This window comes from Mesorhizobium sp. WSM4840, assembly GCF_055811755.1.
This window is the reverse complement of the sequence record NZ_JBVVQD010000020.1, coordinates 1-56837: the sequence shown is the minus strand read 5'-3', so window position 1 is coordinate 56837 and position 56837 is coordinate 1. Positions and strand designations below refer to the sequence as shown.

The 56837-nt window shown below is 59.2% G+C and carries 49 protein-coding genes and 10 pseudogenes (1 of these 59 running past the window's edge); 38 read left to right on the top strand and 21 right to left on the bottom strand.

What is annotated here, in order from left to right:
• Positions 1-714: the 3' portion of an ABC transporter permease gene (locus AC0L3I_RS24330; protein WP_473528470.1), read on the top strand. Its footprint begins 228 nt before the window's first position; only the last 714 of its 942 coding nucleotides appear in the window; the start codon falls outside the window, past its left edge; its stop codon occupies positions 712-714.
• A complete protein-coding gene (locus AC0L3I_RS24325; protein ID WP_473528469.1) occupies positions 711-1571 on the top strand; it encodes an ABC transporter permease in 861 nt (286 codons plus the stop codon). Before AC0L3I_RS24330 ends, AC0L3I_RS24325 begins: the two co-directional genes overlap by 4 nt.
• 75 nt (positions 1572-1646) lie before the next feature.
• Here the strand turns inward: AC0L3I_RS24325 and AC0L3I_RS24320 are convergent.
• From AC0L3I_RS24320 to AC0L3I_RS24310, 3 genes and pseudogenes are all read right to left on the bottom strand, one after another.
• Positions 1647-1874 (bottom strand): annotated as a pseudogene (locus tag AC0L3I_RS24320) (deoxyguanosinetriphosphate triphosphohydrolase family protein); the annotation flags it as partial.
• A gap of 273 nt (positions 1875-2147) precedes the next feature.
• Positions 2148-2939 (bottom strand): deoxyguanosinetriphosphate triphosphohydrolase family protein, encoded by a 792-nt coding sequence (locus tag AC0L3I_RS24315; protein ID WP_473528468.1) that lies wholly within the window; start codon positions 2937-2939, stop codon positions 2148-2150.
• Between the two features lie 7 nt (positions 2940-2946).
• The gene (locus AC0L3I_RS24310) at positions 2947-3168 is read right to left on the bottom strand and encodes a hypothetical protein (protein WP_473528467.1); all 222 of its coding nucleotides are present in this window, start codon (positions 3166-3168) and stop codon (positions 2947-2949) included.
• A 608-nt stretch (positions 3169-3776) separates the two neighbouring features.
• Between AC0L3I_RS24310 and nifH the strand changes: the two genes are divergently transcribed.
• The 11 genes and pseudogenes from nifH to AC0L3I_RS24255 all read left to right on the top strand — a co-directional run bounded on the left by nifH (position 3777) and on the right by AC0L3I_RS24255 (position 15405).
• On the top strand, positions 3777-4670 hold the full coding sequence (nifH, locus tag AC0L3I_RS24305) for a nitrogenase iron protein (RefSeq protein WP_473528466.1): 894 nt from the start codon (positions 3777-3779) through the stop codon (positions 4668-4670).
• 104 nt (positions 4671-4774) lie between these two features.
• Positions 4775-6280, top strand: a complete 1506-nt coding sequence (gene nifD, locus AC0L3I_RS24300) for a nitrogenase molybdenum-iron protein alpha chain (RefSeq protein ID WP_473528465.1) — start codon at positions 4775-4777, stop codon at positions 6278-6280.
• Positions 6281-6409: 129 nt separating this feature from the next.
• Positions 6410-7951, top strand: a complete 1542-nt coding sequence (gene nifK, locus AC0L3I_RS24295; RefSeq protein ID WP_473528532.1) for a nitrogenase molybdenum-iron protein subunit beta — start codon at positions 6410-6412, stop codon at positions 7949-7951.
• 62 nt (positions 7952-8013) lie between these two features.
• Positions 8014-9504: a nitrogenase iron-molybdenum cofactor biosynthesis protein NifE gene (gene nifE, locus AC0L3I_RS24290; protein WP_473528464.1), complete on the top strand. Its 1491-nt coding sequence runs from the start codon at positions 8014-8016 to the stop codon at positions 9502-9504.
• Between the two features lie 9 nt (positions 9505-9513).
• Positions 9514-10896: a nitrogenase iron-molybdenum cofactor biosynthesis protein NifN gene (gene nifN, locus AC0L3I_RS24285; RefSeq protein WP_473528463.1), complete on the top strand. Its 1383-nt coding sequence runs from the start codon at positions 9514-9516 to the stop codon at positions 10894-10896.
• Positions 10862-11359, top strand: coding sequence for a nitrogen fixation protein NifX (gene nifX, locus AC0L3I_RS24280; RefSeq protein WP_473528462.1), 498 nt, complete (start codon positions 10862-10864; stop codon positions 11357-11359). The genes nifN and nifX overlap by 35 nt, the downstream gene beginning before the upstream one ends.
• Before the next feature lie 17 nt (positions 11360-11376).
• Entirely contained in the window at positions 11377-11856 is a 480-nt protein-coding gene (locus AC0L3I_RS24275; protein ID WP_473528461.1) for a NifX-associated nitrogen fixation protein, read from the top strand.
• A gap of 24 nt (positions 11857-11880) precedes the next feature.
• Positions 11881-12666 carry a response regulator transcription factor gene (locus AC0L3I_RS24270; RefSeq protein ID WP_473528460.1) on the top strand — a complete coding sequence of 262 codons (786 nt, stop codon included), beginning with the start codon at positions 11881-11883 and terminating at the stop codon, positions 12664-12666.
• A 99-nt stretch (positions 12667-12765) separates the two neighbouring features.
• A complete protein-coding gene (locus AC0L3I_RS24265) occupies positions 12766-13653 on the top strand; it encodes a universal stress protein (RefSeq protein WP_473528459.1) in 888 nt (295 codons plus the stop codon).
• Between the two features lie 743 nt (positions 13654-14396).
• A pseudogene (locus tag AC0L3I_RS24260) lies at positions 14397-14693 on the top strand (NAD(P)/FAD-dependent oxidoreductase); the annotation flags it as partial.
• Between the two features lie 541 nt (positions 14694-15234).
• Positions 15235-15405: a hypothetical protein gene (locus AC0L3I_RS24255; RefSeq protein ID WP_473528458.1), complete on the top strand. Its 171-nt coding sequence runs from the start codon at positions 15235-15237 to the stop codon at positions 15403-15405.
• An 8-nt stretch (positions 15406-15413) separates the two neighbouring features.
• On the opposite strand, the gene AC0L3I_RS24250 is transcribed toward AC0L3I_RS24255, so the two are convergent.
• Together AC0L3I_RS24250 and AC0L3I_RS24245 are read right to left on the bottom strand one after the other, a co-directional pair.
• On the bottom strand, positions 15414-15815 hold the full coding sequence (locus AC0L3I_RS24250) for a hypothetical protein (RefSeq protein ID WP_473528457.1): 402 nt from the start codon (positions 15813-15815) through the stop codon (positions 15414-15416).
• Between the two features lie 25 nt (positions 15816-15840).
• Positions 15841-16584 carry an acetoacetate decarboxylase gene (locus AC0L3I_RS24245; RefSeq protein ID WP_473528456.1) on the bottom strand — a complete coding sequence of 248 codons (744 nt, stop codon included), beginning with the start codon at positions 16582-16584 and terminating at the stop codon, positions 15841-15843.
• 1223 nt (positions 16585-17807) lie between these two features.
• Between AC0L3I_RS24245 and AC0L3I_RS24240 the strand changes: the two genes are divergently transcribed.
• The 11 genes and pseudogenes from AC0L3I_RS24240 to AC0L3I_RS24190 all read left to right on the top strand — a co-directional run bounded on the left by AC0L3I_RS24240 (position 17808) and on the right by AC0L3I_RS24190 (position 29943).
• Positions 17808-18539: a radical SAM/SPASM domain-containing protein gene (locus AC0L3I_RS24240; protein WP_473528455.1), complete on the top strand. Its 732-nt coding sequence runs from the start codon at positions 17808-17810 to the stop codon at positions 18537-18539.
• Between the two features lie 142 nt (positions 18540-18681).
• Entirely contained in the window at positions 18682-19077 is a 396-nt protein-coding gene (locus AC0L3I_RS24235; RefSeq protein ID WP_473528454.1) for a hypothetical protein, read from the top strand.
• A gap of 801 nt (positions 19078-19878) precedes the next feature.
• Entirely contained in the window at positions 19879-21186 is a 1308-nt protein-coding gene (locus AC0L3I_RS24230; protein ID WP_473528453.1) for a lysine N(6)-hydroxylase/L-ornithine N(5)-oxygenase family protein, read from the top strand.
• Between the two features lie 1212 nt (positions 21187-22398).
• A complete protein-coding gene (locus AC0L3I_RS24225; protein ID WP_473528452.1) occupies positions 22399-22800 on the top strand; it encodes a CCE_0567 family metalloprotein in 402 nt (133 codons plus the stop codon).
• Positions 22797-23114, top strand: a complete 318-nt coding sequence (fdxB, locus tag AC0L3I_RS24220; RefSeq protein ID WP_473528451.1) for a ferredoxin III, nif-specific — start codon at positions 22797-22799, stop codon at positions 23112-23114. Before AC0L3I_RS24225 ends, fdxB begins: the two co-directional genes overlap by 4 nt.
• A 92-nt stretch (positions 23115-23206) precedes the next feature.
• Complete coding sequence (locus AC0L3I_RS24215; RefSeq protein ID WP_473528531.1) at positions 23207-23479, top strand: exopolysaccharide production repressor protein; 273 nt, start codon at positions 23207-23209, stop codon at positions 23477-23479.
• Between the two features lie 1764 nt (positions 23480-25243).
• Positions 25244-25792: a hypothetical protein gene (locus AC0L3I_RS24210; protein ID WP_473528450.1), complete on the top strand. Its 549-nt coding sequence runs from the start codon at positions 25244-25246 to the stop codon at positions 25790-25792.
• A 34-nt stretch (positions 25793-25826) separates the two neighbouring features.
• Positions 25827-26816: a S8 family serine peptidase gene (locus AC0L3I_RS24205; protein ID WP_473528449.1), complete on the top strand. Its 990-nt coding sequence runs from the start codon at positions 25827-25829 to the stop codon at positions 26814-26816.
• A 402-nt stretch (positions 26817-27218) separates the two neighbouring features.
• A complete protein-coding gene (locus AC0L3I_RS24200; protein ID WP_096458539.1) occupies positions 27219-28232 on the top strand; it encodes a 1-aminocyclopropane-1-carboxylate deaminase in 1014 nt (337 codons plus the stop codon).
• Positions 28233-29204: 972 nt separating this feature from the next.
• Positions 29205-29394: pseudogene (locus AC0L3I_RS24195) on the top strand (hypothetical protein); the annotation flags it as partial.
• Between the two features lie 420 nt (positions 29395-29814).
• A complete protein-coding gene (locus AC0L3I_RS24190; RefSeq protein WP_473528448.1) occupies positions 29815-29943 on the top strand; it encodes a hypothetical protein in 129 nt (42 codons plus the stop codon).
• Between the two features lie 443 nt (positions 29944-30386).
• On the opposite strand, the gene AC0L3I_RS24185 is transcribed toward AC0L3I_RS24190, so the two are convergent.
• Together AC0L3I_RS24185 and AC0L3I_RS24180 are read right to left on the bottom strand one after the other, a co-directional pair.
• Positions 30387-30599 (bottom strand): hypothetical protein, encoded by a 213-nt coding sequence (locus tag AC0L3I_RS24185; RefSeq protein WP_473528447.1) that lies wholly within the window; start codon positions 30597-30599, stop codon positions 30387-30389.
• A pseudogene (locus AC0L3I_RS24180) lies at positions 30590-31633 on the bottom strand (LacI family DNA-binding transcriptional regulator). Before AC0L3I_RS24180 ends, AC0L3I_RS24185 begins: the two are co-directional and overlap by 10 nt.
• 103 nt (positions 31634-31736) lie before the next feature.
• On the opposite strand from AC0L3I_RS24180, the gene AC0L3I_RS24175 reads away from it, so the two are divergent.
• Entirely contained in the window at positions 31737-31946 is a 210-nt protein-coding gene (locus AC0L3I_RS24175; protein ID WP_473528446.1) for a hypothetical protein, read from the top strand.
• A 724-nt stretch (positions 31947-32670) separates the two neighbouring features.
• On the opposite strand, the gene queC is transcribed toward AC0L3I_RS24175, so the two are convergent.
• From queC to AC0L3I_RS24135, 8 genes and pseudogenes are all read right to left on the bottom strand, one after another.
• Positions 32671-33408, bottom strand: a complete 738-nt coding sequence (queC, locus tag AC0L3I_RS24170) for a 7-cyano-7-deazaguanine synthase QueC (protein ID WP_473528445.1) — start codon at positions 33406-33408, stop codon at positions 32671-32673.
• Between the two features lie 4 nt (positions 33409-33412).
• Positions 33413-33765 (bottom strand): annotated as a pseudogene (queD, locus tag AC0L3I_RS24165) (6-carboxytetrahydropterin synthase QueD).
• Positions 33762-34397, bottom strand: a complete 636-nt coding sequence (queE, locus tag AC0L3I_RS24160; RefSeq protein WP_473528444.1) for a 7-carboxy-7-deazaguanine synthase — start codon at positions 34395-34397, stop codon at positions 33762-33764. Before queE ends, queD begins: the two are co-directional and overlap by 4 nt.
• Before the next feature lie 224 nt (positions 34398-34621).
• A complete protein-coding gene (locus tag AC0L3I_RS24155) occupies positions 34622-35083 on the bottom strand; it encodes an iron-sulfur cluster assembly scaffold protein (protein WP_473528443.1) in 462 nt (153 codons plus the stop codon).
• 27 nt (positions 35084-35110) lie between these two features.
• Complete coding sequence (locus tag AC0L3I_RS24150) at positions 35111-35431, bottom strand: iron-sulfur cluster assembly accessory protein (protein WP_473528440.1); 321 nt, start codon at positions 35429-35431, stop codon at positions 35111-35113.
• Positions 35432-36587: 1156 nt separating this feature from the next.
• Complete coding sequence (gene proB, locus AC0L3I_RS24145; RefSeq protein ID WP_473528442.1) at positions 36588-37418, bottom strand: glutamate 5-kinase; 831 nt, start codon at positions 37416-37418, stop codon at positions 36588-36590.
• Between the two features lie 132 nt (positions 37419-37550).
• Positions 37551-37859: an iron-sulfur cluster assembly scaffold protein gene (locus AC0L3I_RS24140; protein ID WP_473528441.1), complete on the bottom strand. Its 309-nt coding sequence runs from the start codon at positions 37857-37859 to the stop codon at positions 37551-37553.
• 27 nt (positions 37860-37886) lie between these two features.
• A complete protein-coding gene (locus AC0L3I_RS24135) occupies positions 37887-38207 on the bottom strand; it encodes an iron-sulfur cluster assembly accessory protein (protein WP_473528440.1) in 321 nt (106 codons plus the stop codon).
• Between the two features lie 894 nt (positions 38208-39101).
• On the opposite strand from AC0L3I_RS24135, the gene ectB reads away from it, so the two are divergent.
• The 4 genes and pseudogenes from ectB to AC0L3I_RS24115 form a co-directional block, all read left to right on the top strand.
• On the top strand, positions 39102-40361 hold the full coding sequence (ectB, locus tag AC0L3I_RS24130) for a diaminobutyrate--2-oxoglutarate transaminase (protein WP_473528439.1): 1260 nt from the start codon (positions 39102-39104) through the stop codon (positions 40359-40361).
• Positions 40351-41193, top strand: a complete 843-nt coding sequence (locus AC0L3I_RS24125) for a 2OG-Fe(II)-dependent halogenase WelO5 family protein (RefSeq protein ID WP_473528438.1) — start codon at positions 40351-40353, stop codon at positions 41191-41193. Before ectB ends, AC0L3I_RS24125 begins: the two co-directional genes overlap by 11 nt.
• A gap of 241 nt (positions 41194-41434) precedes the next feature.
• Positions 41435-41938 carry a GNAT family N-acetyltransferase gene (locus AC0L3I_RS24120; protein WP_473528437.1) on the top strand — a complete coding sequence of 168 codons (504 nt, stop codon included), beginning with the start codon at positions 41435-41437 and terminating at the stop codon, positions 41936-41938.
• 338 nt (positions 41939-42276) lie between these two features.
• A pseudogene (locus tag AC0L3I_RS24115) lies at positions 42277-43124 on the top strand (IS256 family transposase); the annotation flags it as partial.
• A gap of 312 nt (positions 43125-43436) precedes the next feature.
• Here AC0L3I_RS24115 and AC0L3I_RS24110 read toward each other — a convergent pair.
• The 3 genes and pseudogenes from AC0L3I_RS24110 to AC0L3I_RS24100 form a co-directional block, all read right to left on the bottom strand.
• Positions 43437-44047, bottom strand: a pseudogene (locus AC0L3I_RS24110) (hypothetical protein); the annotation flags it as partial.
• Positions 44043-45269, bottom strand: coding sequence for an ATP-grasp domain-containing protein (locus AC0L3I_RS24105; protein WP_473528436.1), 1227 nt, complete (start codon positions 45267-45269; stop codon positions 44043-44045). The pseudogene AC0L3I_RS24110 and the gene AC0L3I_RS24105, both read right to left, overlap by 5 nt.
• A 98-nt stretch (positions 45270-45367) precedes the next feature.
• On the bottom strand, positions 45368-45640 hold the full coding sequence (locus AC0L3I_RS24100; RefSeq protein WP_473528435.1) for a hypothetical protein: 273 nt from the start codon (positions 45638-45640) through the stop codon (positions 45368-45370).
• A gap of 315 nt (positions 45641-45955) precedes the next feature.
• Here AC0L3I_RS24100 and AC0L3I_RS24095 point away from each other — a divergent pair, with 315 nt between their 5' ends.
• Positions 45956-46318 (top strand): hypothetical protein, encoded by a 363-nt coding sequence (locus AC0L3I_RS24095; protein WP_473528434.1) that lies wholly within the window; start codon positions 45956-45958, stop codon positions 46316-46318.
• A gap of 579 nt (positions 46319-46897) precedes the next feature.
• On the opposite strand, the gene AC0L3I_RS24090 is transcribed toward AC0L3I_RS24095, so the two are convergent.
• Both AC0L3I_RS24090 and AC0L3I_RS24085 read right to left on the bottom strand, forming a co-directional pair.
• The gene (locus tag AC0L3I_RS24090; protein ID WP_473528433.1) at positions 46898-48067 is read right to left on the bottom strand and encodes a M24 family metallopeptidase; all 1170 of its coding nucleotides are present in this window, start codon (positions 48065-48067) and stop codon (positions 46898-46900) included.
• 1090 nt (positions 48068-49157) lie between these two features.
• A pseudogene (locus AC0L3I_RS24085) lies at positions 49158-49297 on the bottom strand (IS66 family transposase); the annotation flags it as partial.
• Here AC0L3I_RS24085 and AC0L3I_RS24080 point away from each other — a divergent pair.
• The 8 genes and pseudogenes from AC0L3I_RS24080 to AC0L3I_RS24045 all read left to right on the top strand — a co-directional run.
• Positions 49288-49537, top strand: a pseudogene (locus AC0L3I_RS24080) (ABC transporter permease); the annotation flags it as partial. The pseudogenes AC0L3I_RS24085 and AC0L3I_RS24080 overlap by 10 nt on opposite strands.
• Complete coding sequence (locus tag AC0L3I_RS24075) at positions 49494-49898, top strand: ATP-binding cassette domain-containing protein (RefSeq protein ID WP_473528432.1); 405 nt, start codon at positions 49494-49496, stop codon at positions 49896-49898. The pseudogene AC0L3I_RS24080 and the gene AC0L3I_RS24075, both read left to right, overlap by 44 nt.
• Positions 49892-50593 (top strand): oligopeptide/dipeptide ABC transporter ATP-binding protein, encoded by a 702-nt coding sequence (locus tag AC0L3I_RS24070; protein WP_473528431.1) that lies wholly within the window; start codon positions 49892-49894, stop codon positions 50591-50593. The genes AC0L3I_RS24075 and AC0L3I_RS24070 overlap by 7 nt, the downstream gene beginning before the upstream one ends.
• Before the next feature lie 7 nt (positions 50594-50600).
• A complete protein-coding gene (locus AC0L3I_RS24065; protein ID WP_473528430.1) occupies positions 50601-50831 on the top strand; it encodes an ATP-binding cassette domain-containing protein in 231 nt (76 codons plus the stop codon).
• Between the two features lie 434 nt (positions 50832-51265).
• The gene (locus AC0L3I_RS24060) at positions 51266-51424 is read left to right on the top strand and encodes a hypothetical protein (protein WP_473528530.1); all 159 of its coding nucleotides are present in this window, start codon (positions 51266-51268) and stop codon (positions 51422-51424) included.
• Between the two features lie 330 nt (positions 51425-51754).
• The gene (locus AC0L3I_RS24055) at positions 51755-52933 is read left to right on the top strand and encodes a M24 family metallopeptidase (protein WP_473528429.1); all 1179 of its coding nucleotides are present in this window, start codon (positions 51755-51757) and stop codon (positions 52931-52933) included.
• 418 nt (positions 52934-53351) lie between these two features.
• Complete coding sequence (locus tag AC0L3I_RS24050; protein ID WP_473528428.1) at positions 53352-55235, top strand: M24 family metallopeptidase; 1884 nt, start codon at positions 53352-53354, stop codon at positions 55233-55235.
• A gap of 447 nt (positions 55236-55682) precedes the next feature.
• Positions 55683-56096: a group II intron maturase-specific domain-containing protein gene (locus tag AC0L3I_RS24045; protein ID WP_473528427.1), complete on the top strand. Its 414-nt coding sequence runs from the start codon at positions 55683-55685 to the stop codon at positions 56094-56096.
• Positions 56097-56334: 238 nt separating this feature from the next.
• Here the strand turns inward: AC0L3I_RS24045 and AC0L3I_RS24040 are convergent.
• Positions 56335-56741: pseudogene (locus tag AC0L3I_RS24040) on the bottom strand (MFS transporter); the annotation flags it as partial.
• Positions 56742-56837: the final 96 nt, after the last annotated feature.

Genomic DNA, 56837 nt, shown 5'->3' with positions numbered 1-56837 from the left:
TGCGATTTCGGGAATTCCATGCTAGCTGGAAAACCGGCCCTTCAGCTTGTGTTCGAGCGCGTGCCCCTGACATTGGCGCTCATGCTGCCCGCACTGGCGCTCACGATGCTGATCGGCATTCCGGTCGGCGCCTACGCCGCCATGCATCGCGACACCTGGGTCGACCGATCGGTGATGATGCTGACCGTGTTCGGCTTCACCGTGCCAAGCTTCGTGCTCGGGCTATTGCTGATCCTGATCTTTTCCGTGACGCTCGGCCTGTTCCCGTCCGGCGGCGCGGACAGGCCGGAAAGCTTCGTGCTGCCGGTGCTCACGCTTGGTTTGGGCGGGGCGGCCATTATCGCGCGCTTCACGCGTAGCGCCATGATCGAAGTTTTGTCGCAGCTCTACATCGTGGCGGCCAGCGCCAAGGGCGTGACGTGGCGGCAGGTGGTTCGCCACCATGCCTTTCCGAACGCGATCATTCCTGTGCTGACGCTGTTCGGCCTGATGCTCGGCGGCCAGGTCGCGGGCGCCGTACTGGTGGAAAGCGTCTTCGGCTGGCCCGGCATCGGCCAATTGCTGGTGGTTTCGGTTGCGAACCGTGATCTCGCCGTGGTGCAGGTCATCCTCCTTCTCGTGGCGCTGACTATGACGTCGGCCAACCTGCTGATGGACCTGCTTTATGGCGTGTTCGATCCGCGCCTGCGTGAAACAAACTCAGGATCGCAATGAAAACGGCAACCGTAGAAACCAACCGTCCGACGACTCGCCCGGTGGACCTGCCGACACTCCTTGCGGTGGGCTGGGTTCTCCTCATGCTTTTCTCTGCGCTCGCCGCGCCGCTGATCGCTCCTTATGAGATCACTTCCATCGACCTGCGCCAGCGCCTGGCGCCGCCCGTCGGCTTTGGCGGAACGATGCTACATGTCCTGGGAACCGACGATCTGGGCCGTGACGTGGCCTCGCGTCTTTTCTACTCGATCCGCACCAGCTTGCTGGTCGCCTTCGGCGCCACTGCGATCAGCGTGTTGGTCGGTACCGGGATCGGCTTCATCGCCGCCTATTTCCGCGGACTCGTCGAGCATGCCCTGCTGCTAATGATCGACGTACAGGCTTCGCTACCATTTCTCATCGTGGCGCTGGCAATGCTCGCCTGTTTCGGTAATTCGATGGCGCTGTTCGTCGCCCTCATGGGACTTTATGGTTGGGAGCGGAATGCGCGGCTGGCGCGAGGACTGGCGATCACCGCCAGCGCACAGGGCTATGCAAGCGCAACGCGCCAGCTCGGCGCCCATCCGCTGCGTGTCTATCTGCGGCATATCCTGCCCAACAGTGCGGCGACGCTTCTCGTGGCGGCGACGGTGACCTTTCCGGAAATCGTCTTGGTGGAAAGCGGACTGTCCTTCCTCGGCCTCGGCGTCCAGCCGCCGATGACCAGTCTGGGTGTCATGGTCGCGGCCGGCCGCGAGTATATCACCCGCGCCTCCTGGATGCTGCTCGCTCCAAGCCTCGTCATTGTCATGACGGCCGTTGCCGTCAGCGTCCTCGGCGATTGGTTGCGCGATAAGCTCGACCCGACCCTCAAATAACGGTTTCCCGATGCAAAGGAAGCTGATCTCCATACTTGTCGACGGCTGCGCTCTCGCACGTAACGGGCACCGAACCTACCTCACGATTGGGTCCAAGACGGAACCTCCTGAAAGGCCACACAATCTCGCATGCAATGCTACCACTTCGTGCTCAGTTAAGCTCGCGATGCAGTCGGCTGAGAATCTTGCCCTTTTGCCTTCGCAAACATCCCAGATGTACCTCAATCTAACGGGCAGGAATTTTGGGGGTCCTTTTTCAGAGTCATCCCACAATATTTCAAAAATCTCAGAAATTACTTTCTTTTGACCTAGCTGCTGGGGCGATTAAGGAAGGATTGGAAATGATATATTGCTTGGCAATCTGTTTGAGGAGTTTGACCTCCGCCAGAGTATCCAAGGGTATGTGCAATCCGTTTCCTTCCTCGGTTAGCTTCGCGGCCGTCAAGAACCGCCCGATTAGGAACGAAGTCAGGCTCCGAAGCGCCACCCGCTGTTCTCGGGAGCCTTCGTAGGAGGTATTCAAAAGCACGCTAAACGCGGAATTGAGCACCGAAGCCAAGCGCTCAAATGCGGCATTCAGGTGAGCGTGTGCATCGCTCGGGGCGCCGAACCAGACCTCATGGGTCTTGCGGATGATTTACTGCGAGCTAGAATATGATTCCAGGGAATAGCGCCGACTCTATGGAAGTCCTCCAAATCGTGAACTGAATAGGCAATGTCATCTGCCCAGTCCATCAGCGCGGCTTCTGTAGTTTGGAACGCGTGATCCTGGAACCTCCTGGCAAAATCAAAGTCGGCGTGATCGACCTTGTAGGCTCCCCACTTACTGCTCCTTTCTGGCTTTGTTGGATCTCGCGTCCAAGGGTACTTTAAGCAAGCCGCAAGCGTAGCTCGGGTCAAATCCAGTCCGAGACAGTCCGGATATCGAACGCCCAACTTGGTCAGAATTCGGAAAGTTTGAGCATTGCCCTCGAATCCGTCAGGGTCTTCTCTCCCTTCCAACAACTCGTTGAGTTTGCTTTCTCCAGCATGCCCGAACGGGGGATGACCCAGGTCGTGGGCGAGGCAAGCCGCCTCCACTACCTCAACGTCAACCCCGAGTTTCTTCGCGAGCTTAGGATCGGCATCGATGCAATTCTGAGCGAGCCTTCGCCCAACTTGGGCCACCTTATACGTGTGTTGCTGCCGGGTATGGAACACATCGGCTTCGCCTACTCTAACGATCTGGGTGACGCCGGCGAGACGATGCAACGCGGAAGAATACTGAATCCTATCGCGGTCGACCTCAAAAGGTTTCCGCTGGTCTTTTTCAGGTGTGCTGTGGAGGCGCTTCCTCCGAGCCGCATCCGTCCATACACGCGATACCATTCGCGATTTAGGCGGCCTGCAAAGTTTTGCCCGGCCTAAAGAAACGCATCTCTCTGTCGATGCGGATCTGATTGCGGCTCATGGCTAGATGCAACGCAGCCTGGATCTCACGGCGTGAATACCCGTCCGCCGTCAGGAGCTCCACGAGCCGCTCGGGATCTACGGCTCGGTTTTCTTTGCGGATATGCCGCAGCAATGCATCTCTTGCTTCAGCGATTCGCTGTTCCATGCGACGGTCTCCCTCGATCACACCGTTGTCTCATAACCATAAATTTTTGACAACAAGTTAGGTTGCAGGAGGGCTGCCATCAACAATACGGCGATCAGACTCCTGACAGTTCCGAACATCCTTCCTCGCCTCAGCCAGAAGCCAAAATACTGACCTTAAAGGTCAGTAATCTCGCACGCGTAGCGGCCATTCATATCGACCTGCGCCGCCCCCTTCACCGCGCCTAATCAAGAGGTCGCTGCGAATGGACCCACGGCTTCATCGCCGACTTCTTCAGCACTATCGGTCACTTCCGGCTGTTCGATGCCGGCTACCAAGCATCAGATTTTGACAACTAGCTTCTTCCGGGCTCCGCGGCCGACGTCTCACTCAACGCCATCCGACATCTCCTGTCGCCTTTGTCGGGCCCGCGACATAAGTTCATTTAGCCAATTTAATATTTTTGCCAAATGTTAAATAGCTGAAAAGCAATCATAAAATTTCCTCTTCGATCCAGCCGGCCAAATTGGCACGAGTTTTGAAACGATCGGTGCGAGGCGCCGGGATCTGCCGACCGGACTTCAAGTCGCGGGTAGCCGCTATGGATGGAAAGAAGGAAGGAAAGCAACATGTCAGGTCTGCGTCAGATCGCATTCTACGGAAAGGGAGGCATCGGCAAGTCCACCACCTCTCAAAATACGCTCGCTGCCCTGGTCGACCTCGGACAGAAGATCCTCATCGTCGGCTGCGACCCGAAAGCCGACTCCACCCGCCTGATCCTGAACGCAAAGGCGCAGGATACGGTTCTGCATCTCGCCGCCCAGGAAGGTTCTGTGGAAGACCTTGAACTCCAGGACGTGCTCAAGATCGGCTACAAAGACATCAAGTGCGTGGAGTCCGGCGGCCCCGAGCCGGGTGTCGGCTGCGCCGGCCGCGGCGTCATCACCTCGATCAACTTCCTCGAGGAGAACGGCGCCTATGACAATGTCGACTATGTCTCCTACGACGTGCTGGGCGACGTGGTGTGCGGCGGCTTCGCGATGCCGATCCGCGAAAACAAGGCCCAGGAAATCTACATCGTCATGTCCGGCGAGATGATGGCGCTCTATGCCGCCAACAACATCGCCAAGGGTATCCTGAAATACGCCCATTCGGGCGGCGTGCGGCTCGGCGGGCTGATCTGCAACGAGCGCCAGACCGACCGCGAGCTCGACCTCTCCGAGGCGCTGGCCGCCCGGCTCAATTCCAAGCTCATCCACTTCGTGCCGCGCGACAACATCGTCCAGCACGCCGAACTGAGGAAGATGACGGTAATCCAGTATGCGCCGGACTCCAAACAGGCAGGGGAGTACCGCGCGTTGGCCGAGAAGATCCATGGCAATTCGGGCCAGGGCACCATCCCGACCCCAATCACCATGGAGGAGCTCGAGGACATGCTGCTCGACTTCGGCATCATGAAGACGGACGAGCAAATGCTTGCCGAGCTTCAGGCCAAGGAAGAAAAATTGGCCGTCGCTCAGTAACCGCCGCTACCGACAGGGGGCGCCGACCGTGACCTGGCGCCCCTTTCTACGAAACAAGGCCTCGTTGGCGAGGCGTTACCCGAACCTTGAAAGGGGCAGGTCCCATGGGCCTCGACTATGAGAATGACGGCGCTTTGCATGCGAAGCTTATCGAAGACGTGCTGTCCCAATATCCAGACAAGGCGGCGAAGCGTCGCAAGAAGCACCTCAGTGTCGCGACGAGCAAGGACGAGGCCGGAGCGGAGGACAAGGGCCTTTCCGAATGCGACGTCAAATCGAACATCAAATCCATTCCGGGCGTGATGACAATCCGCGGCTGCGCCTATGCCGGCTCCAAGGGCGTGGTGTGGGGTCCGGTCAAGGATATGGTCCACATCTCGCACGGGCCGGTCGGCTGTGGGCAATATTCCTGGTCGCAACGCCGCAACTATTACGTCGGCACGACGGGCATCGACACGTTCGTGACAATGCAGTTCACCTCCGACTTCCAGGAGAAGGACATCGTTTTCGGCGGCGACAAGAAGCTGGAAAAGATCATCGACGAGATCGAGGACCTGTTTCCGCTCAGTGGAGGTATCTCGGTGCAGTCCGAATGCCCGATCGGCCTGATCGGGGACGATATCGAGGCAGTGTCGCGCAAGAAAGCCAAGGAGCACGAAAAGACGATTGTACCGGTGCGCTGCGAAGGTTTCCGCGGCGTTTCACAATCGCTCGGCCACCACATTGCCAATGATGCGATCCGCGATTGGGTCTTCGACAAGGACGATGTCGAGTTTGAGTCCGGCCCATACGACGTCAACGTCATCGGCGACTACAACATTGGCGGCGATGCCTGGGCCTCGCGAATCCTGCTCGAGGAGATTGGGCTTCGGGTGGTCGGCAACTGGTCGGGCGACGCCACGCTCGCCGAGATAGAGCGCGCGCCCAAGGCCAAGCTCAACCTGATCCACTGCTACCGGTCGATGAACTACATCTGCCGGCACATGGAGGAAAAGTACGGCATCGCCTGGATGGAATACAATTTCTTCGGCCCCTCCCAGATCGAGGCCTCCCTGCGCAACATCGCCAAGCATTTCGGCCCGGAAATCGAGGAGAAGACCGAAAAGGTCATCGCCAAGTACCGGCCCTTGGTCGATGCCGTCAGCGCCAAGTATCGACCGCGCCTCGAAGGCAGTACGGTGATGCTCTATGTCGGCGGCCTGCGCCCCCGTCACGTCATCACTGCCTACGAGGACCTCGGTATGGTGATCGTTGGCACCGGCTACGAGTTCGCCCACAACGACGACTATCAGCGTACCGGCCATTACGTGAAGAATGGCACGCTCGTCTATGACGACGTCACCGGTTATGAGCTGGAGAAGTTCATCGAAGGCATCCGCCCTGATCTCGTTGGCTCCGGTATCAAGGAAAAGTACCCGGTGCAGAAGATGGGCATCCCGTTCCGCCAGATGCACTCCTGGGACTATTCCGGCCCCTATCACGGGTATGACGGCTTCGCCATTTTCGCCCGCGACATGGATTTGGCCATCAACAATCCGGTCTGGGGTCTTTACCGCGCGCCGTGGAAGAAGATGAAGGACGCGCCGCCGACGGCGGTCGCCGCCGAATGAGGACTGGCCTCCCTGCCAGGCAGGGAGGCCGATAATTGCTTGGGGCACTCGATCCACGCGGGAGGCCCTTTAACGTCTTGATGTCCCTGTGCTGCCGCTTGGCGCGGCCAGATGGAAAAGGTGACCACCATGCCGCAATCGGCCGAAAAAGTTCTCGACCATGCTCCCCTGTTCCGCGAGCCGGAATACAGACAAATGCTTGCCGAGAAGAAACTGAATTTCGAATGTCCGCAACCTGATCAGATCGTCACCGACCAACGCGAATTGACCAAGACTTGGGAATACCGCGAAAAGAACCTCGCTCGCGAGGCGCTTGTCATAAACCCCGCCAAGGCCTGCCAGCCGCTCGGCGCGGTGTTCGCGGCCGCGGGCTTCGAGCGCACCATGTCTTTCGTCCACGGCAGCCAGGGCTGCGTTGCCTACTACCGCTCGCATCTGTCGCGACATTTCAAGGAGCCTTCGTCAGCGGTTTCCTCCTCGATGACCGAGGACGCGGCAGTGTTTGGCGGCCTGAAGAACATGGTCGACGGGCTCGCCAATACCTACAAGCTCTACGACCCCAAGATGATCGCCGTCTCGACCACCTGCATGGCCGAAGTCATAGGCGACGACCTGCGGAGCTTCATAGAGAACGCCAAGAACGAAGGCTCGGTCCCCTGCGACTTCGACGTGCCTTTCGCTCATACGCCTGCCTTCGTCGGCAGCCATGTCGATGGCTATGACGGCATGGTGAAGGGCGTGCTGGAGCATTTCTGGAAGGGCAGCAAGCGCTCGCAAGCCGCTGGAACCATCAACATCATTCCAGGCTTCGATGGATTCTGCGTCGGAAACAACCGGGAACTCAAGCGCCTCCTCGACCTGATGGGTGTCACCTATACCTTCATTCAGGACGCCTCAGACCAGTTCGACACGCCGTCGGACGGCGAATACCGCATGTATGACGGTGGCACGAAGATCGAAGACGTGAAAGGGGCACTCAACGCGGAGGCGACACTGTCGCTGCAGCTTTACAACACCCGCAAGACGCTGGACTATTGCGACGAGGTCGGGCAGGCGACGGCATCCTTCCACTATCCGCTAGGTGTCCAGGCGACGGACGAATTCCTGATGAAGGTCTCGGCGATTTCCGGCAAGGAGATCCCCGAGACAATCCGGATGGAGCGCGGTCGACTGGTTGACGCCATGGCGGACAGCCAGTCATGGCTGCACGGCAAGAAGTACGCAATCTATGGAGATCCGGACTTCGTCTACGCCATGGCCCGCTTCGTCATGGAGACCGGCGGCGAGCCGACACATTGCCTCGCGACCAACGGCACATCGGCCTGGGAGGCCGAGATGAAGGAATTGCTTGCATCCTCGTCCTTCGGCCAGGATGCCCAGGTCTGGGCGGGCAAGGATCTCTGGGCAATGCGCTCGCTGCTCTTTACAGAGCCGGTGGACCTGCTGATCGGCAATTCCTATGGCAAGTATCTGGAGCGCGACACCGGCACGCCGCTGATCCGGCTGATGTTTCCAATCTTCGACCGGCACCATCACCATCGCTTTGCGCTCATGGGCTACCAGGGCGGTTTACGCGTGCTGACGACGATCCTCGACAAGATATTCGACAAGCTCGATCGCGAGACGAGCGAGACGGGCGTGACGGACTATTCCTATGACCTCACCCGCTAAGAGCCGGTGCCGGCTTTTCGCCGAGGCCGCCCATCGCCCAATCGACTTCGGAGACTGACGCAATGACCTCGCTCAGTGCCAAGATCCAGGACGTTTTCGACGAGCCCGCCTGCGATAACAACCGCGGCAAGGATGCCAGGGCGCGCAAGGAGGGCTGCTCGAAGCCGCTGACCCCCGGGGCGGCAGCCGGCGGCTGCGCCTTTGACGGCGCCAAGATCGTCTTACAGCCGATCACCGACGTTGCGCACCTGGTCCATGCGCCGCTCGCCTGCGAGGGCAATTCCTGGGACAACAGAGGCGCAGCTTCGTCCGGGCCAACCCTGTGGCGGACAAGCTTCACAACCGACCTCACCGAACTCGACGTCGTGATGGGGCAGGGCGAGCGGAAGCTGTTCAAGGCGATCCGCGAGATCAAGGAAACATATGCGCCGCCGGCAGTCTTCGTCTATTCGACCTGCGTGACGGCGCTGATCGGCGACGACATCGAGGCCGTGTGCAAACGCGCGGCCGAAAAATTCGGCTTGGCCGTGGTGCCGATCAATGCGCCGGGCTTGGCCGGCTCCAAGAACCTCGGCAACAAACTGGCCGCCGAAGCGTTGCTCGATCATGTCATCGGCACGGTGGAACCCGACGACGCCGGGCCCTACGACATCAACATCCTTGGCGAATTCAATCTCTCCGGCGAGTTCTGGCTGGTGAAGCCGCTGCTTGATCGGCTCGGCATCCGGGTGCGCGCCTGCATTCCGGGCGATGCGCGTTACATCGACGTTGCATCCGCGCACCGCGCCCGGGCGGCTATGTTGGTATGCTCGAGCGCACTCATCAATCTGGCCCGCAAGATGGAGGGGCGCTGGGACATCCCGTTCTTCGAGGGCTCCTTCTACGGCATAACCGATACATCAGAGGCACTTCGCAACATTGCTGAGCTGCTGGTGAGGAAGGGCGCCGATGCGGAGATCCTCGATCGCACAGACACCCTGATCGCCGAGCAGGAGGCGATTGCGTGGAAGAAGCTCGAGGCCTACCGCCGGCGGCTTCAAGGCAAGCGCGTGCTGCTCAATACGGGCGGTGTGAAGTCCTGGTCAGTCGTCCACGCGCTGATGGAGATCGGCATGGAGATCGTCGGCACCTCGGTCAAGAAATCCACAGTCGAAGACAAGGAGCGGATCAAACGGATCCTCAAGGACGAAAACCACATGTTCGAGCAGATGGCAGCGCGCGATCTTTACGCCATGCTCTCAAAACATGAGGCCGACATCATGCTGTCAGGCGGGCGCACGCAATTCATCGCGCTGAAGGCCAAGACACCCTGGCTCGATATCAACCAGGAGCGCCAACATCCTTATGCCGGCTATGACGGCATGGTGGAACTTGTACGGCAGATCGACCTCGCCATTCACAACCCGATCTGGGGCCAGGTGCGGGAGCCGGCGCCGTGGGATTGCCAGCCTGCTTTGGGGGACGATCTGGCGAGCACGAAGAACGGGACCGCAACTGTGAACGCTTTCAATGAATTCGCCGGCGCGACGGCTCATCGCTTCGGCAACCGTTGAGGAAATCCGATGGCCCGCATCCTTCGCAAAATCAAATCAGCGGCGGTCAACCCGCTGAAGTCGTCGCAGCCGCTGGGTGCCGCCTTCGCTTTTCTTGGAGTCGACGGTGCGATGCCCCTGTTCCACGGCAGCCAAGGCTGCACCAGCTTCGCGCTCGTGCTCCTCGTGCGGCATTTCAAGGAAGCGATCCCCTTGCAGACAACGGCGATGGACGAGGTGGCAACCATACTCGGCGGAGCGGACCATCTGGAAGAGGCGATCCTCAACCTCAAAACCCGCACAAAGCCAAAGCTGATAGGGGTGTGCACGACCGCGCTGGTGGAAACCCGTGGCGAAGATTGCGCGAGTGATATCGCCAACGTCAAGCTGAAGCACGCGGAAGAGCTCGCGGGTACGGAGGTCGTGCTGGCCAACACGCCCGATTTTGACGGCGCGATCGAAGAGGGCTGGGCCAAGGCTGTCGCGGCGATGATCGAAGGGATTACATGGTCGGGCGAACGGACGCGGCAGCCGAAGAAGATCGCGATCCTGCCCGGATGCAACCTCACTGTCGCTGACGTCGAGCATTTGCGTGAGATGGTTGAAAGTTTTGGGATCAAGCCGGTTATTCTGCCGGACGTCTCCGGCTCGCTCGACGGTACGGTTCCTGACCGCTGGGTAACGACTACCTATGGCGGCACCAGCGTCGAGGAAATCCGCGAGCTTGGCACGGCCGCGCAATGCATCGTCATCGGCGAACACATGCGCCACCCGGCGAAAGTGTTGCACGGGTTGACCGGCGTGCCGTTCGTGGTGTTCCAGTCGCTGACCGGATTGAGGGCTGTCGACCGGTTCGTCTCGCTTCTGTCGGCGGTTTCGGGCGCCGCGGTGCCGGCCCGGGTGCGCCGTCACCGGGCGCAATTGCAGGATGCGTTGCTCGACGGACATTTCCATTTCGGAGGCAAGAGAATTGCGATCGCTGCTGAACCAGACCAACTCTATCAACTCGCAACCTTCTTCACCGGCATGGGCTGCGACATCGCGGCGGCGGTCACGACGACCGATATGTCGAAGATTCTGCAAAAAGTACCGGCGCAGTGGGTTCAGATCGGCGATCTCGGCGATTTGGAAACTCTTGCAGCGGGCGCGGATCTTCTCGTAACACATTCCCACGGTCGCCAGGCGTCGCAACGCCTTGGCATTCCGCTCATGCGCGTCGGCTTCCCGATCTTCGACCGGCTCGGCAGCCAGCACAAGCTCACAATCCTGTATCGGGGGACGCGCGACCTGATCTTCGATGTTGCCAACATCTTCCAGGCCAACCAGCACGCGCCGACGCCTGAGGCGCTTGATCCATTCCGTAATCGAGAAATGCCAGATGAGCTCCGTTCGTCGCCTCTCACTCGTCACTGACGAGGTTCACGCACCGATGCCTGAACGACGAGCAGGCGCATTGCGCGTAGCCATCGCCACGCAAGACATGAAGGATCTCAATGCCCATTTCGGGTCGGCCAAGCGCTTTGCTGTCTACGACGTGACGCGCGAGGAGTGGCATCTCGTGGAAGCCGTGGCCTTCGATGAGGTTTCCGATGAGAGCGGGAAGCATCGGACCGAGGGCGATGATCGCATCACGCCGAAGGTGGAGGCGCTGAAGGGCTGCCATCTGCTGTTTTGTCTGGCCATCGGCGGGCCTTCGGCAGCGAAGGTTGTTTCGGCAAAAATCCATCCAATCAAGGTGCCGCAGCCACAAACCATTCAAGAGGTGCTGTTGCGCACGCAGACGATGCTGAGGACATGTCCTCCGCCCTGGCTGCGCAAGGTGCTGGCCGAAGCTGGTGTCGCCGAAAAGAAACCCTCCTTCGAGGACGAGGACTGAAACGAGGAAAGAGCAAAATGTTTGAAGTCGCGATCAGCCCTGCTGTTAACGATGACGAGGCGGCCCTTGCCAGCCCGTTCGTCAAATGCCTCGTGCGGCTGATCCGTGCTCAAGATTCCCACGGGTCATGGGACGGCAAAGCGGACGCCGAATTGCTGGCCGACTTCATCGTCAGCAAGGAACAGCGCCGTACGATTCCAATCATCGGCGATCCCGATCCGGACGTGCTGTGGAGGCTCGACAAGTTCTACACCGCCGTCGGGCTTGCGATCGAGGAGCGCTCCGGCCTGATGGCATCGCCGATGATCGAAATGAGCCATGAGGGGTTCGGGCGCGTGCTTTTCACCGCCGGGCGGCTGGTCGTTCTGTCCAAGACCCTGCGCGACGTCCACCGTTTCGGCTTCGAGACGTTCTGCAAACTCGCCGCGGCCGGTACGAAACTGGTCGACGATGCCATCGCAGCCATCGACGCCTATCCCGAGGTGGCACGGGCATGAAACCGATTTTCGAGCAAGAGGATCATGTCAGGCCTTGAGGAGCCGCGATGGCCGGCCCACGCGGCCGACGCGGTCGAGGCCAATTTGGTTCTCGGGGTAGCGCTGATGAAGCCATGCGTCCTGATCTGTTCGCAAGATGCGGAGTTCTATCTGTTCCTAAGTCACATACTGGAGGTGGACGGCTTCGCCAGTGAGCCGGCGGGCGGCGCGAAGGAAGCACTGGCAATGGCCGACGAACGGGAATTCCAGGCCGTGGTGCTGGACTGCGGTCCAACGAGCCTTACCGGGTCCGCAATCTGCACCCGGCTCAAGCGGGAGCCCCGGACCGGCGGCCTGCCCATCATCGCCCTGATCGCGCCCGGCGCCGAGAACCAGCACCTCGATCTGTTGAAGGCCGGCATTGACGAGAGCTTTGTGCGGCCAATGGCGCCGGCCAAGCTGCTCGATTGTCTGCGGACCAGGCTGGCGCTGCCGAAGCGGGGTTCAAACGGGATTGAAAACGGCAGCTGGCTTTCCTGTGGCAGCCTTGAGATGAAGCTCGATGCCCACCGGGTTTGCGGCAATGGCCATGACATCCATCTCGGACCGATCGAGTTCAACGTGCTGCGGCACTTACTCGAGGCTCCCGGCAAGGTCTTCAGCCGGGACGAGCTGATCGGCGCGGCCTGGCCGGCCAATATTCATGTCGGTGTACGCACAGTCGATGTCCATATCAGTCGGCTCAGAAAGGCGCTGGAGACGGCCTCGACCGGTATCGTCATCCGTACCGTCAGGTCGGCCGGCTACTCGCTCGAGAAGCCGGACGGCTGAATCAAGTGCCGGGTGTGGTGCCACTCCCTTTTCCTCGCGCTGTGAGCCGGTCTTGCGGCCTGAAACGCCCTCAACAAATACTCAGGAAGAAGCAGGAAAATGGGTTTTAGAACCGTACTCTGTTTGACCGGCGCTGACCATTCCGATCAGGACGTCAGAACTGCTGCCGGCTTGTGTGCGGAAATCGGCGCGCACCTTTCCGTACTGATTATACCCGCTCCGATGCTCCTTATGTCGCATCGGCGGATCGGAGATGGTGTCCCCGAGTGGCCGGTAGGACGTGGACAGGCAATTGCCAGATTGAACGATCGGTTTCGGCAAATCGATCGATTTACACAGGACGCGGTCAGACTGGAAAAACGCTCCAGAGATATCCAGAAACTGCTGGAATCTATGTCGCTCGCCTATGACGTTGACACCGACTATTACGATCCGGCCAGCCTCGGTGAAGTGGCACGACAGCGGGCGCTCTGCGCCGACCTCACGATCATCGGACCGGGGCTCCTCAACGACGAGAATCTCGGACCTCCTGTGGTCAACGGCTGCTTGTTCGATACGGGAAAGCCGGTGCTCGTTGTGCCGAAGGGGGCTGAGGCGACACTGTGGCCACGGCGCGTCCTGGTCGGTTGGGATTCGCGAGTCGAGGCGTCCCGAGCGGTTCGAGAAGCGCTGAGCCTCCTATGCATTGCTGAGGAAGTTCGTGTCGCCCTGGTCGATCCGAAGGCCAACTACAACGGGAACGGCGCGGAGCCTGGAGCCGATATCGCTGCCTATCTCACTCGGCACGGTGTTCGGGTGTCAGTTGACCTCCTGCCAAGTGCCGGCAAATCGGCGGCCACGGTGCTTGCGCAGCACGCAATCGACACGTCTGCCGACATGATAGTCATGGGCGCCTATGGCAGCCGTCGGCTGCGCGAGCGGCTCTTTGGCGGTGTGACCAGATGGATCTTTGAAAAGCCGACATTGCCGCTGTTTTTGGCTCGATGACGGTTCCGGAGCCGCACCGATGCTGTTCGAAGCACTACTGTGATGCCTGCATTCATACCGTAGATGCGCCCATCGAAATGATCGATTTTACGAATAGGAACGAACATGAAAAGCATTGCTCGGGAGGCGACGCCCGCCGGAAATCTCTCCAGTCATGCGCAAGGCGGAAGGTAGAACGGAGTCCTCCCAGCTCTTATACCCAGGGTACCATGCTGCCGCGAAGGGCCAGCCCGTGGATGCCTGACCTGACCCTGCCTGCGGTGTGGAAGGGTCACTGCCGCGAGCATCCATCTGCCCGCATCGTCGGTTACGAGCTGGAATTCGAGAACTCATTGCTTGGGCAGGCTTCTTTTCCGGCACGCTTCATGCATGGGAGTTTCGAACGCATTTGTGAGATGTCATCCCATGCTAGCCCCTCGAAGAACGAGCCGCGCCCGTCGAAGCCGTGATAAAGCCAAATCCTGTGTGGGGGCAGCCGCTAGAAGCCGCCGTAACCTCCGGACAAGCTGCGCGACAGTATCACACGCGTCCTTCTCGCCCTTGGCGTGGGTTTGGCGCCCGCCGTCGATGTCGCTGACCTTGAGCCCAACGAGGACAGGCTTTTGCCTTCCTCGCAGTCACGACCGCAGCTCGAGGATGCCTGTGACATTCGCAATGCCCAATGCGGGTCGCTGCGAACATCCCGCTGAGTTGGAAAACACTCCCAGAGGAGCAAGATAGGTGGAGCTCTTTTTGCATTGGCACCTGTGCTGGCAACCCGCATTCCCGCCTTCGAGGCGATCAAGCCGACGCGCGCCTGGGCAGGCCATTACGACTACAACACGCTCGACCAGAACGCGGTGATCGGCCCGCATTCGACGGTGAAGAATTTCGTCTTCGCCAACGGTTTTTCCGGCCACGGCCTGCAGCAGGCGCCGGCGGTCGGCAAGGCGCTGGCCGAGCTGATCGTCCATGGCGGCTATCGCACGGTGGATTGCTCGGCGTTTGGGTACAGCCGTGTCGCCGAAGGGCGGGCGTTCAGGGAATTGAATGTGATCTAACGCTGGCGGGACAGCCCCCCTCTCTGGCCTGCCGGCCATCTCCCCCGCAAGGGGGAGATCGGCAGCTTCACTGGCGGCTCCAAACTTCTAGCCTTGGAGATTGGCGAAAGCAGCGATGACGGCCAATCTCCCCCCTTGCGGGCGCGGTCAGCGGGGTCCTTGCCTTTGGCGATGCATGTCGTGGCTGGACCGGGTGAGGTGAGTCCGGCCCAGTCTACCCAGCCTCTGCGCCCGCCCCGAAGCCGCTCGCCCGCTCAGCGCTATGAGGGCGCGCGCGCGAGCGGCTTCGCTAACGCTGCGCTACAGCACGTGCAGGGACGCGACCCCAGTGAAGGCATACTCCAGCGTGGCTTCGCCAATTCCGTTTCGTTGGCCCGCCTCAAGCCGGTCTTCCAACCGAAGGCCGAACGCGCCAATTCGCCAGCCAACTCCATCAACGATTGTCTAAATCCGCAACCCGGGGCGGTTCGCTCGAGCTCGCTTGCTTGAGCACGGCACAGACGGGATCGCGAGTACGATGCCGCGGAATGGGAACGCACCCATGCTTGGGCACGAGGGCCCCGAGCCAACGCGCATCGCGCCAATCGGCGTCGTCACGTTCGAGATACATCACCGGCTGCTCGGCGCTTTTACGCTCGCATATGCGCCGGCACGCCGCTCGATCGATGACGCATCTGCCGACGAGGCTGCTCGTTCCACGAAAAAGCGATAAGCGCGAGATCAATGGGCAACCTCGTCGGGATCGAAAAGAGCGCTAAACCGGGTTGCTAGATCAATCCAGGGTGCCGCGTCGCCGCACTCTGAAGCTATTCGAACGACCGCCGCCAGATAATCGGTAAAAGCCTTCAGTCTTATGGCGCCTTGCTCTGAGAGGCAGTCAATGGCGTCAAGCCGCTGGTAAACGGCAGCGAGCATATGTTGCACCAAAAGCAGGGAGGATGGGCAAGGGCAATCGCTCTTACTCGCGAGGCGCCTGCACTCGCTGCAAAGCGGCGGAATGTCCTCTAAGGCTAGGTCGCTGGAAAGACGTTGTATGAGATTGTCAGTGGCGTTCCTTGTCGAGAAGCCGGCCACCGGCTCCCCATCGCGTTGGTTCAATGAGGTATCACTGTAAAAGTTCATGGTTTCTTCCTTTCTGATGGCGAGGCTAGGCTTCCGCGAGATAGTCGTGGACGACCTTCCCGAGCGCGAGCGTGAGATCTGCGACGAGGTGTACTGCCGAGACTACTTCCAGCACCGGCAGTTCGGCGACGGGGGCAAGCGCATGCGACCAGAGGTTCAGGGCTGCCGGGCCGGTCCAGGCGCCCCTCAGATGGACGTCCTCTAGATGATATTCCACGAGCTCGCAGATGCGCGGCGTGCCGTCGACATCGGGGATAATTTTGAGGAGGAAGTTCGGTTCAGCGAGCGAGGCCCTCACGCTCGCGAGGTCGGCGGCTCGGTGCTTGTAGCCCATGGTACCCGTCGCGACGCGGACCGGCCCGTAGTCCAGCGTGCCAACAAGGGTATCCGTCTCCGTTCGGAGCGTTGGGCTAGCGAGCTTCTTGGGAAAGCCCCACAACTCCCGTCCGCCCGCTATCGGCGGATGGTCGTCGAGAAACATGCAGTGGGTATAGCTCCCCCTGCGGCCACAGAAGGAGACAGGGATGACCTGTCCGCCTTCCGTGTAGTCGCCGAAGCCCGTCGAGTCCGGCATGCGAATGAACTCGAACTTGACCATAGGCTCGCACACCTGAAGCGGCTCCGGCACAAGGTCGCGCAGTTTCTGCGGATCGGTGCGATATGTGATGATCAGATACTCCCGGTTGCGGAAGCGATATGGGCCAGCCGGGTAGGCCGGGCTGGTCAGGGGCATGGCGAAAGCTCTCCCACGGACGGTATCTTGGTGCATGTTTGAAATTCCTTTGTGCTGGACCAAGTGGGCTTAGATCGGTCTGCATGATGGCGGCGAGGCTCTCCGAGGTGCTGTCGTAGCCTCGTAAGGGATGCATGGCGTAATCGCGCGTAGCCATTTGCGCTGGGCAATTGCCTTGGGGCGCGAGGCGATGGTCGCGGACGCGGTTCCATGGCTCCGGTTGTGATCGAGAGGCAAGATTCGAGGTAAAGTGATTTTGTTCCTCATTTGAAGGCGCTGCTTCCCGTCTGCCCTCGTGGTCGGAGGAGGTGGAGTAGCGGCCAGCTCCGATTTCTCCTCATGACGGGGTTTGCGGATCGACGCGCATGCGCCATGCCAAATGAGAAATCGTTCGAGGCCTGCAGGACAGACGGCCTCGGCGAGCCAGTCGAGAGAGAAAAGGTCTTCGCCTCACGCGGGTCAGATACGAATTCCTGAGCACTGCGGTGATGTAGCAAGAAGGCCTGCGACGCCACCAAACCTCTGTCGCGAAAATATGGAGGTGACGCGGTATCCGCCGTCTAGCCAAACAGCATACGCAGCATCCGGCAGCACGCACTCGACGGCCTGGCCCCATCGCCGGCTTCAGGAGAAAAGATCAGCTATGAGCCGGCAGGCAGTCGCTGCACGCGGCGGTCAGGTCGTGTAGAGCTTCCGCGCACACAGCCGGCGCCGAAATGATGCTAGATGATGAGCCGACGCCAACATTACCGCAGGGGAGACAGCCAAGTCTGTCCTCAAGCGTCTGACGATGAGTGATGCATGTCCAAAAGCTGACAGCGACAAAAAACATGTCTGGTCCAAAACCACCGGCCGCCTTGGGCGTGAGGTTTCTCGAAGCCTACTCGTGCAGTTGCTGCGGCTAAGCGCGCTGGCATGGCCTTTGCTGGAGATGCGGCAATATTGAGTGGGGGCTGACCGCATAAGAACGCGAGACCATTGATGGTCTGCTACGCCATCTCGGCGGCGCGCCCGCTCAACGGTCACGGCTACACCTTTGGCAATGGCTGACGCTCGACATTGCGGTTGCGCCGCCCTGCCGCGCCGATGCGCCCAAAGTTCGTTGATAGTCCGCTCGGCGGATTGAGGAAACCGGCTGTTGACTGCTGCCAAGGCGGAGATGGCTGGGCTCATTCGGACTGTCTTGACCGTCGGTGTCATGAAGCCAAAGACACCATGCTGGACGTTATGCATGACCAGACAAGTGGGAGTCACAACGAATGATTTTACCGGAACTGCGCTCTGCTATCCCAGCCGGCAGAGTTTTGGAGATAACGACGACCACAGGATGCATCGTGGGATGTTCATATTGTCCGCAGGACAAGTTCGCTGACCGGCAAAGAAAAGTATCTGATACGAAGCATCTTAGTCTTGGAGATTTCAAGCGCTGTCTGGCGCGCGTACCAACTTCCGTCGACATTAGTTTTGCCGGGTATTCTGAGCCATGGCTCAATCCGGATTGCACCGAAATGGTCGAGCACGCTTCCGCCAAAGGCCACGGCATCAGGATTTTCACGACGCTTGTGGGAATGAAGGGGCGGGATCTACAACGCTTGCAGGCGCTGCGGTTGGGGGTATTCGTGGTTCATGTTTTTGATGATGGCGCCCACATGAATAGCCGCCTTGTCGGAGACAAGTATCGCGATTTGGTTGGTCAACTCGTCGACGCCGACATCCCATCAATTCGATTCGTGGTTTTGGGCGAGGCCCATCCCGATATCGCCGACATTATCCCTGCCGAAGCCATAGTTCGCGCGCGACCGGTGAGCAGCAGGGGTGGAAGCGTAGATCCTAAGATTATAGAACCACGGCAACCAGTCGTCGGAGCGCTGATATGCGTGGACGAACGACAGTATCGGAATGTTCTCCTTCCAAACGGCGAGGTTACTCTCTGCTCCATGGATTTTGAGCGGCGTCAACCTTCTATGCGACGAATACGGCGATCTCTTTAAAAGCCCAGTTTTTTTGCGAAATCGTCGATCGCATGAACGGAGCGGATGGTTTTCTGCTCTGTAGGATGTGTGAATTTGCCGATCCAAACGACCGGGTGCTGACTGGGTGCCGGCCGACCGCCTGAGAGAGGCGGGCCGGCGAATGCTCCTTTGGACTGTAAATCCCGGCGAAATCATTGCGTTTTTCGCGTCACGCGAGCGTGATCCCGTACGCGCGGGAGTCGGCCTCGATTATTTACGAGGCGAGCTCATCGAAAGTAGTCGTCGGCTTCCAATCGAGCTTGATGGCCGCCTTGGAGGCATCACCGATCAGCAGGTCAACCTCGATTGGCCCGAAACAACGTTCGTCTATTCGGATCAGCGCTTGGCTATTCCTGCGTTCGCGGCCCAACTCGTCAACACCTTCGCCTTCCCAGAATATCTCCTTCCCGACCCGCCTGGAGGCAGCCTCGACAAAGCTGCGGACCGAATGCGTCTCGCTGGTCGAGCACCGTCAGGCTCGTGGTGCTGCAGGATGGGGCACACGGCCGCGACATAGCTGTGTGACCGTCTTTAGCTGGATTCTGCGTCTCAAAATCCGGATTTCGCCTCCATCTTCCGCAAGACGGGAGAGACCTCTTGGGACCCCCGGCTTCCGAAGGCGCCTTTTCAGATTCCCGCCGCGAGAAGTGGCAAGAGCCTTTTTCCGCGACACAGTCCATGAAACTGGGTTGCTGGCCGTCCTAAGAGAATATTCCGATGCGGAGCGCCCTATTAGCTACCGGCTCCTGGCAAGAGGACGGCGACGCGGCAAATCGGCCACCGGCGCAAGGTTTCCCCCCCCCCTCATTGTCGGATACCCGACAGGATCACAAACCCGCTAACCGTTGCTTTCATGAAAGTTTCCTTGTGGCACGTTTGATGCGGGGGATCTTACGAACACATCAGCGGATGCCCTCCTATGAGCAGGCTCAGAGAAAAATGCAGTCACCGCATTCGAGACCGCGCCCCGCTGACCGCCAAGTCGGTCAAAGGTCGGCTCATCATGGTGGAGGCGGGCGACTTCGCCCGATTAAAACACGGAATAAGAAAGCATCTCGCTGACCGAGACGCGATCATCGAAGCGGGCGGAGATACGTCGATCCCGTCCACGCCCACAAGTCGTGGACATGAGTGTCGATCTCATCACTTGGCCGGGATCCATGGGCTTCATACCCGACCATACGAAAGCGCGATCAAACTCTAGCAAATCCGCGGCACCGAGGTCGAGAATGCCCGCATGGACAGTAAGCCCAATGGCCATGGCCGATATTCGCCGCGAGCATCGCCTAATTGGGAAACACCTATAGGAGCAAGGCAAGTGGAACTCTCTTGCGTTGGAGTGGGTGCTGGGCCTTCTAATTTGAGCCTTGCGTGTCAGATACACGAGCAAATTGGGCAAGGGGCACTATTCCTGGATCGGCAAGTCGACTTCCGCTGGCACCCAGGCATCGCATTCAATTCCTCGGAGCTCCAGGTCAGCCACTTCAAGGATCTGGTCACGCTGGTGAATCCGCGATCAGCCTACACTTTCGTAAACTACCTGCACGAGAACGGGCGTCTGTACCACTTCCTGAATGCACAGTTCTTCGAGGCCGTGCTCAGATCTGAGTTCGAGCAATACCTGAACTGGGCCTTCCACAGGAACCCGCTTGTCTGCGGCGGCGAAACGGTGCGCCAAATCCGCTTTGACGGCGAGTTTCGGGTGCACACCGATAACGCGGTTCTCCGCACCAGAAACGTCGTTCTCGGCATTGGGAAGCAGGCGCATATTCCGCCTCAGTTTCAGGGCTGGACTGGACGCAACCTGTTCCACTCATCTGAATTGCTGCACATTCATCCTGAGGTGCACAAAAAGCATGTCTGCGTGGTCGGCGGGGGACAGTCCGGAGCCGAGGTGCTGTTGCACCTTGTTGGTCTGCCAAGAGAACGGCGACCTGCCTCGATCACCTGGGTCTCGCAACGCGAAAACTACCTGCCCATCGACAACAACCCGTTCACAAACGAGTTGTTCATGCCCTGCTTTTCGGATCGTTTCGCGGCAATGAGCGAGTCGCAGCGCAAGCTGTTCCTGCGGCGGTTCGTGCTTGCTTCGGACGGCATTTCGGGAAGCACGTTGCGCGCGATCTATCAGGCGCTATACCGCCACGCGTTTCTAGAGCCAAACCGATGCGAAATCACACTGCGGCCGGGCTGCACTGTCTCGCACTGCATCAACGTCGGCGCGGGCCACAGGCTCACCCTGCAGCACCGCATGGAGGAGGTCGAAGAAGTCACGGCCGACATCGTCATCCTGGCCACCGGTTACGAGAATGCGGTGCCAGGCTTCTTGGAACCGATGGCGGACCGGCTGGAAAAGATCGACAACGAATTGGCAATTCGCGAAGATTTTTCGGTGTGCTGGGACGGACCGCGTGACAGACGCATCTTCGTACAGAACGCCAGCCTAGGACAGCGTGGGCTGGCTGATCCGAATCTAAGCCTGCTGGCCTGGCGAGCGCGTCGCATCCTCGACAGCCTTCTGGGGCGCGCGCCGCGCGCCAACCCCGAGCATCCCGGCTTCATCAGCCCTACCTCTGTCGAGAGCTGGTCCGACACCGTCGCAGAAGCAATGGGCAGCGGGATATGACCGGCCGACTGAGGATCATTGGCGGTGGCATCCAAATGCCGAGCGGGCTGCACTGCGCTGACCAACTTTTTCGGAATCGCGGAATTTCCGACCTATTGCCAGCCAGTCGAGAAGGTCATGCGGTTCGGGGCGCTGGGTCAGCCTAGCGCGCCCGCGCACCGCCGGCGGCGAATGATGCTAGATGAGCCGAGGCCAACATTACCGCAGGGCAGACAGCCAAGCGGTTCTCGCCCTCAAGCGTCTGACGCATGATGCGTGTCCAAAAGCTGACAGCGGCAGAAAACATGTCGGGTTCAAAACAACCGGCCGTCTTGGGCTTGTGAGGTTTCGAGGCAGAATCATGCATTTACTGCGGGCAAAGCGCTGGCATGACGTTTGCTGGTTGAGATCGGCAATACTGAGTGAGGGCTGATCGCATGAGAACACGCAAGACTTTGATGGTCTCCTAACCGGTGTGTTCCGTTCTGAGAGAAGAACCAGCTCGCGCATAAACGTCAGGAAAGGTGTGGGAATGGAGAACAACATGTTGCGTAGAGAGTCCCCGGCTCCTCTGATCAAAGTGGACGACTGGCTGCGTGGCGAACCCCTCACGAACTTTCAGCCCGGCAAGGTGTAGGGATGACAGGTGGAATGGAACCCTGGTCAGTTCGCCCATTTTCTGCGGCGCGCCCGCAGTAACTGTGTCCATGGAGCACAGGGTCGACCGTTTGCTCCAGGTCAGGAGCTCGGACCTTAATAACTTCCAACCGAATAGCCGCGGCCGCGATATTCGACGCGAATTTGGCCCGTCGTTGAAGACGTCACAGTCCAGGACGTGTTCAAGGTCGGCCACAGGGGCAGCATTTACGTGGAATGGGCCTGGCCAGGCCGGACATCGGCTGCGTAAGCGGGCCCGAAGTCGGCGTAACCGAAAGCAGAAATCCTCCGTTGAGGACGAGACCTGAAATTGAGGAAACGAAATGTCTCACGCAGCGCTTGGCCCTGCCGTCAACAAGGACGGCGAGGCCCTTGCCCGCCGGTTCGTCAAATGCTTCCTGCGGCTGATCCGTGCTCAGGACTTCCACGGCTCATGCCAACGGAAATCGGACACCGGGCTGCTGGCCGATTTCAACATCACCAATGAACTGCGCCGGAATATCCACTCATTGGCAATCCGGATCCGGACGCGCTGTCGAGGAGCGCTCAGGCGTGATGACATAGTCAACAACAGAAATGAAACTGACGGTGCTTCGGGCGCGTGCTTTTCACGGTCGGGCAGTTCGCCGGTCTGTCGAAGGCGTCTACCGGTTCGGCTTCGAGACTCTCCGGAAACTCGCGGATACCGGCGCGAAACTGGTCGACGATGCGACTGCAGCTATTGCCTATCCCGACTGGCGCGGGCGTGAAGAAACCAATTGTCGAGGAAGGATCATGTCAAACCTGGATGAGACGGCGAAGAAAGTCCGAAAGCTTCAACTGCGCGCGGCAATTGCCAAGACGAACTTGCGCGACCTTGCCGAGGGTCTCCCGGTCAAATGGATTGAGATAGAGGAAGTCGCCAAGAAAACGCATGCCGTTTATGCCGAGTTGGATGGTGCCAGGAGAGAGCTCGCCAAAATGAAGAGTTTAGGATGAGGAGCACGTTCATCAGCCGCGACGGCTCCACATGGGTGCCGGAATATTTGATCGCTATAGATGGCAAGATCTGTATCGGCTGCGGCCGCTGTTTCAAAGTCTGCTCGCGCGAGGTCATGCATCTTTACGGCGTCGATGACGCGGGCGAAATCCTCGGCGCCTGCGACGGCGGTGACGACGACTTCGATGGTGAGCTCAATCGCATGATCATGGTTGTCGACCATGCCGGCCGCTGCATTGGCTGCGGAGCCTGCGGCCGCGTCTGCCCAAAGAACTGCCAGACCCATGTCGCGGCCGACCAGATCGCAGCATGAGTTGCATGATTTGACGAGACAAAATCAGGAGAACGGCATTGCGCTTCATCACATTTTGCCGGCTCCTCGGGCTGGTCCTGTGCGGCAACGCTGTGACGGTTTACTTCGCTTCGCATTATTCGTTCCCTCTAGCAGTGGTCACGACGCTGGGCTGTTCGCTACTTCTTCAGCTGGGCTATTTCGCAAGCGTGCTCTTTCTGATTTGGCGGTCCAGCCGCGCTAGCAACGCCGGGCAAGGGGCTGGGCTTTTAGATAGGTCCCAGGAAGTTCGGTACCAGTCGCGCGACGATGATGAGCATAGGAATGAAACTCAAGATGTACCCCAGCGCAATCAAACGCTCGGCATATCGCTGCTCCTCCCTTGACGCGCCGTCACAAGATCAGAGCTCAGATTCATCACTTTGTTCAAGTTTGATTATTGAGGTCATTGTTCCCTGATATGGTCGAAGGCGACGGCATTCTCATCGTTCTAACGCCAGGGCAATGCAGTTTCAGTTCTCCGGGCAATGGTAGTCGATCGCAGCGCACGGCACGCGGGTTGCTTCGTCTCGAAGGCGAACGAAGCGCCGGAGAACATGACACGTGTGAAGGTGGCACATGTCCGGCTCTGCCACAGCCGTATGATGAGCTTCAAGAACCGCGCCTGACGCGCCCACCGCCCAAACATCCGCACTCGCCGGGCTGCGCAACCCGACCAGCTCCGCCCGGCGAGCGCTCCTCGTCGCGCCTATGCAAGCGGGGGCAATAAGTGGACGCCGATCTGGAGTGCGCCCCTGAGGGTGGACAGATATCAGGCTGCTGATTTGCCAGTCTGCCGGATGTGTTGATCCTGGAACTGCTGTCCGCATCCTCGGCGACATCGCCCTATCGCCGATCGAGCTCTTGGCATTGCCATGTCGTGCGACGGTCCTGCTGTCGCCCGCTCGCCGTCTCAGGCGTGGATATCTTGCACCCTATTTACCTCCGTGCCGAGGCGACCTGGCCCGAGATGTTTTCGAAGCATCGCCTGAGGGCGCTCGAGTGCCTCAATGAACTAAGTCTGGGCCAAACCCGGAAAAACGCGTCTAACCTTCGTTCTTCGTGGGCTCGACGGCTCACTTGCTGGGGCGTCACATCGCGAGGTTGCCGAGGGGCTGATTGGCCTACGGCGCGTCCATGCCGATTGTGGCGATCCTCGCGATCATCTGCCCGAGCGCATTTCGCCGCGCCGCCTCTCGTGGCCGCGCCCTCTGAATTGAAGGTAAACATCCGCCCTGTCCGTCAGCCGGCGAACAGTTCGGAGCTCAAACCCGGTCACCACCAGTTCGCCAGGTCGAAATGGCATCGAACGGCCTTGTGGGTGCGCTCTGGTTCAGGCGTAGGTCGATGCCGAGAGGCCTCGTTCGGCATTGTCCGATAGCCGACAATGTCTGGTACGCAACGTGGAGGAAGCTGGCTCTCGGGTGTTTCTTAAATGCTTTTTGGCTTGGCACGGTACATGCTCGTTATTGCGCAAAACGCACGGACTGAGTGGTCCCACCGCCACGAAAGTCGCTAGCTTACGCCACCTCCCAAGGCGAACCCGGCCCGGCAGGGAGGTCCGTCTCTGCCGGGCATGCCTTTTCAGACGATTCGCGTACAGAACTTCAAATTGGGCGGCGCAATGTCCGACTGAAGAGGATTGCGTCGAATGGAAAATGAAGGCCGTTTCGAGGCTCTCCGACGCATGGCCGGAGCGAGAAGGGAGTGTTGGCCATGCGGGAGGGTTCACGCTCAGCGTGTTGTGTCGGCTTTGTCGGTTCGACGACACAGCCTTGGTTGGCCGGCGTCTTGGACGTTTCGTCTAAGCCACTGAAAACAAACATACTATTCCTTCCCTGGCGCCGTCATCTAGATCGGCATGAATTTTGCTCGATTCCGTTGAGAGGGCGGGAGCTGCTTGCCAGGGAAGAGCGAAGAGATGGCTCGGCAAAATTGAAGGACGGGAGATCACAGATTTGTTGCGAATGAACACGTTGGCCGCTGGCGGCCATGCGTCTGCGGCTAGAGCCTCCGTGGGGTTTGAAGATGCGGCGAGGGACTGCAGTACGCGTGTCGATCACATGATTTGCTGGCGGCTCCAACAAGGGGCGTTGCAGATGTGCATACGGTTGGCGAGTTACGTCCTGTTCGTGATGACATTCTTCGTCAGCACTATGACTGCGAACGGACAGGAGACCAGCCTTGTCGGCATTTCCCAGGGTTCGGAGCTAACCGCGGCGGCCAACCATCTGGGACAAGGCGGATACGAGCTGTCGGGTGGTACCAACGTGTCTTTCGACAAGTGGTACCATAGCAAATGGATCGACATGCGATTTGAAATGTTGACGCAGCTCTCGGATGATTTCGGTCTCCTGTGGGGCGCGAGCACCGGCCAACATGCCGAGAAGGTCCGAATCGACCCAGGTGTGAAACTCGGCTTTATTCTGCAAAAGCGACCGACGCCGTCCACGACGCTTTCTCTCACCGTCAGTTCGATTTTGGGCGGGAACCTGACGGAACGACCTTGCACGGCTGACTATGGCGCCGTCGGCGGCTTCCAGACAGTGAATTGCCGTCTGGCCGCGTCGCAACTCCGGCCTGCGGACACGTTGAAATATATGGCAAACATCAATCCAAGCCGATTGAAACTCGATCTTCGGTTCAGGGGTGAATTCTAGAGATAGTGAAAGGCATAGGCGGTACATTTCGTTGATGAAGAACAATCCAGACAGGAAGTTTATTATGCACAAAACACAATTGTTCCCGGTAGGACTCGTTGCCGGTCTTTTCATGTGCCTGCTGACGGCACCCGGTTTTGCTGGTGATCTCGATGCGCGGGTCAGCGGTAAAGGAACGACCGGAACGCCAACCACGGAAAGCAGTAGCTCGGGCTGCCCACAAAATGCCGACGGGACCTTTTGCTGGATGAGCCCGGATATTGGTGAAGCATGGGCATCGGGCTATACCGGTTCCGGCGTATCGGTGACTGTCGCAGACGACTTCACAGGTGAAATGGATGAGTTTGGGGATCTCGGCTATGGCCCCCAATGGCGGCAACATGGGCAGTGGATCGCTCAAGCAGCCGGCATGGTGGCGCCTGGCGCAAAGATAGTCGAGCTCGACTATTTGGAAGCAGTTCCGCTGACGCTGGAGGAGGGGCTCAATGTCATTAATCTGAGCTATGCCCTTGAAAACCCAGTGAGCGGGTACCGGCTCGAGCAGTCGATTGTCGATGCGGCTCGGGCGGGTGCCGCGGTCTTCACAAAGGCAGCCGGAAACAAATCCGTAGCGGTAGGTACCCCGGCCGAAGGGGATATTGATTTCCTAGCTCTTGAGCTGACTGGGACGCAATCGACAATCTTTGTGGGTGCGCTCGAGCACAATGGCACTCCCGAAAACAAGGCGAAGCTCGCCTCCTATTCGAATTACGCCGGTTCAGATTCGGAGGTGCAGAACCACTTCCTCACGGTGGGGATCGATAGCGACAAGATTGGGCTATCCGGAACGTCTTTCGCGGCACCTGTAGTGGCTGGCTATGCCGCCATCCTTGGCAGCAAGTTCACGTCCGCAACACCGACACAGATAACTAATCAGTTGCTGGATACGGCTAGAACCGACACGCTCGTCAACTACAATCCGGCGGCTTACGGCCGCGGCGAGGCCAGCCTTTCGAGGGCATTGGCACCCGTTTCGATCAGGTAGACGAGCACTTCGATCGAGCAGCTGAAACTTCTGTGAGGCGTTGAGCGCCGCAAAAATCGCCTCGCAGAATTCGGCTCGGCAACTGTGCGGTTCTGCCGATCCAAGCGCAAACAAGAGCCACTGCGTTTTTATCGAAGTCTGTTGGTTTGGCGGTCTAGCTGCGCTCGCAAAGCTGGCAAAAACACAGATGCCGACCGCGTGTCGTCGTAGGTTTCCTAGGCGATGGTCGCCTCATCGCAGCATGCCGACATGTGGATCGCTTCGTTTCAGTCGCAAGGAAAGCGCTGGAAATCGCCAAGGCTCTGACGGCAGGTCGAAGAGCGCGGCCGACCAATCCAAGCAGCGCTTATGGAACGAGTTTTGCGTGGCTATTTCAGCTGAATGATCATCGCCGGAGAGAATATGCTGGAAAAATTCGAACGTTACCCGCTCACCTTTGGACCCACACCCATTGAGAAGCTCGACCGGCTCGGCAAGCATCTGGGCGGCAAGGTGGAGATCTACGCCAAACGCGAGGACTGCAACTCCGGTCTCGCGTTCGGCGGAAACAAGCTCCGCAAGCTCGAATACATCATCCCCGACGCGATCGCGTCGGATGCCGATACCCTGGTCACCGTCGGCGGCGTGCAGTCCAACCACACGCGGATGGTTGCAGCCGTTGCCGCCAAGATCGGCATGAAATGTCTCCTGGTTCACGAGAGCTGGGTCCCCCATGAGGATGCCGTCTACGACCGCGTCGGCAACATTCTCTTGAGCCGGATCATGGGAGCGGAAGTGCGTCTGGTCGACGATGGCTTTGACATCGGCATCCGGCACAGTTGGGAAAAAGCGCTCTATGAGGTCAAGGCAAGGGGCGGCAGGCCTTATGCGATACCGGCCGGGGCGTCTGTTCATCCGAATGGAGGCCTCGGCTATGTGGGGTTCGCGGAGGAAGTGCGCGCCCAGGAGGAACAGCTAGGGTTTGGCTTCGACTACATGGTCGTTTGCACGGTCACCGGTTCAACGCATGCCGGCATGCTCGTCGGATTCGCCAAGGACGGTCGACAGCGCAAGGTGATCGGTATCGATGCCTCTGCCACGCCTGCAAAAACCAAGGCGCAGGTGCTAAGCATTGCCCGACATACAGCGACCCTCGTCGAGCTCGGAACGGAACCTGTCGAGGATGACGTGGTGCTGCTCGAAGACTACGCGTACCCGCGGTACGGCATTCCATCCGAGGAAACCAAGGCGGCGATCCGTCTGTGTGCGCGGCTCGAGGGTATGATTACCGATCCCGTCTATGAGGGCAAATCGATGCAAGGGATGATTGACCTCATCCAAAAAGGCTTTTTTCCAGAGGGCTCGAGGATACTCTACGCGCATCTCGGCGGCGCGCCGGCCATCAACGGTTATGGCTACACCTTTCGCAATGGCTGATGCTCGACAGATTTCCACGTGCTGTGCCTGCCGTAACAGCGCTGCGCCAATTTTGTCCGAAGGCCTTTGGGAAACCGCAGTGGGCCGTTAACTGCCGCCACGAGGTGGGGTCGTGGCGCTGGATGCTTGCCAGTATTCGCCTCTGCTCAATGTGTCCTGGAGCCGCATAAGAAGGCAGCAGACATGGCCGTTTAACGTTTTTTGCCATTCTGCGTGCGGCGATGATCGCCGCAAATTAAATAAATTGGAAACCACTGAAGATGTCGCGCAGGTGCGGAGGTATCTACCTGATCAGGTATGGAAGCTGTGACCAAGCGTGCTCGAGCTGGTCGTCGTCGGCGAGCACATCGCCGCACACCCCCAGCGCGGCGGTGAACTGGGCCAGCCCGGGCGAGGGAAGAGGCGTCCCCCGCGAGCGTGAGAGCGGGCAGATCGGTATCGGGTCTAACGAGGGCTTGCCCATGTATCGCGAGCGTAGACGAGACCGTCGTCTTTTCGGCAATTTTGACCGAAACGGCGCGTTCAGCCGGCGCGCTTGCTTTCAGGCGGGTTCGTCCACCTGGCTCTTTGAGCACTACGTGCGGAGGGGGTGGGGGCTACGACGTAGCCGAGCCGCTCTATACGGAGGCGGCGCGCGCGAGGCGAGGCGAGGCGACGATGAGGTGAGTTTGTCCCCCGATCGCCTCTACGTAGCTCTAAGTGTCGACAGATCCATATCGGCCTGTTTCTCGATCTTCGAGACAGAGGGCTGCTTGATCTTGAAGGTCGAGGCAATCTCCCTGGGCTTCCCAGCCGCATGGCGCAGCTCTCCGAGGCTCTCGACCTCGTCCTTTAACTCTTCGAACGTGCGTCGACACGCTCCCGACGCTCCTCGGGGAGGGCGGCGATCACGTCATCAAGCTTGCGTTCCATCACCTCTTCTCCTTCTTAGCCGCCGCCCGGCGGTTGAGATGCCCTTGACAGCCTTTGTCCAATGGCGTGCTGATTGGCGGCCCGGAACGGGAAGTCGCATCTGGCCATTGCCATCGCCCGGGCGCTCATCCGGGACGGGCGCGGCCGCTTCTTCGACGGGACAACTACCGCACTGCTCGATCCTCTCACGCATCGTTGCGAGATCATCGAAATCGGACATGAATCCTGGCGCTTCAAGAACCGCGCCTGATCACCACATCGCCCAAGACGATCCGCGCTCGCCGGGCTTCGCAACCCGGACCAGCTCCGCCCAGCGAGCGCTAGACGCGATGCGCTGCAGCCAAGTTTTACCGGGATATTCGCTTCGGCATGTTGCATGATAGGACAAAGCAAGAGGGATACCCCCTCAAAAAAGCAAAACTGGGCTCATTATCGATGTAGAACCGCCAAAGTGCTCGATGGGTGGATTTGCAGAGCGCGATTGAAGGTAGCTGAGACGGTTTGTGCCGAGCTGGAACGGTCCGTGCAGTCCAAAATGCGTTCATCCGAAAATGTCATCACTTGGCAAAAACGGCTGTTTGACCCGAATCTTTTATTTTCAGTGGCTGAGCGGCGTCTAATTGGTCGATGTCCGCTGCATGATGGGTGTTGCAATCAACGATGCCCCAGAATGGCGAGCAGCATCCGGCCGGCGATTAAAGCCCTCAAGGGATTTGACGGCCGAAGCATCCTTGAGGTGATCAACGACTTAGACGGGGATACCTATCGCGCCGTCCATGCCGTCGCTTCGCTGGTGTGATCTACATCCTTGCTTCCAGAAGAAGGGTAGGGAGACGCCCAAGTGCGAAGTCGATCCCGTTACAGTGATTGAAGGTGGCCGAGACGCACGATCGCGAAAACCATCGGAAAGGAACAAAGTCATGACTGAAGAATCACCGGCGAAATGACCAGCGGCAACGTGTTTGCGGATTTGGGCTTTGACGAAACGAAGAGAATTGCGGAAAGCCAAGCTCGCCCGTGAGATCCGCGCCATCATTATTCGTCGGCGCCTCACTCAAGCCAAATCCGGCTCAATTGCTTGCTATGAAATAGCCCGACATATCCGCCGTAGTCATGGGGCGAACAGCCAAGCTCTCTATAGATCGCCCGGTGCGCTGCCTCGATCGACTCGATTATAAGGTGGACGTTGTGGCGCGTCACAAGCCGCGCAAATCGGCACGAACTGCCGCAGAAGCAGCCTAATCATTGGCGCAAGCGTGGGGTCCAGCTCTCGACAAGATCGTCTTCCTCGGGGATTTCCATCTCCTCATCCTCCTGGCCTATTTCGGTGGATACGAGGATCATGAGTGCCGAACTGCCCTTGCGCCCCAGTTTTCCTTCGAAGCGGTCGTCGCTTCGCAGCGGTACGGATGACCTTATCCGGCCGACGATGGCTCTTCCGATTCTTAAGTCCAAATGCTCTCTGGCGTGAGGATCTCGAACGGAACAATCCGCTGTTCGATTAGCCGTATGTCCTTGCGTTCGATCATGCGCAGCATCACGTCGATGAGTTCTTCAGGCATCCTGTCGACGGGATGGCACAAGGAAGCAGTAATCAAGCCTTCGCTCAATCCCTTGCGTGTCTCGGGCCCGATGTCGCGCAGACGACCCGGATTTTGCACTGGTGCTCCACAGCGAGCTCGCGCATGGCACGCGGAACGCCGGAAATGCCGCCGCCATTAACGAAGATGCCCCTGAACTCCGGCTCCTCGGCTATCAGCCTGCGAACGATTGCCTAGGCGTTCTTCGGCGCCTCATGGGTCAGGAGGGTTTCGCTGACGTGGAACTCGGGCGCGTGCTCGCGCATGTAGGAGCGAAAGCTCGCATCCGCGATGTCTTGGAACTGATAACGGTTGCTGCCGATGAGAGGAAAGACCTTGCCGGGCCGACCGGACGTCTGGCTGATAAACCATGCGGCGGTGCGGCCGGCCTTCCAGTTGTCGGTTCCCACAAAGCCGGCCCGGCTGGCGGCGGACAGGTCGGTGACGTAGGCGATCACCGGAACGCCTTTGACGCGCAACTCATCAATCGCCTGGCCGACGAGCGGGTGATCGGCCGAGATCACCACGATTGCATCGGTGCTTCCGCCTATCTTGAGCAGATTGGAAGCGACCGCTTCGGGGGAAGGGTCGTCCTCGAAGAGCACGTCTGGCTCAATAACCGCATCTGTGCGTCGCGCGCAGGCACCTAGCTAGAAGCGCCTCGGCCCAGATCCGACAGAGCGGCCGGTGCGATTGCTACATGAAAAAGCTCAAGTGCCGATGCGGGAGATTGTCCCGCCTGCGTTCGTGCAGCGGCCCCGAACTGCGGAAGCCGATCTGCTGCGCTGCGCTCAAGATGAGGTCGGCAGTCTGCGGTCGCAGTGTGCCAGTTCCGTGCAGGAGCCTATTGACCGTGGAAATACTTACGCCCGCGGCTTTCGCCAGATCGGCGATCGTTGGCCTGTTCATCAGCCGCCTCTCATATGCAATGAATGACTTCTTTCAAGTGCAAAGGCCATGTCAGCGGCGAAAGACGCGTAGCTCTCCGGATCCTTCGAGGGAGAGGCCTGACATGTTGGACGAAATCTCCGCGCCGCCTGATGCCAATCGGCAAGATTGTTCGCCCGCGGCCGCCCGTTTTTCCCGATGGCACCACGCGCGCTGCGGGCTGTGCGATCCGAAGCCGCGCGGCGCGCTGCAATGCGAAGGCGCCAATCTGGCTGACGTCAACGGACAGTGCTTTCTGGACCTCAACAACACTTCTGCCATTTCTGACTCATAGGGATGGCTTTGCCCCGGCGCTGGATGCGGTCGCGCGCATCCTTCATGACCGCAGCCGCCTTTTCAATTCGACGGCTCATGAGATCGACTTTGCTGAATTACCTGCTCGATTGCCTTCCGGCGGTCGAGCAGATCCATTTCGTCAAACATCGACACTGAGGCCGTGACGATCGCCATCAAGGCGGCACGCGCATTCACTGGACGCACGAGCATGCCAGATCGAAGGCGCTTATCAGGAATCCTTTGATTGGGCCGAGGCAGGCCAGGGGAGGGATATCCGCAACATCGGGTCACCGCAGGCGCCTGCGCCCGTGCCGGCTTACGCAGGCGCCGGCATCAATTGCCGATGAAGTCGTCATTTGTCGCTTCAATGATGCCGATGGTGCGGCCGTGCTGGTTATGGACGTGCATGGACGATCTTCCAGATAAGGGCAGGCTCGGGCATCAACCGCCTCTCGTCGAAACCACACCTCCCCTTTTTCTTGGCGGTACGCTCCACGATCAATCCGACCGGGATCAAGGATAACAACCGCAGCCTGCTCGCCATGGTGCTGAACTCCCCTACCAAACAGCACCACGCGAACGGCAAAGATCATCAAGGTCGATGGTATGGAACAGCCCTTCGAAACGGCATCGAAGGCGCCCACCCTGGTCGTGCTGAACACCACAAAGAGAAGGAAACGATCTATGGAACAGATTGCCACCGCCGGTACGGATCTGGGCGCTCACGTCATTTCATGGGCGGCCACGGTTGCCTCTTTGCGGGATCGGAATTGCTCCCATCCTGCTGCGCGAAGATTACACTCGACGCAGGTCCCGCAACCGAAACCCCAGCTATGTCTATGCTCTCGGTCTCCGCTATAGCAAGTGTGGCTTCCCTCGCAGATGAGCTTCACCAGCGCCTCGCCGCCCAGCCAATCCGCCAGCGCCCAGGTCTGCGCCTTGTCGCGCCGCATGAGGGGTGTGTGAATGACGAAACGCGTCTCTATTCCAAGGTTCAAGGCAAGTTGCATCGCTTTAACTGCGTCATCTCGACAATCCGGGTAGCTGAAACGATCCGTCTCGGACACGCCGATCACGAGGTGTTTCGCGCCCATCCGGTAAGCTATCGCGGCCGCAAAGCCGAGGAACAGAAGGTTCCGGCCAGGCACGAAGGTATTTGTTAGACCGTTCGCGTTCAGTGCGACCTCGACGTCGCGCGTGAGCGCGGTATCACTGATTTGGCCGAGCACGGCCATGTCAATCATGTGGTCCTCGCCTAGTCGCCCACGCCAGGCCGGAAAGTCTTTTCGAATGCGCCCGAGCAGGTAGGGCCGCACATCGAGCTCGATCCGATGCCGCTGCCCATAGTCGAAGCCGATTGTCTCGACGCGCTCGAAGTTCTCCAGCGCCCAGGCCAGGCAGGTTGTCGAATCCTGGCCGCCGGAGAAAAGGACGATTGCGGTTCCCGGATCTCGTTGCATCAGGTCAACCCTCGTATTCAGCCCAGCACAGCGGCGTCTCATAGACCGTTACCGAGCACATTTGGCAAAGAAGCGGCTTGGTTTGGTTCCAGATCCAGATCGCAATGTTTTCCGCTGTTGGATTGTCGAGACCCTCAACCTCATTCAGATACTGATGGTCGAGACGTTGCAGAAGCGGTCCGAACACAGCCTCGACATCGAAGAAATCGATGACAAAGCCTGTGTCTGGATCGACGGGCCCTTCCAGACGCATTCAACACGGTATGAGTGGCCATGCATGCGGTGACATCGGTGGGTTTCTGGCACCCGCGGAAGACAGTGCGCTGCCTCGAAGGTGAAAGCTTGCGTAATTTTCATGGGATCCCGAGAAGTTTGTGGGTTTGAAGGCTCAAGCGCCAACGTGGGTTGGCAAGACAATAGGCCACTGCGGCGGTCGTATTCGCCTCGCGCTCGGGCCCATCCATTGGCTGAAGCAAAAGGTGCTCAAACGCGAGAACTTCGAAATGTTCGGGCTCCCCGCCAATCTGAGGATATACAAGCTTTAGCTCGTCCCCTGCCATGACCACGAGGCGTGCATTGCATTTCGGACTGACGCACAGCCAGTCGATGCCGGCGGGTGTGGGGATGGTACCGTTGGTCTCAACGGCAATTTCAAACGCCAAGGAATGCAGCGCTTCCAGGAGTTCTTCATCGATCTGGAGGAGGGGTTCCCCTCCGGTGAGCACGACAAGACGCTGCCCAGTTCCCGGCCCGCGCCAGGCTTGCTCGACCGCCAACGCAAGCTCTTGTGCGGTGGCAAAATGTCCGCCACCGGGGCCATCTACCCCAACGAAATCGGTGTCGCAGAATCCGCAGAATGCTCTTGCCCGGTCGCCTTCACGTCCCGACCAAAGGTTACAGCCGGCGAAACGACAAAATACGGCAGCCCGCCCGGCATTTCGTCCTTCACCTTGAAGGGTGTAGAAAATTTCCTTGACCGCATATGGCATTGCTTACGCGACCTTCCGCCGAGCAAGGGAGCGCCTCTGCTGGGTTACGAGACGCGGCAAAAGGTGGGAAATGCCGCACTGCACGTTTTGCAACTCGCTCCACCGTCGAGACCCGCTTTCGGCCGAACTCCACACAGAATTAGGATTCAGTGGGGAAAGGTTGCGGGGAAGGGTCTCTGGTTCCTCGAAGCCTATCACTACGAGAAATGGTTTGATCACGTCGCTCATGGCAATGATGCCTTGACAAGGACGAGGCGTGAGAATCCTGGTGTCTCCTCGAAAGCCTGCCTCACAGCACGGAAGAACTCGCTCATCAGCCGTAAGCCGCGCTCCAGGATGAGGCGGTCGAGCGATGAGGATGTCATGTGCGGCGGCAGGGCGCCGAAAAAACCCGCTATGTCCTGATCGGTGATCTGAAGGGCTTCATCGATGGTCTTGCCGACGATGAATTCGTTAAACGCCGAGGAAGCGGTTATGGCCGAGCCGCGGCCGAAGGTCTGGAACGTTGCGGCGGTGATCGTTTGCGTCTTACGGTCGAAACCCATCGTCAATTTAAGCCCACCGCCGCAGGCGACGGCGCCGACCTCGCCGGCCGCATTGGGAGTGTCCAAAGCGCCGACATTGTTCGGGTTGATGAAATACAGCTTGTCGCTGAAGAGGTAGACGTTGTCGGTGTCATCCCGCATAGGCGCCGATCCTTGTCATGATGGCGGCTAGCCGAAGGACTTGCCGCAGGCGCATTTGTCCCGCGCATTGGGATTGTCGAAGACAAAGCCCGAGGATTCCAGGTCCGTGACGAAGTCAACGGTCATGCCGGCGAGATGGGGCTGGGAGTTTGCGTCGATGAACACCTTGAACCCGTCCGTCTCCATGATGGCATCGCCCTCGCGCGAGACGCTTTCCAGACCCATCAGGTATTTGAGGCCGGCGCAGCCTCCCGCCTCGACCATGATACGAAAGCCTTCCGCCGGCTCGTCGGCGCGGGAAAGCGCGGCCTTGACGGCAGCGACGGCGTTTTCAGTGAGTGTGATCATGGGACTATTTTCTTGCGGATGCGTTCGCAAGTCGCGCTGCACAGAACGTGCCAGAGACGACAAATCCATTAAAACAACGGTTTAGCGGATTTGGCGCCCTGTCTGACTATCCTACAATTGTCGGATGTCGGACAGAGAGAAACCTTGCGTACAGAAGCGGCATCGGACAAATCGCCAGTGTCGTCGCCTGAGCCAGCGTTTTCGATCATATGAATGTCGACCAGTTAAGGGCGGGAACACTTAAGCGTGCTGCGCTCCAAACGCCGCGCCATCGTCACCACACAGTGCGGTGGGGATCGCCTAGGGGACTTCTTCTATGATACCCGCTTCATGACGAACTTCAGACCTTTTCGGGTTTTCGCACATGGGCGGTTCAGTGGTGATCCGCACAAGGACTCCTGTCGACCGGTCCTCTATAACGAATAGGAACAATCATTCCGAGAACGATAGTTCCCGTTCAGGTCCATATCTCGATGTGGATTTCAAGAGACCATGGCGATTATGCGTCGTTTGCGCCGAGCAGGACCTGACGCAAGAAGTGCTAGCTGCGCGTGCTGAGCTTAGCATCCGCTACGTGGCTCGATCGAACGTGCCCGTGTCTCTGCGAGCGAAAGCGTGCTCGGGCGGTTAGCAGCCGCGCTGAACGTGGATCCCTGCGCTTTGATCAGACCGCCGCACAAATAGCAGCTATGTTTGCATCCGGATGCTGAACTCATCATGTGCGAACTCGGACTGCCGTTGAAGGCGCGCGCTGAAGATCGCCGTCCCTGATAGTCACGATCTCCTTCTGGCCTCGGGCCGAATGTCGCGAGCGATGCGCATGCGGCCAGGTCCCTGCAGTCCGCGTGCCTTATAGGCGGGGCGGGCGCGCGCTCAGGTGGATGTCTCGGCCAATCCCGTCGAGCTCGCCGGTCTGGATGCACCGCTCGTCTGCCCCATTTGCACGGCCGCCAGCAACAGCTATCGAATCGCCAAAAGCCTTCATCGGCGCCATCCACAACGCCGCGACGGCCGGATGGGTGAGTCGGACCTGAACAGTGCCGCCGGTCCGCCGATGCGGAACCGAGTAGAAGGCCCCGTCGGCTTCGAGGTGGTGATCGCGATTCGCTGGCCACCTCCATTTGGCGTTATTCGAACGGTGCCGCCGGCTACGGCATCAAGGCTGCTCGCTCGATTTCCTCGAACAGTCCCCCGCGGGGTTTGCCGGCATGGTACATTGGCCCGCTTTTGCGAGGGGGAGAAACCACGTTGATGGCCCACCGTTCTCAATGGCTGCGAGCGGGTGAGTTTTGTTTCCTCTCGCAATGACCATCTCACAGCCCGCGTCCGTGGCAATCCTTGCTGCCATCAACTTTGTCACCATGCCACCCGAACTGTGCCGTACGAAGGAAGGACCCGCCATGGCCTCTATCTTGGGAGTAATACATCGAACCTCTGTCACCAGATGGGCTGCAGGATTGACGTGTGGGTCTTCCGAGAAGAGGCCATCTACGTTGGAAAGCAGTATGACAATGTCGGCGTTTACCATCTGCGCGATCCGTGCCGCTAGCCGATCATTGTCGCCAAAACAGATCTCCGCCGTTGCGGTCGTATCGTTCTCGTTGATAATGGGTACGGCGCCAACTTTGAGAAGTTGTTGAAGGGTTGAAGCAGCATTGAGACGTCGATGTTGGTTGTCTATATCTTCTCGGGTCAATAGTATTTGTCCAACACTAAACCCATGGCCTCTTAGACTCTGTTCGTAGGCACGCATGAGCAGAACCTGACCGATAGCGGCGGCCGCCTGCTTCTCCTCAACTCGCAGAGATCTGTCCAGATGATTGAAGCGACTTGAGCCGGCGGCGACAGCACCGGAGGTTACGATGATCACCTGCTGCCCGCGTGCGAAAAATCGGCCGACATCCTCTATTACCGTCTCAAGCCAAGGACCGTGTATCTCTCCGGTTTCTGCATTGGCGATCAGTGCCGAGCCAATCTTTACCACCACCCGGCGAGCCGAAACCAACCGGATTTGGCTTGTTGGTGCTGCCGTTGAGTGTTGCTGCGCTAGAGGTGAAGACACGCTCTCGCCCTTTCTGATGTCACGTCTTTGAGGGTGTAAGGGTGCACGAGGCGTCCTTCATTTCAAAACAGCTGTCAGCAAGCCGCCTTCGCTTTCCGCGATCAGAAGCGGTAAGTGAAACCTGCGCCTAGCAGCCGGGGATTGAGCGCGGCCTTCCCCGTCACCTTCGCGCCGCTTCTGGAACGTTGCGGCGGTGATCGTTTGCGTCTTACGGTCGAAACCCATCGTCAATTTAAGCCCACCGCCGCAGGCGACGGCGCCGACCTCGCCGGCCGCATTGGGAGTGTCCAAAGCGCCGACATTGTTCGGGTTGATGAAATACAGCTTGTCGCTGAAGAGGTAGACGTTGTCGGTGTCATCCCGCATAGGCGCCGATCCTTGTCATGATGGCGGCTAGCCGAAGGACTTGCCGCAGGCGCATTTGTCCCGCGCATTGGGATTGTCGAAGACAAAGCCCGAGGATTCCAGGTCCGTGACGAAGTCAACGGTCATGCCGGCGAGATGGGGCTGGGAGTTTGCGTCGATGAACACCTTGAACCCGTCCGTCTCCATGATGGCATCGCCCTCGCGCGAGACGCTTTCCAGACCCATCAGGTATTTGAGGCCGGCGCAGCCTCCCGCCTCGACCATGATACGAAAGCCTTCCGCCGGCTCGTCGGCGCGGGAAAGCGCGGCCTTGACGGCAGCGACGGCGTTTTCAGTGAGTGTGATCATGGGACTATTTTCTTGCGGATGCGTTCGCAAGTCGCGCTGCACAGAACGTGCCAGAGACGACAAATCCATTAAAACAACGGTTTAGCGGATTTGGCGCCCTGTCTGACTATCCTACAATTGTCGGATGTCGGACAGAGAGAAACCTTGCGTACAGAAGCGGCATCGGACAAATCGCCAGTGTCGTCGCCTGAGCCAGCGTTTTCGATCATATGAATGTCGACCAGTTAAGGGCGGGAACACTTAAGCGTGCTGCGCTCCAAACGCCGCGCCATCGTCACCACACAGTGCGGTGGCGAACAACGGGTGGTCGATAGCCGCATCGATCGCGCCTCCTCGCTGGCGCTGTCGATTCTGCGTTGGCTCGTGGGTGCCGAACACCACTCGCGTGCTCGGCCCGTGGTCTGTAGTGCGGCCGCCACCTCGCGAGCGCCGACAGAGGCTTTGTGAAGCCAGGAGGTGGGCCGACGCGCCGCCCAGGGACAGCGCAATCACCGCCACGGCGCCCACGGCCACGATTGGGCGCCACGGTCAGTTCCAGTTCTGTCGCCAATTCGCGGTCTGGCTCGTCCGCATTCCAAAACGAAACTCGAGCGAACACCGGTCTCGCCGTCACAGCGAAGGAGAGAAGAAATCACTATCTGCCACAGATACTCGTCGGCAAGGATCCCGTCACGGCCAAAGGCGGGTACTGACTGCCACGTATCGATACCCAAAGCGTTGCAACAGATTCGTCAAACAAATTTACAGACTCTTTGCGAATGCAAGTCGTTGACCATGATACATTCGCTTTAAGTCCGAGATTGGCCGTAGCTAATCGCCGAAATCGATCGTTTGGAATGCGCAAACATGGAACCTGCAGCGTTGATCGCAAGCCGCATACAGAGAGGCCCTCTAATGGATACCGACATTTTCGCAGCTTACGAGTCTAACGTTCGTCGCTATGGGCGATCGTTTCCCACAGTCTTTACAAAGTCACTTGGGGCGACAATCTGGGACGAGTCCGGCAAACCATATATTGATTTCCTCGTAGGGTCCGGAGCGCTCAATTACGGTCATAACCATCCAGATATTATGGCGCCGGCAATTCAATATCTCGCCGATAGAAATATTGTTTTGTCGCTTGATATGTATACAGCTGCAAAGCGTGATTTCATCGAAGTGTTTGTTAAGTCGATCCTGAAGCCCCGGGGCCTTTCTTACAAGATACAGTTTCCTGGGCCGACCGGGACGAACGCTAACGAAGCGGCGTTGGCGCTGGCGCGAAAATATACCGGCCGCTCGAGTGTCATGGCCTTCACAAATTCGTACCATGGCATGTCGCTCGGCTCCTTGGCGGTGTCGGGTTCAGCGTCAACCAGACAGCTTGGCGGCGTTGCTCGCCACGATGTGATCCGTGTCCCTTACGAGAACTATCCGAACCAAACTTTCGATTCCGCGAGTTACATTGATCACGTGTTGGGCGACCCAGGCAGCGGGATAGAAAAGCCGGCCGCAATCATCCTGGAGCCCATCCAGGCAGAAGGCGGCATGAACACCGCATCCGCACCATGGCTCGCAGAAATTCAGCGCATTTGCCGTAAGCACGACGTTGTTTTCATCGTCGATGACATTCAGGCAGGTTCGGGACGAACGGGCGATTTCTTCTCATTTGAGTTCGCGAAAATCGAGCCCGACATCGTGTGTCTTTCAAAATCGCTAAGCGGTTCAGGCAATCCGTTGTCCATAGTTCTGATTCGCCCAGACATGGACATATGGAATCCGGGAGAACATAGCGGGACCTTCAGAGGCAATAATCTCGCCTTCGTGACTTCCGCGGCCATGTGCACGATGTGGTCCGATAGGCAGTTTACTACAGCCGTCGAGCGGACGGCCGTCAAACTGCAAGAACACCTTGATCGTCTCGTTGCGAAATTCCCTGAGTGCATCGAACAAAAGCGCGGCCGTGGTCTGATGGCCGGCCTCAAGTGCCGTTCGCAGGCCGTTGTTGGCCGTGTGCACGATGTCGCGTTCGAAAACGGCCTGCTGATCGAATCTTCAGGGCCAAATCGCGACGTCATCAAAGTCCTTCCGCCGATAACCATCTCAGATGACGAGCTCGATCATGGCATTGCTATCCTCGATCAGGCACTACAGGAGAAAACCAATGGCGACTAACCAAGTACCGCAAACGCCGTCCATCTCGCCTCTTACCATCAAAGAACGAACCGGCTCGATCAGCACCACGGAGATCATCTCGGTCCTGAAAGGTGAGATCACGGCTCTGCACATCAAGAAAGCTTTCAGCATCGAAGTAGCCGAGGAGATCACCACTAACTTTGTTAGCAGTCCTGGTCTCAAGGAGCGTAAAGATGGCGTCCCCGGACAATATGTGGGCGCATCCCATTACAGGAAGGATGCAGCCACATATTTCGCGGAGGCGGAAACTGCGCGACCGTACGTCGACGCCCTTTTTGGCAATTTGGTTGATCCGGTCCGAGGAATATTCGACGCGTTGAAGCGCGAGCTTCACGACGAAGGTATCGAATTGCGGCTGGCCCGTTCGGCGCAGGGCCAGGCCAATATTTGTCGCGCTCTCAGTTGGTCTGGCAGTGGCACCTTTTCCTTGGAGCCCCATGACGATGTCGCTCAAGTCCTATGTGCCGGGAACGACTACGAGCTTTCTTCGGTGGCGCACAACACCGTCGCAGCACTCAACTTCTATCCCAGCATGCCCGAGGAAGGTGGCAATCTGCGCCTCTGGAGTCATAAGCCGACAATCGCGGATCGAAAGTCGCAGGGTGTGGAGACCACAGGTTATCCGTATTCGGCAGCTTATCTCGAGGCTTTTCCTTCTAGCGAGTTCCAGCTCAAGGCCGGAGATATCGCACTAATTGATGGCGGTTTCGTTCATGGGGTCACCGGCCAATCAGGCAACGGAAAGCGCCGCGTGCTGCTGAACAGCTTTTTCGGATTTGCGCGGCCAGATCTCGTTCTCTGGTGGACATGACATCGGATGTCGCAGCGACTGCTCCCGCCGGCAGTTCGCCCGTCTCTCGATCAATTTTAGGACTGTTTGTCCACACCATTTTCCAGGGACGATCCCATCAGGTTTAGATCGGTGGCGAGAGACCCTAGCGGAGATCTTTGATCGGCGACGAAATGAGGGAGAGAAAATTGCTGAAGATGAGAAGGTCATCCCGCCATCAAGAGATGGTTGATGGCGGCGCCGCACGCCAGGGCGCAGGCACATGATCCCGACGCTTGAAAGCGAACGCCTGGTGCTGCGTGGCTGGCGCAAGGAGGACTTCCCAGCTCATGCGGCCTTCTACGCGGATCACAAGCGTATGCGCTACATGGGCGGGCCGAAAAGCGAATGGGAGGCCTGGACGGTTTTCGCCGCCATGCTTGGCGAATGGGTGCTGAGAGGTTACGGCCTGTTTGCCGTCCAACTCAAGCAAACTCGATCCGTTATTGGGCGTGTGGGCCTGTGGCACCCTTCCTATCTCGACGAGCCGGAGCTCGCTTGGAGCCTCTACGCCGGTTTTGAAGGCCGCGGCTACGCGACCGAAGCCGCACGGCGTGTGCAAGTCTGGACCGCGCGCGATCTCGGGCTGCCGGCGCTCATGAGCTTCGCCCATCCCGAGAACCTACCATCGCAGGCGGTGGCGAGAAGGCTGGGTGCGACACTCCTGCCGGCTACCACTCTGTGCGGCGAGCTGCACTTGCGTTTCCGGCATCGATTGCCGACCTGAAGATCCATCACCGAAAGGACGACGCTCCGAATCCGATTGGCGATGCGTGCTCCAAGAAGAGCCTCTGCTACAACGTCGTGGAGTCTGATGTTCGCGACCGCGTGATGGGCACTCACGCGTCGGGGTCGTGTGGCGAGCATTCGCTCCACCGATTGGCGGGCTCGCTTCGCATACTAGCGCGTTCGGCGCGCCTTGCGGACATCGATCGGAGACGGAGGTGCCGCCGCCGCAGGAAGGTGAAGTCCTAAACTTGCTGGAAATTCAGGGAGGGGTGCATCCTTTGCTGAGGAATCAAAAACCCATGCCGGTTGGCGCCGGCACCAGCAAGGAGGCACCCCATGACGACGAGAGTACGCGCATCGATGCGCACCCGCCAATCCCTTTCCGACCTGATTGAAGGGCGTCTTTCCACACCGGCGGGGCGTTCGGAGCTGATGAAGCTTGCGACCCGCCTGATTTGGAGGAAGCACTGGAGGGGGAGAGCCGGGATGCGGTCGGGCGAGACTATTACGAGCACGGAGCCGAGGCCGGCCAGGGTTACCGCAACGGCGTGCGCAGCGGGCGCCTGAAGACGGCGGAAGGCTTTGTGGAATACTCTGCCCCGCAGGTGGCGGGCCGGGACGCGCCGTTTCGCTCCGAGATCCGCGATCATCTGAAAGGCCGCACCGAGGCGCTCGAGGACCTGGCGGTGGAACTGCTGGCGCGCGGCCTTTCGGTGCGCGACATCGAGGACGCCTTCAAGGACGAGAGCGGTCGGCTGCTGTTGTCGAAGACGGCGGTCAGCGAGATCGGCGAGCGGCTGTGGGCGGACTATCAGGAGTTCGCCACGCGCGACCTTGGCGAATACGAGATCGCCTATCTGTTCATCGACGGCATTGCCGAACGCATCCGCCCCGGTCAGCGGCGCGAGCCGGTGCTGGCGGCCTGGGGCTTCACGGCCTCCGGCGCCAAGGTGCTGCTGCATCTGATGGCCGGCTCCAAGGAGGACGCCGAGACAGTGAGCGCCTTCTTCCAGGACATGCGCGGCCGCGGGCTCGGCGATCCGCTGCTTGTCGTGTCTGACGGGGCGGGCGGCATCATCAAGGCGATCGAGACCTGCTTCCCGCGCTCGGAGCGTCAGCGCTGTCTTGCGCATCGAATGCGCAATCTCGTCGCCAAGGTGCCGGAAGACAGCTGGCCGGAGTTCGCCTGGTAGGCGGCGGTGGCGCGGGCGTCGCCGACGTGCTCACGACATGGGACGAAGGGCACAAGCCGCGACTTGTCGAACTGTCCTGCCGAATCGTTCAGCACTCCCTCGACCAGATTGACGTCCTCCCGATCGCCCGGACAGCGAGTGCCCGTAGCTGCGATCAATCCGAATAGACTTAGGGTACGTCATTTGGCGCAAACCCTTTGCCGGCGGCGGGCCAGTGCCCGTCGCCCAACGGTCCCGTCGATCTCCACATCACAACAGATATAGGACTTGGCGCGATTGAGGGGTGCCAAGATTCCTGGGGGGTCAAGTCCGGGAACTGCTGGATAAATTCTGGCGGGTCTCCTTTGCCGGCGCTTTGTTTTCGAGGCCGTTTCGGGCCTCGTATTCCTGATCGAGCTGCTGCCTGACGGCTACCATCTGGCGGCGCTCGAAGTCGGTGATCCTGATCGCCCGCCACCGCTCGGCAGCGCGGATCATCGCGCCGAACATCAGCTTGAGGACCGGCTTTTCGCCAAACGCGTTGGGGATGATCTTGAGCCGGCGCCGCTCCTCGACGAATAGGCGCTCGAGTAGGTTGGTCGTGCGGATCGCGCGGCGGTGGGTGATCGGCATCCTCAGGTGGGCGATACAGGCCTCGAAGTCGTGCCGCAGGTACACTTTTCCGCGCGTTGGGCGAGCGAAGGCAAGCCTAGAGGATTTGACTCATGGTCCATGAAGCAGGCGATCGCGCTCGGCAATTCCGCCTCGTAATCTTTCACCACTCCGGCGGCCAGGTCGCGCGCAATGGCCCGCGAGGGCGTAACTTCCGCACGATCACCTGGAAAGGGAAATCGCAATGGAGACCACGGCGACAAGCTCAACAAATAGCTCTTGCGCCGGTGTGTGGAAGCCAAAGGTTGCCGATTCTTCCTAGGCGTGCGGAAATGGCGTGATCGACCAAGCGATTAAATCGACGGCACTCTGCAGTATCGCCTCTGTCTGAGCACGGTTGGGCGAAGCGGCGATGACATGGCCGATCGAGTCTCGGTAATCGCCTTTTCTGACGATCGGCGTCTGGGGTTTAACATAAAATTTGACCTCAGCGACACCTGGTATAGCAGCCGCCCGACTCTCGGCGCTGATAGAATCAAGAATGCCGTCGCGATCAGGAAGTAAGAACCGCGTGGCGGCAACGTGTGAGTGCCTTTTCCGCAAATTGCATTCGTCGCCGACCACAAGCTTGATGTGCTCGGTGACTAGATCGACGCCGTAAGCCAGCCGCACCAATTTAGGACAGGTCGCACCCGAAAGACGCGGATTGACCTCAATGACTACTGGGCCCCGCTTCGTCAACCGGAGTTCGATGTTGGTTGGCCCCCAGCTAAGGCCCAGAGCGGGCAAGCAGCTCAGCGCAGCATCCGCGATACTCTTATACTCATTATCTGTTAGCGGGGCCGGATGGGTAGCCCCGCGAAAGACAAAATGCGGTGGTGGCCCGAAATCTGCGGCTTCAATCCCCACGACCTCATTTCCCATTAAGTCGGCGCTATAGAATGGACCTTGGGCAAATTCTTCGACCAGTATTCGCGGCGAGGACCATAGGTGCTTCTCGCCCAACAGATAGGTTGTATGTTCGGCCACCTCATCGACGTTGCGGCACAATCGGACACCGCTGCTGCCACTGCCTGCAGCTGGCTTAAGAATCACGGGCAGGCCGATGTCGAAGGTAGCGCTTTCTACTTCCGCCCAATTCACTGCGAGGCGATAAGCCGGTATTGGAACGCCGGCCTTTGCGAGGAGCTGACGTTGAGTGAATTTGTCGCAACACCGTTCAATGGACTCGGGGTTTGGTCCCGGTAAATCGAATCCTTGGCAGAGTTTGGCGATTCTCGCATAGAGCGACTCGTCGAGAGCTGTAAAGCCAGTAATACCTGCAATGTCATAGGAGCCGCGCAGGCCAGAACATTCGTGGCTCAACGCGTCGAGACTATCAGTGTCGACACGGATTGCCTCAAGCTTTTCCGCCCTGAGATAATCGTACTGAGCCGGATCAGTCGACAGGGTAATTGGCTGGAGGCCAAGGTCCTGTATCGCTTGTATGTATAGCGGACCGTTGCCCCTATGACCTTCAACCAGAATTAGCACGCTCTTTGCCATTGGCTTCAACCTTAATTCGAACTCTGTGGCGATCCGAGCCCAAATTGGCACGGGATTTGGCTGTGTCTGCCAGTTGAATTGCGCGGAACGTAACACTATTAGCGAGCTGTGGTGGCGAAGATTTTATAAAGTTGTTTGAAGAATTTGTTTCTCCGATAGGTTAGATAGAACGGCGCTTGTATAAATGGAAATGGATGCATTGCGGCCAAAGCGCCAGGCATCGGCGTGTTTTTCGCCGCTATATAGGAGCCGAGTTTGCCGCGATCATGACACTCGGTTGCAGCCACAGCCCTGAAGATGCCGCTCAAACCGATCCGCGTATTCGTTTGCAATACGATGAAGGCGCGCGCCTGTGCACCGGTTACATCCACTGCCGAATGGCTGAATAGCTCGTCTGCGACATCGGCACGGTCCTTTCGGGTCGCCCATGAATGGGAAGGTGGCCCACATGGAGGGAATGTGTCCGAGGAAGAACTCGCGGCCGACACAGCGCGGCGATAGAATTCCCAGAAGCCGCCTTAGTCAGGTTGCTCCCCGAAGCTGTCCGTCGTGCGAGTATGATGAAAGTTTGGCGGTCACCTTGTCGAGAGGCGGGATTGGCGGCGGTAGGCTGCGCGTAGGATCTTGCCACGGTCTATTCGCCAAAACGCCGTAGCATCGAAGTCTTGACGGTTCGGGGGGCCGCGATGATGAGGCTCAACGAGTCGATCTGCATCGTCGCCGGGCTTATCGAAGTTGACGTCCTGGGCTCGCGGGGGTTGCCGGGCCTTGGCCGGCGACCTGCGGCCGGTGCGGGCGCCGGCTCTTCGGCTCGGGCGATCAGGGGTCGCTCCGTGCCGACGTTCTCAACCTTGCAGGACCGGCTGCCTAAGGAGCTGGCACTGGCCGGCATTGCTGATATCAGATCGCTAAACCACTTCGTCGTACGGACCTATCTGCCAACTCACCATGCCCGCTTCGCCAAGCCGGCTGCGGCTGAAGACACCTTTGTCGCCTCCGACCAGCAACAACTGTGCGGCGAGGAGGAGCGCGTCGTTGCCCCGCCATAACACGACGGCATCGCGCGGCTGCCATTGCAGTGCCGCAGAGCCCCACCCGACAACACTTCGTCAAAGGCACGGTCATGGATCAGGCGCCACCCGGATGGCACCTGGCGGTCTTCCACGCTCCCCGCTGCATTGCTCGATACACGCCCGACGGGGCAGAATCCAAGAACCTGCCGTAGCGGGCAAGCCGCGCGAACCGGATCAGTGTGAGTTGCTCGCCCGCCGCCTTGCCACGATTGCCAAACAAACCCGTGAAGCTGATCCGGCCTCGGACTGAGCTTCGGCTTGGACTGTCGCTCGTGTTAGTAGCAGTCCAGAGGATGTTGCGGACCGTGCCGCGCGACACATGCAGCTCGCGGCAAATCTGCTTGAGGGATCATCCTTGCACATGGAATGCGTGCCGAACTCGGCAATTGTGTCCACCAACTTCACCGCCAACATTCGCCAGGAAGCTGGTGGTCGCACATCGGGGGCAATTTTGCGCCGATTCAGAGTCCATGTCGGAGGCATGTTGGCATGGTCAGGTCAGGCCGAGCAGGTCCGAATCGAGCGGGCCTAACGGGTGCTGACAGGGACGCTTGATCATATTTCGAAGATTTCACGCGGCAGGCAAGAGAAGGTTTCCGCGCCACTGTCCGTAACGCGAAATGTTTCGCTGATCACATAACCGAAATCTTCGTCAATCCAGTTTCCGAGCATCAGGTGAAAAGTCATGTTCGTTTGTAGCACAGTCTCGTCATCTTCCTTCAGGCTAGCTGTCGGTTCCAGCCAATCGATTCCGATGGCGTAGCCGCATCGGGTTTCTTTGTCGAAGCCATGCCTTCTGAGCGTCTTGTTGAAGGCGGCAGCGATGTCCCCGCAAGTGACACCAGGCTTAACCGCGGCAAGCGCCGATTCCAAACCGGCAACTTCACCTTCATGAACTCGCCGCAGGCGGTCCGACGGCTTGCCGATTGAGAACGTGCGCATAAGCCCAGAAACGTACCCGTGACGAACACCGCCAAACTCAAGATTGATCTGGGACCCGTCGCGGAAAACATCTTCACTCCATTGAACGTGAGCCGTAGCCGAACGAGGTGAGGCACACAGGTAGAAGTCGGCTAAATCTGTCCCTGGCTTGCCATTGGCACCCCGGATGAGCGTCGAAATGATCTCTGCGGCAGCATCAGCCTCTCTTACTCCCGGTCGGATCACTTCCTTCGCTCGTAGCATTCCTGTATCTGTGATCGCCGCCGCTTCGCGCATCACGGCAATTTCGAGATCGGACTTAGCCAACCGAATCCAAGCGATTGCGTCGCTGAAACCCACAATAGAGGCAGGAGACATCCTAGTCTTGAATTTTTCGACAGTCTCAGACCGAAGGTACTTTGTCTCGATTCCTATCCGTCCTTTAGCAATGCTATTTTGATGCAGGAAGTCGATCATCGCATCAAAGCCATCGGTTTCCGGGTTGGCAATAAGTGCTTCTGGGTAGCCAATGACCCGACCGCTGTCGATAAACATCTGATGCATCGCCGCCGGCGCATCACAGCGGCGCGCAACGAACGTTGGCTCTTCCTCTGCCAAGGAAATTATCAGGCCCTGCGGGACGTATCCTGATTTGCAGGTGTATCCTGAAAGATAGGTGATGTCGGCCGAAGTGGTAACGATTAACGTATTAGTCTCGCGGCGTTCCATTTCCGCCTTAACTGCGGAGAGCCGTCGAAGGTATTCAGCCCGCGGGAACGCCTGGAACCCTTTTGGTATAGCCATTTGACTTTAACTCCTTTCTCAGATGTAGTTTCCAGTTGGGACGTGAGGCAAATGCTGGGCAACGATGCGCGCGCCAGCGTCTGCAAGGCAGGAAGGAACGTCAGCGCCGCCTTCCGCCGCACGATGCGAGCTGGCCGGAGCGGGTGGCCATGTCATCACCAAGTGCACTAGAAAGCACAAGCGTGCTCGGGCCGAGCCATCAATGCCGCATTTGGCCTCCGGAGATTGAAACCGTTGGCGCCAAAGCTCAGAGGCGCCGTTAGAATTCGCGATGCAAGCGCGTCGCAGCGGCCGCCGCAAAGGCGCAGCATGGCTATCTCCCGTCTCTCCGGCCCGATACGCGCCGCCCCAGCTCCAGTCCTCTCTGTCGCTCGCATCGAAGCCGCCCAGACGGAGCAGTAGCCCCCACTGGGAATCCGCCTTCATGTAGGCGAAAGGGATGGTCTGCGCCACAGTCCGCGCGGATTGCGGCCATCTTGCCAGACTGTAGAGGTACTGGCCGCGGCCTTGATCAGAGGGATCGCTGGCCGACTGGCTAGCGGTAAGAGCCCGCTCCCCCTCCACGTCTTGGGAGCATTCAAAGGTGGGGAGAGATTGATTGGGGGGCGTGTCCGGACAACCTGACGAATGATGTCGCAAAAGCCTTCCATCGGCTCGGAACGGCTCAGCTCTCGTCACGGCGACCGCATGTTCAGCGAGCGCGATCATTGGATGATTTCTCCTCAGTCCAGGCAGCAGCGCGTTTGCGATAGCCCTGCATGTGTTGTGCCAAATCAGAAAAAGTTCAGAACAATACAATCCCGCTGATCTAGCTGCGTCTCGTCTCCGACATCGTCGGAGGTCCGACAAAGAGTGCAACCGTAAGCGCCTTATTGCTCGCTGCGCGCTTGAAGGCGCTATTCGAGGAAGCCCCGTGCCGGTCCCATGATGAATCTCCGCACGCTCGTGTATAGGACCCTCTGGCGCCAACATTCTGCGCGAGATGATCGGGCTTCCGCCGAGCGGCTGGTGGGGAGGGAGGTGGGGGCGGCGACCGGCGCCGCCTCTTGGAGCTGTGGAACACGGCCGATAAGGCGCTGACAGCGTCGTTGAGCTTGCAAGTGGCGACGATGTAGGCCAGCAGCGCCCAATTTTCAGCGCCGACCTCATGACCGGCAAAAAGCGCATTTTTCTTGTAAGAGCGACCGCCCTGATGGCGTTCTCGACCGGGTTGGTGTCGAGCTCAAGCCGGCTTGGTCGTCGCTCGCGCAATCTATGTCGAGACGTCGCTTTCATTCCTCGGGCTTGGCGATCCGTTGCAGTCTTCTTGGGGCACTTTGCTGTCGCTCGCTTAGCGCGCCGGTGCCGCCAGTGTTGGAGCTTGGTGCCTCGGTGCACCCGGGGCGTGTGTGCTTTCGGTTCCCCTTAGCTTCGTCCTGGTTGGCAAATGCCCACGACGACACGTTCAACCCACGGCGGCGGGTTATCCCACGACAAACACCTTTCAGGAGAAGCCTCCGCTTCTGGAGGTCGACGGCTCTCTGTCGACTATGGGCTCAAGGGCGTTTCATCGCGTGCAATTGACAGCGTAAGCTTCACGCTTCGAGCTGGAGAGGCCGTTGGCCTCGTCGGAGAATCGGGCAGCAGGAAGACCACGACTGCAATGGCGATCGCGAGTCTGCTATCACCCAACGCGCGGGTCAGCAGCGGCGAGGTGCGTTATCGCGGTAACCGCCCGCCGATCGATGATGATGCGGCTATGCGGCCACATCGCTGGAGAGAAACATCCGTAGTCCTCCAGGACGCGATGAATGCGCTTAATTCTGTTCACCGCATCAGCCGTGTATGCTGAAGCTCGACATGTCGCGTATCGAAGCGACCGCGCGGCCAAGAGAGCTGCTCGAGCTCGTCGGTATTCCGACAGATCGCGGCGCTGTCTATCCGCACAAGTTGTCGGGCGGTATGCGTCAACGCGTGATGATTGCAATGGCGCTGGCATGTCGCCCCTCGATCGTCATTGGCGATGAGCCGACCACGGCTCTCGACGTCATTACTCAAGCTCAGATTCTCAAACTTCTGGGTGAGTTGCGATCGCAGCTTGACCGCGCCCTGATCTTGATCAACCACGATCTATCTGTGGGGCCCGAGGCTTGTGATCTGGTGATGATCATGTATTCCGGCCGCACCGTCGGGGACGGCACCGTCGCTGAAGTATTCGCCAGACCTAGGCATCCGTACACGCGCTTGCTGATCGAAACGATTCCGAACCCGGTGAACGGCAAAAAGATGATCCGGCCGATACCAGGTGATCCTCCCAACCTGGTGAATCGACCCCCAGGTGCGCCTTCCATCCGCGTTGCTCATCAGCCATGGGGGTTTGCGCGACCGAAGTCGCCAGCCTCGATCAGTTCGAGCGAGGACGCGTCGCCTGTCACCTCCACCGGTCGTCGTCGCAGGAAGAGAGGGGCGCAGTTCATGCCTGACACTGCCGGAATCCTACGTCTTGAGAGCCTAAAGGTCCATTTTCTATCCAGGGGGACTGTTTGACCGTGTCTTGGGCCGGCTTGCCGGCGCCGTGCGGGCGGTTGACGGCATCGACGTCGACCTCCGACGGGGTAAGGTCGTCGCCTTGGTCGGAGAATCGGGAAGCGGCAAGACGACGGTGGGCCGTGTCATCACCAAACTTGCCCAGCCGACGGGCGGCAAGCTATTATTCGATGGCCGCGACATGACGTGGGGGCAGGGCGCTTCGCGCTGCGTCCTTACCGGCATCGAGTGCAAATGATTTTCCAGGACGCTTATCAGGCGCTCAACCCGCGATAGTCTTCAATATTGTGGCGGAGCCATTGCGGTCACTGCGGTCACTGCGGCTGATCGACAACGCCACTCAACTCGCCGAGCAGATGAGTGAAGCGCTTGCGTCCGCAGGGCTCAATCCTCCCGATCTGAGCATTGGGGCGACAAGTTCCTGTTCCAAGTAGACGATGCTGGACCATACTGGCGGCTTGTGTGCGCTCCGACAAATGAGCCATCCCCGTCGTGCTAGGAGCAGGTTGTGCCGCATCGAGCGGGCTTGATCTCGAGGAGGTTCATGTCCTCGAGCAGCACCTGGTTGTCCTCTAGCGAGAAGGTCTTCGTCCCCGCCTCGTCTGCGCGACGGAAGCGGACGTGTTGGGCACGATCGCTCCTGACGAGCCGAGCTGAACTCTCAAAGTCGGCCTGTCGGCAGGTGGTCACTATTCGGTCGCACGGCATCCATTCCGCGGCTCGAACTTGATCTACTCGGTTAGCTCGTTCGTGACACCGGACACCGTCGTCGAGCTTGATCTCGCCGGCGACCGATCGGCAGTTTTGTACAAGACTCACGTCCCCGGTTGAATACGTCGCGACGGTCGTCATGGCAGAGGCCGAAGACGGGGTGCAGGTCCCAATCTCGTTGGTTGCGCGGCGCGATCGAACAGGCCCTGGCCCGGTGCTCTTGTATGTGTACGGCCGCTACGGAACATCGATGTGGCCTTCGTTCTTTGCCGGCGCAGCTGCATCTCGCCGCGAGATGATCACGATATAAACACTGCATTTGACGCATACAGCCGTGACAGACAATTGTGTCTGACGAAATCCGGAAACTGAGCGGCAGCTTCAAATGCCGATCGGAAGCGAACTGTTGCAAGCGGGCCCGATCAACGTAACAAACTATTGAGGTGAGATATGCCGACGATATCCCAAGCGATTCCTCTGACGGGTGTCCCATTCCCGCTATCTGAATACGAGCGCCGGCAACTCAAGGTACTGGAGGCAGTGGCGAGCGCCAAGCTAGACGCACTTGTGGTTAGTGCGCATGGCCATCTTCGATATCTCAGCGGGTATGATGGAAGCGGCGGATACTTCGCGCCGTTTCCTTTGATTCTGGTGCCGGGTCGGCCGCCGATATATGTCGTTCGAGAATACGACGAACACGCGGTTCGCGCGTATTGCTGCATTGACGAGATCGTTACTTATACCCATCAGCCCGATTTTGGGACAGTTTGCGCCGATGTCCTTCGCCGGCTTGGCCTGCAAAACAAGCGGGTCGGTTTTGAGCTTGCCTGCTGGAACCTCGCACCGGCTGATGTGGGTGCGATTCAGGCGCAACTTCCCGATTTGAAGATCTCTGATGCGAGTCGGCTGGTTTCTTCGGTCGCGGCGGTAAAGGGCGAGCTAGAACTCCAATGTATGCGCGACGCGATGCGTATGACCGACTTGGCGGTGCGAACGTTCCAAAGCTCCCTACGGGTGGGTGTTACCGAACTGGAAATGGTGGAGAAGATGGCGGCGGCGATCAATGCAGACGTCACCAACACTGGCGGTGAAGTTGGACTGGCTCCCGCAATGACGATTCTATTCGGGGAGCGGACGAAGTTGCCCCATGGCCCTGCAACGCATCATCCCATTGGTAATAACGAGCCGGCCTTTCTAGAAATCGGCGCATCAAAGCACGGGTACGCTGCCGGAATGGTCCGGTGCGCCGTGCTTGGGCGACATCAGGAGACAGAATCCCTGCATGCCTTGGCCGAGGAGGTCATCGAGACCCTCGTTGCCGCTATCAAGCCGGGTACCACCGCGGCCGCGGTGGACGCTGCGGGCCGCGAGGTGCTGAAGCGTTCTGGACGCAAGGGAGTTTTTCGCCAACGAACAGGATATCTAACCGGCATTCATTGGACTGAACGCGGGAATCTGAGCTTGGAGCCAGGCGTGGAAGATGTGCTTCAGCCCGGCATGACATTGCACATGCCAAATATTTTGCGCAGCGAAAATGGCTACTTAATTGGGGCCGGGGCCCAGGTCTTGGTGACCGAGCGTGGCGGGGAAGTACTGAGCAGCATACCATCCACGCTTCATCTCGCCTGACGTTTTACAAATCGCGTCAAAACGAATTGCTCACTACGGCTGGCCGGCCGAGAACGGCCGTCTGGCTTCTCAGGGCTGCGCGTAAGGTGAGCGAGAAGCTCGCTTCCTTCGGTATCAATCACATCGAGACGAGGATATCCGGCAGCGATCGGCACACACACGTGGGTTGAGGCGGAGGGGAGAACTTCGCTTACATCCTTGAGGCGCTGCCGAGTGCGTACAATTCGTATTGGTAACGGCCCGACTGCTTCCTTACACACACCCGGTGTATGACTTCAACGATGAAGCCCTGCCTTATGGCATCCGCTATTGGGTAAACCTCGTCGAAACGGCGCTAGCTGTTTGCGACTACGCCCATCGATTGAGGGCGAAAGAAAGGAACCCCGTCCAGTGGCGGGAACGATAGAGGAGAACATAAATGAGCCTTGACACCGAAATCACCACCGAGGACGATCCGCCTAACGCGCTCGCAGCCCGCACCGGGGAGGGCGGTGTGGACCATGTTCGCGATATCCAGGACTGGCTTGCGAGCAGCGCGCTCGCCGGGCTGGTCATCCCGTCGACCGATGGCTTTCTGAGCGAGTTCGCCCCCCCGGCTGAACGGCGGCTGCGCTGGGCAACGGGCTTCCGCGGATCGACGGGCGAGGCAGTCGTTCTGCGCCAGGCGGCGGCGCTGTTCCTTGACGGGCGCTATGCCCAACAGGGCCTTGGCGACACCCGCGGCGCGCCATTGTCGATTGAGCCCGCGGCGCTTGCCGCTCGCCGCGCCTGGCTCGGCAAAGCGCTTCCGAAAAACGCTCGCATCGGCCTTGATCCCCGGCTGCACTCGGCCGTCGACCGGGCCGAATGGCAGTCACTGGCGGACGAGCTCGGCTTCGGCCTGGAGGCCATTCCCGAGAGTCCTATCGACCGGCTGTGGGGCAAGGACATGCCGCCGACCTTTTCGCCGATGGCTTTCGATCATCCTCTGTCGCTTGCCGGCGCCTCGCATGCACAGAAATGCGGGACACTTGCCGAGCACCTGCGCGCACAGGGACTGGAGGCCTTGCTCGTCGCCGATCCGGAGGACGTCTCTTGGCTCCTCAATGTGCGCGCCGCTGACGCGGCACTGCAAACCGAGGTCGGCGACTGGCACATCGTGCCCGTCTGCCGCAGCCGGGCGCTGGTGGAGCGCGAGGGCAAAGTGACCTGGTTCGTGGACCGTCGTCAGCTTGCGCCGGCGCTGCTTGCCCGCGAAAAAGATGGGATCGCGATCACGCCGCCCGACAAGATCGGCGAGGTGCTCGCGGCGACCGCCCGGCGTGGCCCCGTCGGTGCCGACCTGCGCCGTACGCCGGCCGCGCTCGCCGCCGTGATCGAGGCCAATGGTATCATCCGGGCCGACGACACCGTCGCGCTTGGCCGCTGGCGCAAACATGCCGCCGAAATCGAGGCGGCACGGCGCGCGCATATCACCGACGCGGCCGCCGTGGTGCGTTTCATGGCATGGCTGGCGCGGACGGTGCCGGCGCAGAGTGTCACCGAATTTGAAGCGGCCGAACGGCTGGAAGCGCTGCGCCGCGAATGCCCGCAATACAAAGGACCGTCTATGCCCCTGATGTCGGCCTCCGGGCCGAGCGGGGCGCAGCCGCACTACGTGCCCCGGCGCGAGGATTGTCGCCGGCTCAACGACCATCCGATCTACTGGATGGATTCGGGCGGGCAATATCCCGGCGCCACTACCGACAACACGCTCACCCAGGCGCTCGGGCAGCCTGAGCCCAAACACGTGCTCGCCCATACGCTCGTGCTCAAAGGCTATGTGGCGCTGGCGACAGCGCGTTTTCCGGCGGGCATCCAAGGGCTGCGGCTCGACTGCATCGCCCGCCAAGCGCTGTGGCAGGAGGGTATGGACTACGACCACGGCACCGGGCACGGCGTCGGCGCCTTCCTCAACATTCATGAGGGCCCCTACATCGCGCCGAAAGCAAGCGTGGACTCGACGACACCCATCGAACTAGGCATGCTAATCACCAACGAGCCCGGCTATTACGCCGCTGACGATTTTGGTGTGCGCATCGAAAGCCACATGGTCGTGGTGGCCGCGCAGCTGGCGGGGTTTGCCGCCTTCGACACCATCTCGCGGCTGCCGATCGATCCAAAGCTCGTCGACTCTTCACGCCTCGACGCTGGCGAGCGCCGCTGGCTGGCTGGGTATCATAGGACCGTGCTTGCCGATGTAGGACCACTGCTCGATCCCATGTCGCTCGAATGGCTTGCAAGGGTGGCGGCCGCCTTCGCCGCTCTGGCCGACGGGCTGTGAGGGGGGCGCGATGATGTTGCAAGTCTGATAGCCCAAACCAATGGGAGCTGGCGAAGTCATCATCTGGGTTTAGGATCGCACGTGGTGCTGCACACTAGCGGTGGAATGAGTTACAATTGGTATAGGTGTTTTAAAGGTATTAACTGATCTATCCAGAAGAATTATTCAATATCTTTCTGTTTAACATCATAATACGTTGTAATAAATCCGTGCGTGTCGAGCACATGCTGCCAACGTCAGAAGGAGAAATACGTTGGCGCTCTGATACACAAGGGCCTGTTGAATAGATGTCTACCTATCGTCTTGGAGGAACACGAATGCAAAACTATATTGTTCACGGACAGTCGCGGTAACCCCTTTCTCTTTGTTCCACGTGAGGGCTGTGATGGGAGACTTGTAGCCACCGCTTCCTCGTGCCGAGCCACGGATCAGCAATACCCGAATGTCGTGTTCGACTTCCTCGGGTATCAGTTCCCACCGCGGCGCGTGGCGATCAAACAGCGAGATCAGTTCTTCTGTGGCTACACGCCTGCGGCCAGCCCAACGGCGCTGAAGTCGATGCGAGCCACGATCAAAAGCTTGAACATCCCGCGGCAGACGCCGGGGACGCTGGCTGAAATCGCCCAACAGCTCAATCCACTCCTTCGCGGATGGATAGCCTATTATGGCCGCTACAACCGTTCGGCCCTGTCCACTCTGGCTGATTACGTCAATCGGAAGCTCAGGGCGTGGATCACGCGTAAGTTCAAGCGCTTTCAGTCCCATAAGACGCATGCCAGCCTCTTCGTGAGAAAGCTGGCGCGGGAAAATCCAGGACTGTTTGTGCACCGGAAGGCGTTCGGAACGAATACGTTTGCCTGATGGGAGCGGTGTGAATCGAGATGTTCACGCACCGTTCTGCGAGAGGGCGGCAGGTGAAATCCCTCCGGCCTACTCACCCCTTGGATCAAGACGCATGGCCCCGCTAAGGGACAGGGCCTGGACGACTTTCTGCCCGTACGGCCAGGCGAACCCTGGCCTTCCTGGGCGTACTGCGCTGGGGACCGCAAAGTTCTTGTTCCAGATTTCAACGCAGTTTTGGCAAGTATGTCTCGACCCCTCCGGAACAGGCGGTGACCGAGCCCGCGCCACCCAAGGCGACCGCAATTGCGGCAACCGCAATCGAAAGAGGGGAGTGCCAAGGAAAGGGAGCATGCCGCGCATGCGACGCAGGAGACCCCTCGTCAGCCGATTTTGCGACAAGCTCCGTCTGAATGTGCTGTTGAAGATACCGGCGAAGACGGCGCCTGTCCCGAAGCCGGCCATCAGCGCGCCATAGGCGAGTGGTCCTCCGCCCAGCTGATCACGGACAACCAACGGCAGCAGCGCGAGAATGACGATGCTTGCCAGGCTAAAGAGGGTCCCACGCGCGATCACCGCCTTGATTTCGGAAGACATCGCCGTAAAGCGCAGCCCGTCATAGATCGCCGTCCTCATCGACTCGCCTGGAAGAGGCGAAGAGCGAACCTTGCGGCGCGGCGATCAGGGGATCTTCCGCATATTTGGTGCAGGGGCCGGGATTCACGGGCGGTGCGAATGAGTCCATAGAGTCGGAATCGCAGT

Bases quoted from the DNA above. Each gene is read 5' to 3' on its own strand.
- AC0L3I_RS24325 (WP_473528469.1), top strand. From the start codon at position 711: ATGAAAACGGCAACCGTAGAAACCAACCGTCCGACGACTCGCCCGGTG.
- AC0L3I_RS24315 (WP_473528468.1), bottom strand. From the start codon at position 2,939: ATGGTATCGCGTGTATGGACGGATGCGGCTCGGAGGAAGCGCCTCCAC.
- AC0L3I_RS24310 (WP_473528467.1), bottom strand. From the start codon at position 3,168: ATGGAACAGCGAATCGCTGAAGCAAGAGATGCATTGCTGCGGCATATC.
- nifH (WP_473528466.1), top strand. From the start codon at position 3,777: ATGTCAGGTCTGCGTCAGATCGCATTCTACGGAAAGGGAGGCATCGGC.
- nifD (WP_473528465.1), top strand. From the start codon at position 4,775: ATGGGCCTCGACTATGAGAATGACGGCGCTTTGCATGCGAAGCTTATC.
- nifK (WP_473528532.1), top strand. From the start codon at position 6,410: ATGCCGCAATCGGCCGAAAAAGTTCTCGACCATGCTCCCCTGTTCCGC.
- nifE (WP_473528464.1), top strand. From the start codon at position 8,014: ATGACCTCGCTCAGTGCCAAGATCCAGGACGTTTTCGACGAGCCCGCC.
- nifN (WP_473528463.1), top strand. From the start codon at position 9,514: ATGGCCCGCATCCTTCGCAAAATCAAATCAGCGGCGGTCAACCCGCTG.
- nifX (WP_473528462.1), top strand. From the start codon at position 10,862: ATGAGCTCCGTTCGTCGCCTCTCACTCGTCACTGACGAGGTTCACGCA.
- AC0L3I_RS24275 (WP_473528461.1), top strand. From the start codon at position 11,377: ATGTTTGAAGTCGCGATCAGCCCTGCTGTTAACGATGACGAGGCGGCC.
- AC0L3I_RS24270 (WP_473528460.1), top strand. From the start codon at position 11,881: ATGTCAGGCCTTGAGGAGCCGCGATGGCCGGCCCACGCGGCCGACGCG.
- AC0L3I_RS24265 (WP_473528459.1), top strand. From the start codon at position 12,766: ATGGGTTTTAGAACCGTACTCTGTTTGACCGGCGCTGACCATTCCGAT.
- AC0L3I_RS24255 (WP_473528458.1), top strand. From the start codon at position 15,235: ATGCTTGGGCACGAGGGCCCCGAGCCAACGCGCATCGCGCCAATCGGC.
- AC0L3I_RS24250 (WP_473528457.1), bottom strand. From the start codon at position 15,815: ATGAACTTTTACAGTGATACCTCATTGAACCAACGCGATGGGGAGCCG.
- AC0L3I_RS24245 (WP_473528456.1), bottom strand. From the start codon at position 16,584: ATGCACCAAGATACCGTCCGTGGGAGAGCTTTCGCCATGCCCCTGACC.
- AC0L3I_RS24240 (WP_473528455.1), top strand. From the start codon at position 17,808: ATGATTTTACCGGAACTGCGCTCTGCTATCCCAGCCGGCAGAGTTTTG.
- AC0L3I_RS24235 (WP_473528454.1), top strand. From the start codon at position 18,682: ATGCTCCTTTGGACTGTAAATCCCGGCGAAATCATTGCGTTTTTCGCG.
- AC0L3I_RS24225 (WP_473528452.1), top strand. From the start codon at position 22,399: ATGAAACTGACGGTGCTTCGGGCGCGTGCTTTTCACGGTCGGGCAGTT.
- fdxB (WP_473528451.1), top strand. From the start codon at position 22,797: ATGAGGAGCACGTTCATCAGCCGCGACGGCTCCACATGGGTGCCGGAA.
- AC0L3I_RS24205 (WP_473528449.1), top strand. From the start codon at position 25,827: ATGAAGAACAATCCAGACAGGAAGTTTATTATGCACAAAACACAATTG.
- AC0L3I_RS24200 (WP_096458539.1), top strand. From the start codon at position 27,219: ATGCTGGAAAAATTCGAACGTTACCCGCTCACCTTTGGACCCACACCC.
- AC0L3I_RS24190 (WP_473528448.1), top strand. From the start codon at position 29,815: ATGGCGAGCAGCATCCGGCCGGCGATTAAAGCCCTCAAGGGATTTGAC.
- AC0L3I_RS24175 (WP_473528446.1), top strand. From the start codon at position 31,737: ATGTTGGACGAAATCTCCGCGCCGCCTGATGCCAATCGGCAAGATTGT.
- queC (WP_473528445.1), bottom strand. From the start codon at position 33,408: ATGCAACGAGATCCGGGAACCGCAATCGTCCTTTTCTCCGGCGGCCAG.
- queE (WP_473528444.1), bottom strand. From the start codon at position 34,397: ATGCCATATGCGGTCAAGGAAATTTTCTACACCCTTCAAGGTGAAGGA.
- AC0L3I_RS24155 (WP_473528443.1), bottom strand. From the start codon at position 35,083: ATGCGGGATGACACCGACAACGTCTACCTCTTCAGCGACAAGCTGTAT.
- AC0L3I_RS24150 (WP_473528440.1), bottom strand. From the start codon at position 35,431: ATGATCACACTCACTGAAAACGCCGTCGCTGCCGTCAAGGCCGCGCTT.
- AC0L3I_RS24140 (WP_473528441.1), bottom strand. From the start codon at position 37,859: ATGCGGGATGACACCGACAACGTCTACCTCTTCAGCGACAAGCTGTAT.
- AC0L3I_RS24135 (WP_473528440.1), bottom strand. From the start codon at position 38,207: ATGATCACACTCACTGAAAACGCCGTCGCTGCCGTCAAGGCCGCGCTT.
- ectB (WP_473528439.1), top strand. From the start codon at position 39,102: ATGGATACCGACATTTTCGCAGCTTACGAGTCTAACGTTCGTCGCTAT.
- AC0L3I_RS24125 (WP_473528438.1), top strand. From the start codon at position 40,351: ATGGCGACTAACCAAGTACCGCAAACGCCGTCCATCTCGCCTCTTACC.
- AC0L3I_RS24120 (WP_473528437.1), top strand. From the start codon at position 41,435: ATGATCCCGACGCTTGAAAGCGAACGCCTGGTGCTGCGTGGCTGGCGC.
- AC0L3I_RS24105 (WP_473528436.1), bottom strand. From the start codon at position 45,269: ATGGCAAAGAGCGTGCTAATTCTGGTTGAAGGTCATAGGGGCAACGGT.
- AC0L3I_RS24095 (WP_473528434.1), top strand. From the start codon at position 45,956: ATGATGAGGCTCAACGAGTCGATCTGCATCGTCGCCGGGCTTATCGAA.
- AC0L3I_RS24090 (WP_473528433.1), bottom strand. From the start codon at position 48,067: ATGGCTATACCAAAAGGGTTCCAGGCGTTCCCGCGGGCTGAATACCTT.
- AC0L3I_RS24075 (WP_473528432.1), top strand. From the start codon at position 49,494: ATGCCCACGACGACACGTTCAACCCACGGCGGCGGGTTATCCCACGAC.
- AC0L3I_RS24070 (WP_473528431.1), top strand. From the start codon at position 49,892: ATGCTGAAGCTCGACATGTCGCGTATCGAAGCGACCGCGCGGCCAAGA.
- AC0L3I_RS24055 (WP_473528429.1), top strand. From the start codon at position 51,755: ATGCCGACGATATCCCAAGCGATTCCTCTGACGGGTGTCCCATTCCCG.
- AC0L3I_RS24050 (WP_473528428.1), top strand. From the start codon at position 53,352: ATGAGCCTTGACACCGAAATCACCACCGAGGACGATCCGCCTAACGCG.